Genomic DNA, 56361 nt, shown 5'->3' with positions numbered 1-56361 from the left:
GAGGCAGCGATCCTGTTTATCAGAAGGAACCTGAGAAATAGCTGCTTCATTGAGCGAAAATCGGAGACTGGCTTGATGGCAAAGGTGTCATTTTCGGGCTGAACCACGCCACTCTGAGCTCAGTGTAATAGCAAGAATCAAAACTTTGCTGGCGCAGAATCCGGTTCGGGGAAACCCGTACTCACCGAAGTATTACCAAACGGGCCGGACGGGGCGGGTGCAGAACAACTCCCCGTGGGAAGATGTATCGCCCTGTCCGGTACCACATATAGTAGCACTGCCAACTGCAATCATAACAAGATGTAGTGTCCAGCCAGCTGCAAGATGGCAGTTTGTCAGGATAGGTGTATTACCAAATGTGAGCGAACGGTAAAGCATCAGTCCGTTTTTTGCCAATAGCAGATGTAACTAACAACAGGTTGTGTTAATTTAAAATATAAGTTTGCTGGCAATATTAATTTAAGAAAAGGAAATATCAAATGTATGATGGCGGCTTCCATGTAATATCGACCAATGCTTCCATTCCAAAAGACATACTACCATTTCGAATTAATGATGATTATTCCATTGAGTCACCAAAATCATTTGAATTGGATTTATTTGATGAAAACCTTAAAGATGCAGGTTATTTCTCAAGGATGTTCATTCCATTTGGATCTGAAAAAGTTGAAATTGATAATGAAGGTCAAAAAAGCACAAGGTGGGAGCACGCGGACAAGAGTGAAATATATCTGTTAAAGTTTCGAAACTTCAATAAGCATATCAGTGAAATAATGTATGCAGGAGCATTAACTACCCCCAAACTTCGATTTACCATGCAGACTATTTATTCTGATGAAACAGAAAGTTCATACTTAGCCCGAGGCCTTTCATCATACAGTGACTTGACGCTGATGACTATAGGGAGCCATCAAGATAGGGTTGAGTTTAGTAATGAACAACTAACTGAATTCAAAGATATATTCATCTTAATAAAAAATCTTGATGAGAATAGTCGCTACAGAGGTATATTACAGCTGTTCCATGAAACTGATAACATACCCCAGCAGAGTAACTTACTTACTTTATCTTATTTTTCTACTTTAGAGGCGTTGCTTACTAATGGAAGAAGTGATGGGGAGTCCATTACTAATCAGTTAATTTTTAAAACTCAATTTATATTAAATAGGAGTGGTCAGGTTAGCCATCAAAACCTTTTTAATGGTTTAGGTTATGACACTTTATGGAAAAAACTATATAAACTCAGAAGCAACATTGCGCACGGAAATAGCTTTGACTTTAACAAAGAACTCTCATCGTTAAAAAATATAGACATTGTTAATGCTTATTTGGATATGGTAATTCAAAAGGTTATCAAATACAGCCTGAATAACCAGCAGATGGTTGACGATCTCAAGAATTGTTAGTCACTTTAAGTCTATATAAGAAATTATGAAGTAAAAGTGTTGAGTTTGATACTAATCCTATAATATTTACGTCTGCTATTTTCTCGTAGCGGACGATGTCCGGCGTCAGCTGAATATATGAGTGTCAGAAAACAATGTGTCCCGAAAAGGTCGTAAAAACCGCCTGACGGCGGCTTGTCGGGTTCCTACCAACTCTTTACCGGGCTTTTTGTGAAGGAGCCGCCGAGGACTGTGGCATCAATGGCGTTACGACAGTCTTCTGTGCCGCGCGGATCGGTAGCTTTTCTGCATTCCTCATATTTAGCAGCGCGCTCTTTATCATGCTCTTTATACCACTCAAGACTTTTAGCGCCCGCATCACAGCCGGTAGTAAGCGTCTCACCTGCACCGTCTTGCGCTTTATCGGTTCGGCCCACTTCACTCTGACAGCACAGGTGATGCTTGTTTCGTCTAATCGGCTTTGAGTGCCTCATATTTTTACTAAGATTAATCTGGGCGTGGATTAATCCCGTCTTTTTAATAGCTTTTAAATGGAGATTACAATGGAACTTGTAAAAGAAGCGGAACTGAACAGAAGCGTCTCGTGGGGCAGCATCATTGCGGGCGTGGTAACGGTAATGGCAGTGTCCCTGCTGCTGACCACGCTTGGGTCAAGCCTTGGTTTTTCAATGCTTTCACCTCAGTCTGACGATGTCATTAACGGTGCTGACAAGGCTGTTATTATCTGGTCAGTTATCTCGATAGTGCTGAGTCTGGCCTGCGGCGGTTTTGTGGCCGGCAGGCTGGCGGGCGCGGATGGAACCATCCATGGATTTCTCTCATGGGCCACATCCCTGCTTGTTGCTTCCGTGCTGGGCTTCGCCGCCGCTGGCGGCATTCTGCACATGGCGGGAAGCGCCGTTGGCGCAGCAGCATCTGCTACGGGTTCTGCTGTGAGTGGACTGGGCAGTGCCGCAGGAAAAGCATCGGGCGCAACAGCCGATATCGCTCAGAATGTTGCTGACAGGCTCGGACTGAACACGCAGCTCACAGCCCCGCAGGCGGACAAACAGGTACTTGATGCGCTGCGCAGGAGCAACATTAAAGAACTTCAGCCGGAATTTCTGCAGTCCCAGCTTCAGGCAGCGGGGAGTGATATTGCAGATTCGGTCAAAGATTTGGCTGTTAACCCGGGCAACAGTGACGCCATTATTGATACGCTGAGCGGTAAACTGAAGTCACGGGCGGATGCAGTCAGCAAAGGTGTCGACAGGAATGAGGTGAAAAAAGCGCTGGCAGAAAATACCCGTCTGTCACCGGAAGAAGCGGACAGGGCCGTCGATAACTTCATTCAGGCGCGTGACAAAACCGTTCAGGAGGTAAGCGACCGTATGGCCCGGCTCCAGAGTAATCTGAACGATGCGAAGGCGCAGTACGCGGAATTCAAAAAGCAGGCAAAAGAGAAAGCTGACGAAGCCGCCAGCGCGGCTGCAAAAATCGCTCTGTGGTCATTCATCGCTCTTCTGGCGGGGGCTGTTGTCAGTGCGCTGGCCGGTTTGTGGGGGGTGAATACTCACCCTGCCTACCGGAAAATCAGGGCCTGAAAGACACCGGATGGGCGTAATAACCCCAACCATCCGGAATGGAGGTTGTCTTTCTGATGTGTAGCTCATCTCTGGATTCAGCATAAATAAAAAGGGCTGCGGCTAAAGCCGCAGCCCTTTTGTCTGCTGAAAACTGCAACTGTCCCGGACGTGTCGGGTGCCTCCCGATAGGTCAGAAAAGCCAGAACCTGACCTGCCGTTTCTGCTCATTGCCAGGATGATTATGTTTGTATCTGACTTGGCCCCGCCGCTGAGGGGGATTCACGTCCGTTTGTTTACATCCATCAGATTTCCTGTAGAAAACTGAGCGGTGCCGGGTGCCTCCCGGTGAGTCAGGAAAAGCCACAACCTGACCCGCTTATTGGCCAAGGCTTTCAGCCTTTTTGTGGCTCAGCCCCTCCGCTTAGGGGGATTCACCGCTTGGTTAAAATAACATACCTCACGCGAAATTTTGGCATTACTCATCTTAAAAATGGTACTGATGAGTGGTACCTAAAAAAGTATTTTCCTAACGGTGGTAACCGTGACAGCCAGTGTTCAGTGCCGGCCAACAGCCGATACTGAAAGTCATTGTGGATTTGTCAGGGAGGTGATTCTGCCGTATAACCCGCTGTGCCCTGCGCTCATTTTAGTTCCGGTTGGTATCTGGTGTGGTAAAAGGGATGCTGATAAATTAAGTAATTATGAATTATTTCCAACTGAACAGAGCGCAAAATAACCGTGAAAATTCTGACTATTCAGTACGTACGCGGACTGGCGGCCTTGCTTGTAGTCATTGCCCATAACGCTGCCTTTCTGGGGGATTACTGGGCAAATCACATTCCCGGAGCCCTGGGCGTGGATGTTTTTTTCATCGTCAGTGGTTTCATTATGACGTTCATCACCCGCCAGGCACCGGAGGAAGCCAGTACATTTTTAATTAAGCGTTTTTTCCGCATATGGCCTCCCCTCTTTCTGGTCTGGCTCGCCTCACTTGTCTTTGTTTATCCTGAACGGACCATCGGCCAGATGTCATGTGTGCTTTATTTCTGCCTTCAGGATTACACCAGACCGGGGCCGACGTTTGGTTTCAGTCCGCTGGGGCCACCCTGGACCCTGTCCTATGAAGTCATGTTCTACGCCGTTTTTGCCCTTTCCATGCGTCTCAGTTATCGCTACCGCAGCTGTCTCTGTGCGCTGATTTTTATGACTGCCATGGTGGGATTTCAGCTCTTTTATAACGGCAGTTTCAGCTTCTCCTCTCAGGTATCACCTGAAATGGTTGTCTCGGACTGGTGGCAGGGCTGGATTAAAATTGGCAGTAACACGATTGTTTTTGAATTCATTGCGGGTATGTTTCTGGCAGAACTGATGGTGAATAACAAAATCAGTGACTCCCGCGTTATCCGGGCAGTGGCGTGGGGTGCTCTCGCTTTAGCCATTACTTTTGTCACCATCACCGGGCCGCAGGTTTTCGGCATGAGCGGCGGCTTCTGGCCGGCGCTGGTAATTATGGCTTCGGTCATTGCGCTGAGCTGCCATATAAAAACCGTAAACATTCGCGCGCTGTCATTTCTGGGTGATATTTCTTACTCACTGTACCTGGTTCATTACCCGGTGATGCTTTTTATCAAAAACGCTTTACCTTCATCGGCGATGCAAAACGGTAACCCGGCAGTATTTATACTGTCAGTCGTCATAAGCACGGGAATAGCGTCAGTGATGTTCAGGCTGGTTGAAATACCCTCGGTACAGTTAGGGAAAAAAATCACCAGGAGCCTCTTGCTAAAAAGAGCCTCCGAAAGCAGCCAGTCTTAAAGGGAAAAGTCATTTGAGCCGGAATCTTTAAAGCATCATATATATGTATTGATGAAACCAGACTTCGCTTATTTCACGCCAGTATTTATGAAGTTTTTTCCTGAACGGGGTTCAAAATGATTCATGAAAAAAAGCACGTATTGTGGACCGTCAGCCTGATGAGTTTAAATTTACTTTCATTTTCATCAGTGGCAGCCAGTGTCTGTGACTCGGTTGCCGATGAAGATTCACAGACCGTCACCAGTCAGGAAACCGAAGAATGTACGGTTTCGCCGTCACTGGGTTTTTTCTCGGTGGCTCAGGGAGCTTCTGTTGATGTTACCCGTGAGGGCGTGGGTGGCGTCGCGGTCTATATTCCGGACAACAATCTGGAAGTGTTTGGTAATGGTGGCACCATCACTTCTGCTTACACGGGTATACGCATAGCCAGTAACGGGCCTGGGGTGTCAAACGAAACTCACATTGATGACTTTATTAATGACGGACTTATATCCGTGACCGGAGGGACAGGTATTGCCGCCGTTTATAACGTTTCAGGGTTTATTGGGGATTTTACAAACAGCGGCACACTGCAGAATGATTCCCTGATCACCAATATGGCCCTCAACAGCGATCTGACCGGAAACGACAATTACACCACCGCCCTTTATAACCTTTCATCAATTGACGCGGTTTTTAATAACGGGAAAATCAAAGCTGCGACAGGTATTACTAACCTTACAACGAGTGGAATAACCAACCGGATAGGTAAAATTGACAATACGGGCACCATTACGGGCTCCGTCGGCAATGGTATTCTCAACGAAGGAACGATTGGCAGTATCCTCAATGAGTCTGGTGGAATCATTCAGGGGGCAGACACGGGTATAAGCAATGCCGGTAACATCTCTCAGATTGTAAACAGCGGCACAATCAGAGGGGGAAACTGGTCTGTATACAATTCAGGCAACATTAGCGGCGGTATTCACAACTCAGGATTGCTTGATGGCTCTGTTTACCTTGGCAACTCAGCGATTTATATCAGTGGGACCAGAGCGGTTATTAACGGCGCATTAACCGGTCAGGCGGGCTCTGCAGTGTTCGTGGGGGATGGAAACTCGTCCGCAGCGTTCACCGCCACGAATAACGCAAGCGTGGACAATATTACCGTCACGTCCGGCAGTTCACTGACGCTCTCACCATCTGCCCGCTGGTCCGCCGCTAACGGCACGGTAAATAACGGCACCCTGACCCTGGAAAGCGGCAGTATCCTTGACGGTGCCCTGTCACAGAACGGCACACTGCTCTTCAGTACGGAAAAAAACGCCTCCTCAGTCATTAATGCCAGCCTGACCAACCGCGGAAGCCTCGTGCTGAATCCCACCCCGGCCAGCGCGGGCAACACCCTGACGGTTAACGGTGATTATACCGGACTGCCCGGCAGCTCGGTATCGCTCGGCAGCGTGCTGGGCGGCGATGACTCCCTGACTGACCGCCTCGTGGTGACCGGCAACACAAGCGGTGCCAGCACGCTTTTCGTGACCAACGAGAACGGCGGCGGCGCGCAGACGCTGGACGGTATCCAGCTCATCAGCGTGGGCGGGCGCTCTGACGCCGTGTTCTCGCTGGGTAACCGCGTGGTGGCCGGTGCCTACGACTACAGGCTGCGCAAAGGAAACGTTTCGGGTACCGACACGGCGGGCTGGTACCTGACCAGCACTGCCTTCGCATCAGTCCCTGACCCCACACCTTCTCCCGGGCCTTCACCTGAGCCAGTCCGCATGTATCGCCCCGAGGCGTCGGCCTACACGGCTAACCTTCAGGCGGCGAATACCCTGTTTGACCTGTCAATGCGGGACCGCAGCGGGGAAACGCGCTACAGCGACCCGGTAACGGGGGAGGCCCGTACGACCAGCCTGTGGATGCGTAATCTGGGCAGCCACGGGCGCGCGTCCATGGCGGACGGCCAGAACCGCACGCAGACTGACCGTTATGTGCTGCAGCTGGGCGGGGATATTATTCAGGGCTCCACAAACGGCACGGACGCGCTTCACGCCGGCCTTATGGGCGGCTACGGCCGGGCGGACAGCGGCTCACACAACGGCCTGACCGGCCGGGACGCAAAGGGCAGCGTGAGCGGATACAGTGCAGGGGTGTACGGCACGTGGTACCAGAACGCAGAGGCCAAAACCGGCGCATGGGCCGAGACGTGGGCGCAGTACAACTGGTTCCGCAACGAGGTCTCAGGGGATATGCTGCCTGTGGAGCGCTACAACAGTCAGGGAATAAAGGCGTCGCTGGAGGGCGGCTATGCCTGGCTGGCGGGACGCTGGCAGAGCCGCAGCGGAACGGAGAACCGCCTGTTCCTTGAACCGCACGCGCAGGCTGTCTGGTCCGGCATCCGGGCGGATGACCACACCGAGGCGGGCGGCACCCGCGTGCAGGGGACGGGAAACGACGGGGTCACCACCCGCCTGGGACTCAGAACCTACCTGAACGGGAAAAGCCGGCTGGACCAGCAGACCGTGCGCGAGTTCCAGCCGTTCGTGGAGGTGAACTGGCTGCACAACACACAGGTGTACGGCGTGCGCATGAATGAAGAAACGGATGATGTGCGGGGTAGCCGGAACGTGGCCGAGCTGAAAACGGGTGTGGAGGGGCGTCTGTCGAGGAGCCTGTCGGGCGCCCTGGTGTTCACGCAGCAGGCCGGAGGCGGTGGCTACCGCGACAGTCAGGGCTCGCTGCAGGTAAGCTACCGGTTCTGAGATATCATCCCGTCGCGGGCAGCAGGTCAGCTTTCCAGGGCAGCAGATCGCGCAGCCGGTTCACCGGCCAGTCCTGGATGTGGCCGATGACGTAACGCAGCCACGCCTCCGGCTCCACGCCGTTCAGCCGGCAGGTGCCGATCAGCGAGTACAGAACCGCTGCCCGCTCCCCACCTGCGTCTGAACCGGCGAACAGCCAGTTCTTCCGGCCCAGGGCGACGCACCGCAGCGCGTTTTCCGCGATGTTGTTGTCGATTTCCGCCCAGCCATTGCTGCAGTACAGGTTCAGCGCGTCCCACTGCTTCAGCAGGTAGGCGAACGCCTTTGCCGTATCGGAGTGGCGCGACAGCTCCGTCATCTGAACCTGTATCCAGTCGTACAGCGACTGCATCAGCGGCACGGTCTGCGCTTTCCGGACCGCCAGCCGTTCCTCTGCCGGGCTTCCGCGTATCTCCGTCTCGATGGCATACAGTTCGCCGATGCGCCTGAGCGCTTCGGTGGTGATACCGGTCGGCGTGCGGGCATGAACGTCGTGGATTTTCCGCCGGGCGTGGGCCATGCAGGCCGCTTCCGTGATGCGGTCGTCTTTGTACAGGGCGTTGTAGCCCCCGTAGGCATCCGCCTGCAGGATGCCGCTGTACCTGGCGAGATGCTGCTGTGGATGAACGCCCTTACGGTCCGGCGAGTAAGCGAACCAGACCGCCGCCGGCAGCTGCGAACCGGCGTTGCGGTCATCCCGTACGTACACCCACAGCCGGGCAGTCCGGGTTTTGCCGCTGCCCGGCTCCTGAACCGGCACCGGGATATCGTCGGTGTGCACCTTACCCGGCATCAGCACGTACTGACGCAGCAGCTTATACAGTGGCTCCAGCAGTTCGCTCACCGCGCCGGACCAGCGCCCCAGCGTGGCACGACTCAGCTCCACGCCCTGACGGCGGTATATCTCCGACTGACGATAGTGAGGCGTGTGCTCCGCGAACTTCGCCGTGACGATGCGCGCCAGCAGCCCGGGGCCCGCGTAGCTGCGCTCTATGGGTTTTGACGGCATGGGGGCCTGAACGATGTGGTCACAGCGGCAGCAGGCCAGCTTCGGCCGCTGCGTCTCGATGACCTTAAAGGCGCTGCTGATGAGCTCCAGCTGTTCCGACACGTCGCAGCCCAGCGCGCTGAGCTCGCCGCCGCAGGCCGGACAGGCGGTTTCTGTCGGTGGCAGCATGCGGATTTCACGGTGAAGCGAGGCCGGCAACGGTTTGCGGGCGGAAGACTGGCGCAGCGGCGGCGGAAGTACCGGGTCATGCTGTTCACCCAGGACCTCTGCCATCTCCTCCTGCAGGGCGCTGATGTGCTCCTCTGCCTGACGCACCTGACGCTGCGTTTTCTCCCGCAGCTTTTCGGAGCTTTTGCCGAACTGCATCCGCTGCAGCTTCGCGACCAGCGCTTTCAGCCGGCTGATTTCGCTGGCGTACGCCGCCACCCGTTGTGACAGGAGGCGGTTGTTTTCGGCCATCTGCTCAAGGCTTCGCTGCTGTGTGTCCAGCAGCGCCCTGAGGCGGGCATTTTCTGCAGAAAGTGAGCGTTCCATGCGCTCACATTACGCCGGTTCAGATGCGCAGGCCAGGAGGATTTATCCGCTGCGGATGCTTCCAGTTAATGCCTTCCAGCAGCATGGCCAGCTGGGCCTGCGTCAGGTGCACCCTGCCGTCCCGGTTCACCGGCCAGACGAAACGCCCCCGCTCAAGGCGCTTCGTAAAAAGACAAAGACCATCGGGGTCTGCCCAGAGGACCTTAACCATATCGCCGCGCCGGCCCCGGAAGATGAACAGGTGGCCGCTGAAAGGGTCGGCACGCAGCGTGTTCTGCACCTTTGCGGCCAGACCGTTGAAGCTGCAGCGCATGTCCGTCACGCCGGCAACCAGCCAGATGCGTGCGCCTGCCGGAAAGCTAATCATACCTCACTCACACGGATTGCACTGACCAGCGCCCGCAGCAGCTCCGGTGTCACGGGGCCGGTCAGGCTCAGGGTGCCGCCAGGCAGCGTCAGCTTACAGCTGATAACGGGGGGCGAATCCGGTGTGCCGCCGTTCTGCCTGACCGGAACAGGAAAAGGCTCAACCGTGACGGGTATCATCCCGGCGCGCGTGGCAGGATCCAGCAGGCCCTGACGGTGCAGGTTGCGCCAGTTAAATACCAGATTGTCATTGACCCCATGCTCCCGGGCCAGCTTTGCCACGCAGGCGTCCGGCTGCAGGCTCAACTCTGCCATACGGATTTTGAACTCCAGCGGCCAGTCCGGACGCCGCTTTTTTACGGGCAGGTTCGTTTCCAGATTGAAGGCGTAGAGCTCCTCCTCAAGCCGTTCAGGCGTGTAGTCCTCGGGCAGCGGCCAGTTAATACCCGTACGGCGAAAACGCTTGAACATTTTATGCGTAGCGGAAGTGCTGACTTTCAGTTGCTCAGCGATTTCACGGTAGGTCAGGGCGTCGTTAAACCGCAGGCTGAGTGCAGTAATGATCCAGGGTCGACTGGTGTAAGGCGTGTTTCTGTCCACGGTAGTGTCCATGTTCGCGAAAGTGTCCATGGTAGGAAACACGGGAAGAAATGGAAGACGGTATAAACGTGACGCTTACAGCCGGTAAGCAGTACAGCGGTCAGTAGGCCCAGTGAAAGAAGTCCCGTTTTCATCATATCTTCCTATTAGTGAATGAATCGCGACATCAATTGTAAACCGGCAGTACGTAATGTTACATGGTAAGAAAGACAGGATATTTTACAGACACCCGGCATGTGGCTTGTCCAATATAGTGGGATAATGATCCTGCCCTGCTGCATCCGGGCGTCTGTTAAGACAAAGGAACCTGGTGCTGGTCCTGCCTAGCTGATCGCCCGGCTGTATGACGCTCACGACTCCAAAGGAGGGACCTCATACGTTGAAGAGCAGAATGATGCCCATATTCATGCGCGGCGACTCCGGCCCAGCGAATGAAGAATACTGATTGGGGTCATTGATTATCAGCTCATCGATTTTTACCGGCGCACTGCACTGATACGTAGCCACTTGAACTGATCAACAAGCGGTTATATTTCAACCACTCTTTTTTGTTTCACTGTTACCGCCGTCGCCAGGGTTTTATCCACAGGGTTCCGGCCGGGATATGCACGCCGGTTGTGGACAACGAAGTATTACGATGTTGCTGCGCGCCGCTTTTATCCGCCAGTAGGCGGGGAAAGGCACAAAACCCGGCCCGTGCGGCCTGCGGCCAGTGCCGTGCCTTCACTGTAGCCCGATCGCCTTGTGGTCAAGCGCGCCTCCTTCGCCCGTTCGCACTCCCTCTGCCGCGCTTACTTCCGTCGCGCTTCCGCTCAGTTTTCGCGTCAGCGCCGTGCGTAATCACGGCTCCGCTCGCTTGCGCTGCGGCCTCCTCGTCCCGCTTGACCACTGCGTCTCTTCGTCGGGCTGTCATTCAGGCACGGCACAGGCCGGATCTGAGACAACTTTGACTGCGGAGGATTGCTTATGACTTTTAACGGGCCAGCGGTATACGTCGGGACTTATCACAAATATAACTGCGGCAGCATTTTCGGGAAGTGGTTCGATCTCACGGACTTTGAGGAGAAGGACGAGTTTCATGAAGCCTGCCGCGACCTTCATGCCTCAGAAGACGATCCTGAATTCATGTTTCAGGACTGGGAGGGGATCCCGTCACAGTTCGTGTCGGAATCTCATATTGACTGGGACTTCATCGCCGCCTGGAAGCAGGCCAAAGAAGAGGGGAGAGAAGCCGCATTTATTGCATGGGCGGACTATTCGGGCGTGTGTGATTTCGACGCGTTTGACGACGCGTACCTGGGAGAGGCGAAAACCGAGGAAGATTATGCTTACGAGTATGTCGAAGAACATGGCCTGCTAAATGACGTCCCGGAGCCGCTGCGGTCTTATTTCGACTACGAAGCGTATGCGCGTGACCTGTTCAGCAGTGGTCTGATACTGCATGACGGTTTTGTGTTCAGTAACTGATGATTTCGGCAGGGCTGGCCCTGCCGTAAAGGAGAAAAATGAAACTGTCACCGCAAACCCGCGACATTCTTCGCCAGTACAGGGCGCTGATTAACGAGCACCGCCGCAGCAGTGGACTGAGAGAACTCAGGACGGAGGAAGTCGTGGATGAAATCTGCCATTTCATGACCTGCCAGTGTGCCGTCTACATCGGCGGCCGCTTCATTAAGCAGGACGGCAGGGGATAATCAGCAACGTTCAGGCGGTTACGGCCGCCTGTCAGTCCGCCCAAAACCCTGCGCCTGCGGCGGGAGAAAGGCAGAAGACACGCCTGGCGGCGCGCTTCCTGCCTTTCTGCTTATTCCGGCAGCGTGCAGAAGATCAGGGAAAATAGAACCAGGCCGTTGAGATGAGGCCATCGTTGATTTCAAAAACGGCAATGCTTTCAAGCGGAGAGGGTGACAGGCCGTGAATAAATTCATGATCAAACACTTTATTCCCCAGCACCGTTCTGGAAATCAGTTCCGCTCTAAGTGCGGGATTGTTGAAACGGTTGTTGATGTAGAAATCACGCAGTGCTGGTTTTCCCTGTGTTGAGGGCGATTCAGCAGGCATACGGTAGCCCTTAAAATCGTCAGCAAAGCAGGCCATGAAAGCGTCGATATCATGCGCATTGTACGCCTCAAACTGAGCAGCAACAGGACAGGTGACTGACATGCCGGACCTCTCTTTAGTGAATTAATATGCTTTTTGTCAGCATTAATATTCAATAAAGAAAGGCGTTTCACAACACCTTTCTCAGTCCGCCGCAGTTTATCAGGTAAAGGTCTTTTACCCCGGGCGTCCTGTCGGCTGTCATGCTTCGCACAGAGCCGGCGCGCCGTCTCTGCCCGGGACCGGCCCCGTTCCGGTTCCGGTCCAGCGGGTTTCCATCCTGACGCAACACCTTTCGCCTGCAGCAGCCGTTCCGGCTGCGCCGCTCAGTCGCGCCGTCTCCGGCGCTCCGCGCATCCCGCCAGCACACACGGCGGGATGTAAGGGGCAACGCCGTTTCGCGCCCGCGCGCCACGCCGTTGCGGCGGGTTCCCGCTTTCCGCAGGGGTTGTGTTCGCCCGTCTGAGTCCTTTCGCCTGGGCTGAGACAAGCACAAACCGCCTGGCTGTCCAGGGACGGCTGAAGCCTCTCGCCGGAAAATTTTTTGTCGGGCCAAAAATTTTTCCGCTCGCGCCCGGACAGCTGCACCGGCCCGTGCCCGTTACGCCCTTTGCGGCGAACGGCTCTCAAACGGGTGAAGGATACAACCTGGGGAGAAAGCAGCAGTTCCCCGCAAAACGTCAAGACCGCGGCCCCGGCAACTCAACGGGTGTCCGTTTATCCTGAGCTGGACTGTTTGCGTGGAAGAACAGGTCAGCAGCCAGAACGAGGCGTTCCGTAAGGAGCAGGACATGGGCAAGAAGGCCAACTCCTCCTACGGCAAGCTGTTCCCCAACACGCAGCGCACCTACGAGGAGTGGCGCGACCTGCGCATGGGGCTTGCCAGCAACGAAATTGCCATGTGCAGCTTCAACCTTAACCTCACGCTGTTTACGCCCGACAGCGACAGCGGGCAGCAGCGCTGTGAGCTCTCGGCCATCAACGTGTTCCGCAAAAATGACCTGGAGATGTCCGCACCCCGCTATCAGCAGCTGCGCAACTGGCTGACCTCGCTGCCGTTCCTGATGCAGGAGGGGCTGTGGGACGACATGAAGCACATGAACGCCACGCTGCGCTGCAAGAGCTTTAATGCCGTGAACCTGATGCCGGTAGTGGCCGAGCGCCAGATGGCGGCATCCGGCAGCCCGCTGCCGACCTACCGCAACGCGCTGGCCTTTTTTGACATGTTCAGCGAGAGCAACGGTGCCACCAACTTTAACATTGCGGTGACCGGCACCACCGGCGCGGGCAAGAGCTTTTTTATTCAGGAGATTCTGCGACAGGTGCTGAACGCTGGCGGCTTCGGCTGGGTTATCGATATGGGGGGCAGCTATAAAAACTTCTGCCGGCAGGCGGGCGGTTCGTATCTGGACGGCGCGACGCTGCGCTTTAACCCGTTTGCCAACGTGCGGGACATTAAAGAGTCGGCGGAGGGCATTCAGGGGTTACTCACCGTGCTGGCCAGCCCCAACGAGCCGCTGGATAAGGTCAGCGAAACCATCCTGCTTAAAGGCGTGGTGGCGGCATATGAGGCGAAACAGAACCGGGCGCGCATCGATGATGTGGTGCACTACATGACGTCTGCGGAAGTCAGGGAGGCGTACGGCGAACAGCCCACCATTATGAACCGCATCAACGAGCTGGTACTGCTGCTGGACCGCTGGTGCACGTGGGGGGCGAACGGCGATTACTTTAACTCGGATAACCCGACGCTCGACGGCGATACCCGCTTTGCGGTGCTGGAGCTGCTGAGCCTGGAAAACCAGCCGCACCTGCTGTCCGCCATCCTGTACTCGCTGATCCTGGCGATTCAGGAAAAGATGTACCACTCGCCGCGCAGCCTCAAGAAGGTGGCCATCATTGACGAGGCCTGGCGACTGTTCAGCGGCTCCAACCCGCATGCGGCACGCTTTATCGAAACCGGCTACCGCACGGTGCGCCGTCACCGCGGCGCGTTCATCACCATCACGCAGGGCATCAAGGACTTCACGGGCACCAAAGACCAGGCGGCACCGCCCGCCGCCGCCGCCGCGTGGGACTGCTCCGGTACTAAAGTCACGCTGCTGCAGGACGCCAAAGCGTTCAAAACCTACCTCAACGCCAACCCGGATCAGTTCAGCGAGGTGGAAACGCAGGTTATCCGCGGCTTCCAGCCGGCGCGCGATACCGGCTTCAGCTCGGTCATGATCTCCACGGGCGAGAACAGCTCGTTCCACCGCGTCTTCGTTGACCCGGTCACGCGCGCCATGTTCAGCACCCGCGGGGAGGACTACCAGTACATGACAGAGGCGCAGAAGGCCGGCGCAACCAGCGAGGAAGCCGCGTACCTGCTGGCCTGCGAGCCGCACATGTATCAGGCCGAGATGCAGGAGCTGGAGCGCTGGGCCGGCCTGCCCCCCGTATAAAAAGAGGAATCAACGATGCAGGAAGATATCCATGCCTTATCCGCTGTGGCGGGCGAAACGCCGGACGCGCAGCCATTGCGTGAGGACGTAACCGTGAAGCGCGTTTCCGGCCTGCTGCACCGTCGTAGCGTCCGGCTGGCCGCGTTTGCCGCGCTGGTCATCACGCTCAGCGCCGGCGTCAGCGCGCTGGTTGCGCAGGCCGTACAGCCCGACTACGTGGTGTTTGACATGAAAGGCACCATCGACACCTTCCGCCAGCAGACCGCGCAGTCTGCGCTGGATAAGGAGAGACTGGCGGCGCTCACGAAGCGCTTCGGCTCTGCGCTGGACGCGAGCCTGTCGGACTGGCAGGCCGCGCACGGCGGCGTCATCCTGGTGAAGGGCGCGGTGGTGGCCGGCGTCACCGACATTACGCCGGCGATTCAGGCCGATATCGCCCGCCAGATGCAGGCGACGCCATGAAGCGGCTCACCACAGCGGCTGCTCTGCTCGCCACAGCGGTTATCTGGTCCGCGCAGTCGAAAGAGCTCGGCACCATCGGCCACCTGTTTCCCATTGCCGAGCCCGACCTGCTGGCCTTTATCGGCCAGCGCCTGCAGGGAATGAAAGACAGCGGTGAGCTGGACCGGCTGCAGCACGAGGCCGAGGCGCGGGTGAAGGCCCACGCCGTCAGGCCCGCGCCGGTGGCCGGCCTGACGCCAGCGAAAACGGACAGGGCATTCCTGTATGACCCGACCTTCACGGTGCGGGAAACCATCCGGGACATGCGCGGCAACGTCATCGCCCGGGCGGGAGACAAGGTCAACCCGCTGGATAAGGTCGCCTTCAGTGAGACGCTGTATTTCATCGACGGCGATAACCCACAGCAGATGGCGTGGCTGAAGCCGCAGCTCGCAGGACAGCAGAACTATAAGGTCATTCTGGTTAACGGTAACGTGCACGATAGCAGCATCGCGCTGGATGAGCCGGTGTACTTCGACCAGTACGGTACGTTAACAACAAAATTCGGCTTTGAGCACACGCCGGTGCGCATCACGCGCGCGGACAGGATGCTGAAGGTGGAGGAGGTGGCGCTGAAATGATTGGAGAGCTTAACGGACAAATGGGAGATGGTGATTTGGTGTTAATACTGAAAATTCTGGCATCTCTGATACTAGGTCTCACATGTTTTCTTGTTTGTTATACGGTTCATGAGGGACTGGCAGCAATGAAAGTAGAGCGTGAAAATCGCCGAAAGACCCGCAGAGAGTTACGGCGCCAGCACAACATATACTCTGCTCAGGCAGTTGCGCCGTTTGGCAGCCCGGCGATGGCTGCACGTGCGCTTGCGCATGAGCAAACCGTTTACTGGCAGCAGTTACTGGCCGCTTTCGCGGCCTCCATTGAGGCGGAAGGTTACACCTTCGGCACCGATGCACAGGCAAAAGTGGCGTTACCGCACGCTGTGCGGGCCCGTGCGGGTGGGGACATTGTGAAAGCGCGTTCGCGACACATTACGCCGCTGCGGAGTGAGGCGGCGCTGGAAGATTTGCAGCTGCAGGCAGCGGAGGACGGCCACGCGGGCAGCTGGGCGGACTGGTGCCAGCGGGGAGCAGAGGCGGCCGGCTGGTATGTCACCAGGCGTGGGGTGGACCAGCTACCTGACGATGCGGTAACGAAGTGAGGAGCGGAATATGACGCAAACCGAAATAGGTGTTTTGTCCCTGATAGGTGTGCTGGCAGGGGGAGGGTTAATTAACCTTGTTAACTTTCTTCTTGAAAGTTCGCGTGGTCGTGAAGAGGTTCCTCCTGAAGAACAGCCCCTGCGCCGGAATGACCTGGGAAACGTCGAACAGGATTATCACGCGATGCTGCAGCGCCTCGGCGTAACCGACAGGTGGTTCCGTCATGCGTGGCCACTGACGCAGATAAGCCTGATGTGGTGTGGCCCGCCGGGCTCGCTCACAGTCGGTATTTCGGCAGCGCTGCGCGCAGCAGCTGGAGAGCTTTCAAAGAACGGCGCCGTGAATTTCAGCTGTGACTGCCTCACTGAGGCGGGGGTTCCGCCAGACCTGATGTGGCACATCGCTTCAAGAATCACCGAAACGGAACCGTCAATTTTTATCGACGGACACGGCAGCAAAACCCGCCCGGGGGCGTGGCGGCGCGGATTTAAATACGTCCGGATGCCAGATAGTCTGGAACGCGTGGCCATCCTGCTGCAGGGCATCCGACATACCTCCGCAGAGACGCTTTCACTTTATTTGCTGGAAGTAGCAGACAGGCTGGAGAGAGGAGACTCAGACGGGGTTAAGCATGATGACGACAGCGGCTGGGCCTTCCGCACATTTGCGGCGGTCCCGTATTACTGAAAACCGGTAACCCTTTCCTCCCCGCGTTGCGCAGGCTGTTCGTTCCTCGCGTGCGCTGCGGTACGCCTCAGCCTGCACCCCGCAGGCAGGCCTGTTTAACGTCTGACCCCGGCAGCCCGGCTGCCGCAACCACGGAATTTCCTCTTATGACACACCCCGCTGAAATATCGGCTCAGCCGGTCGTGCGCGATCGCTGGGGCGGCTGGACGCATCCTGCTTTTTTCCTGCCGGCAGGCGGCAATGATTATCCGCAGCCTGGTGAATTTGAAGCCTGGCTTGATGAACATAATCTGCGGTCGGCAACGACCTGGATGGAAAACGACGTGCCAGAATGGATGATGGATGTTTTCCGGAAAACCGGTAACTGCAGTCAGTGGCAGCCTTCCGGCCCCCCGGGTCCGGGCTGGTTTACCGGCAGCATCCACGATACGGATGAAGGCCCGGTGTGCGTCTGGCTGCGGCGAAAGGCGGAGGCACAGGACGCATGAAGCGCTTTTTCCTCATACTGTGCCTGCTGACAGCGGGCATTATGGCAAAGCCGGTGATGGCGGCAACCAGCAACGCCGGCGACGGCCGCTGGGTGAATCCGATCAGCGACGTCTGCTGGAAGTGCCTGTTTCCCATGACGCTCGGCAGCATTCAGCTGGCATCCGGCGCGCATCCTGATACACCCAATCCCGCCTCGCCCATCCAGCTTTGCCCGTACGGCATTTTTTACCGGCTGGGGCTGGCCATCGGCTTCTGGGAGCCGCTGGCCATGACGGACGTCACTCGTGAGCCCGGCGTCATGGTGAACATGGGTGGTTTTAAAATTGATTTGGGGCGAACCGGCACCGGGCGTGGCGGACAGAGTGATTCGCCCTCGCCCGGGAGCTTCTATCACGTGCACTGGTACAAGTATCCGCTGATTTTCTGGCTGAACATTATTACCAGTGAAGGCTGCATGCAGACCGGTGATATGGACATTGCCTACTTGTCTGAAGTGGACCCGCTTTGGAACGACAGCACGCTTGCCATGATCCTGAATCCGGAAGTGGCGCTCTTCAGTAACCTGCTGGCGCAGGGCGCCTGCGCGGCTGACTCAATCGCTTCTACCGCGGGCATGCCGCTGGACCCGCTGTTCTGGTGCGCCGGCGCACAGGGCTCGATGTATCCGTTCACGGGCTATACCAGCAACGAGTTTTCTCCGCTGGAGGCTTCGCTGCTGGTCAGCGAACGCATGGCGTTCAAGCTGCATCGCGAGGGGCTGGTCATGGAGACGGTCGGGGCCGACACGGCGGTGTGCTACGAATATCCGTCCCCGATCATCCCCAAGTCCCGATGGCGGTATCAGATGGTGAACATGTACCCCGAACCTTCGGACTGCCACCCGTTCGGCACGACCACGCAACTGTGGGGCAGCACGCACAACACGCCCGCATCAAAGAAAAACTTCGGCTACCTGATGTGGCGAAAGCGCAACTGCGTATACCTGTAAAGGAATGACCATGAAAACCTTACTCATTACGGCGCTGACCTTCAGCGCCATTCTGCTTTGCGCGGATGCGGGCGCAGCTGATCAGCCAGCGATTGCCGGCGACGATATGGCGTATATGAAACAGCAGCAGCGCGATCTGGCGCTGTTTAAAAGTCAGCTGCAGGGTATGAACATCACCCTGCCGGACGTGCAACAGGGGCGGGTTGCGCAGATGCAGAATGAGATAGCCGCCGGACAGGCGGATCAGAACAGCGCTACCCGTCAGACCCCGCGCGCGGTGTATTTCGTGAGCATGGGCATTCCGGAAGAGGGGCTGCTGCCGATGCTCTCTGATGCACGCCGCTTCGGCATTCCGGCAACCCTGCGCGGGCTGCTGAACAACGACTTTCGCCAGACCGCAGAGAAGATGTTTGAACTGTCGAAGAAGGACAGGCAGGCGGGCGTGCAGATTGACCCGACCCTGTTTCAGCAGTACGGCATTAAAGCGGTGCCTGCACTGGTTGTGACATGCGTTGGCAAATTTGACGTGCTGTACGGCAGCCTGCCGGTGCAGCAGGCTCTGGAGGAGGTCAGGCAGCGCGGTGACTGTTCAGCCACGGCGGCGCAGCTGCTAAAGAGTGCGGAGGGCGCGCAATGAAGCGACTGCTACTCATCCTGCTGCTGTTCTCAGTCGCCGGGGCCCGTGCTGACGATGTCAGCGATGCTTATAACGCCGGTGCGGGGTATGCCGGCTCGAACAAAGGCCAGGGAACATCGGCAGCAAAAGGCACAGACCCGGCGTCAGTTATCCCGGGCTACACGTCAAGCCCATCGCAAAGCGGCTACTACGGCGGGGTGCAGGGCGGAGATGGCGGCATCAGCGACAAGGGCCAGACCGAACTCAGCCAGAACGAGGCCGGGCAGGCAATATCCGACTCGTCCACGAAGAACCCGGCGGTGACCATCGACCCGAACGCCGACTTTATCCAGAACGGCAAAAACGCCGAGGCGAACAGCGGCTCCATCGTGGACGGCACGAACCAGCAGTGCACCACCAAAGTGGTGTCAAAGTCGGTGTTTGAAAACTACAGCTGCGACCGGGATGTGGCACAGGTGCAGACGTGTGCACGGACCGGAAGCATTCAGGTCACAGGATCACGTGAGTCTTACAACACTCAGTTAGTTCTCAATGCGGCCAATTCAACGGCGGTAATCCTTGATAATTACTGGGTGCGTTACGACTTTACGGTGCCGGATGATGGAGTTGTAAGCAGCGGAACCTGGGCTTTTACCTACCCCAGAAGCCCCAGCTACCACGGGGAATCCGGAGATCGCCTGTGGTATTCAATTAAGGCGCTGGATTTTCAGACGGACAGGGCTAAACCAAACCGTAACGGTGACGCAGCGATATCGCCACAGCGCGTTACGAAAGGTCAGACGGTTTCTCTGTACCTGCGTTACAACACTGACGGTCACTATGATACCGGCCGTGATGGGCTGATCAGGGCTGTCAGCAATGGCAATTACGTTTTCCAGGTCATATTCCCACTACAGGCCGAGCGCGACACGACTACCTCAACTGTTGTGTGGAGCGAGTCCTGCGGCTTCGATAAATCAAAGGCTACCGGCACGGCAGGCACGGTGTGTACCGACCCGGGCGGGAGCCGGACGGTAAATCAGAACGGTAAAGACTACACGCAGAGCGCCTCCTGCTGGCAGTACTCGGACGCCTATATCGTGCCGGTCAGCTCAACCGGCAACTGCAGCACGCTGATGGCCAACAAAAACTGCACGGTCTCAGCCCGCAGCTGTACTCAGAAAGAAGGCGGCACCTGCCTGCACGAGCAGGACACTTACCAGTGCCAGACCACCTACAGCTCAGAAGGGCTGCTGTGCGGCGGTCAGTACTTCTGCCGTACCGGTGACTGCAGCGGAACCGATGGCGCCGGCGACAGCGGCTTTGATACCGCGGTGGCGAAGCTTGCCGGCCTGGCCTCGGCCGGCGATGACGTCAAAGCCGATCAGGTAAACGTGAAGGCGTTCACCGGTCAGGCTCTCTATTGCCGCAAGGCAATGGCGGGCTTTTCCAACTGCTGTGTCGACACCGGCTGGGGCAACAGCGCCGGGCTTGCCAACTGCAACAGCGATGAGATGGCCATCGGCAAGGCGAAAGCCAAAAAGGTCACGGTGCTGGTCGGTGAGGCCTGCAACCGGGCGGTGCTCGGCGTATGCGTACAGAAGAAGCAGGCCTACTGCGTATTCGGCGGAAAGCTTGCCCGTATCATTCAGGAGCAGGGGCGCCGCGACCAGCTGCACGTGAGCTTCGGCAGCGGTGACTCCCCCAACTGCCGCGGGATCACGGTGCCCGAGCTGCAGGCCATCAACTTCGACCTGATTAACTTCCAGGATTTCTACAGTGACCTCATGGCCAACCAGAAAATTCCTGACTCCGCCACGATGGTAAAGCAGGCGAAAGATCGCATCGCCGCGCAGGTGCAGGCGCAGACCGGAGGAAAAAAATGAAGCAGATAGTGCTTGCCTGCCTGCTGATGGCGGGCGCCTGTCAGGCTCTCGCGGACGATGCACCGTCAGCTGATGCGGTCGTGACGCCCGCAGAGCCGTTCACCGGCTGGCACTGGTACAACGAGCCGAAGAAAAAACCCGATCCCCCTGCGCTGAAGCCTCAGCCCGCGCCGCAGGTGCCGGACTTCAGCCGGCTGTCACCCAGCGAGCAGGCTGACGTGCTGAAAGGCTACACGAAGGAGGCGCTGAACAACGCCATCCTGCATCCGTCGGCGGAGAATACGGCTACCTTCCTGCGCTGGCAGAAGTTCTGGACCGACCGGGCCTCGATGTTCAGCCAGTCGTTCGCGGTGGCGCAGCTTGACCATCCGGATCTCGATTACAACCTGGAACACCCGCACTACAACAGCACCGCGCCGCTGCAGCAGGCACGCGATCAGGAGGAGCAGACGCAGGCTATCAGCGAACTCGCCGGGCAGTATGGCCTGTTCTACTTCTACCGGGGCGGGGACCCGATAGACGCGCAGATGGCGGGCGTGGTGGCGGACTTTGCCCGCCTGCGTCACGTCTCGCTGATACCGGTGAGCGTGGACGGCACGGTGTCGCCGCAGGTGCCTGACAGCCGTCAGGACGCGGGACAAAGCGCGCGCATGGGCATTACCCACTTCCCGGCGCTGTTCCTGGTCGACCCGAAGTCAAAAAGCTTCCGCCCGCTCGCCTACGGTTTTATGACGCAGGATGACCTGGCGAAGCGCTTTCTTAACGTGGCCACCGGCTTTAAACCTAACTTCTGAGGAGTTCCTGATGCTGACGCTATCACCCGTCTGGCACGGGCGGCTGGCCTCTCATCGCGGGCTGGGAATTTATCGGAAGCTGGGCGAGGAAGCTTACACTGCTTACCACAACGGGATTTACCGGACCGGCCATAACGAAGGCAAGCTTACGGCAGAAGACATTGAGAAGGTTGCTACTGCAGTCGGTGCAGGTGCTGCCTCTGGCGATGACAGTGCCGCTTCCGATCAGATGATTGAAAGCAACGATGCGCTAGCTGAAATGCTGGGACTGACTGGAACGCCGGGCATTATCATTATGCCGGCGGAAAACGCCACTGCTCAGAACACCACAGTGATACCCGGCGTAGTCAGCGAGGACGTACTGCAGCAGGCAATTAATCGCGCGGCTGGCAGATGAAAAAACCCGGTGCAGAACCGGGCAACCCGCAGTGGCGACAATATCAGGATAGGAATGGATTATATTTCCGGTCAGTTAAACCGTTTATCCTTATTTCGGTTTTTAATTATTTCATTTTTCTTATCCCCTATTCCTATGTATGAAAAGAGTACGGCGACATACAGATATTCGATTGCATAAATAATAAATTTTTCGGCGTTGCCAATTTTATACTTTTCACTGATATCTCTGGCGATAACGAGCAGGAGGACAACCAGTACTATATCTGGTGCGATTTCAAAAAAACGAGATACTAAGCTTTTAACATCACCGGTACCGGATTCGGAATTTTTTATCAGATGCTTATACTCTCTGTAGCTTTCAGACAAACCCACCGCACGGGACAGCAGTGCGGCTGATAAGGTCAAGATAGTAGCCAGTGCATTTTCAATCACTTTGAATTCAACGGCGAACCAAGCTAAAACTCCATACACTATAAAATTCAGTAGCGTAACGAATAATGACCTCGCATCAAATGAACTTAGAACTTGTAGCGTTAGATATGCTGTAAAGGGCAGGCCAATGCTAAGTATAACAATCAGAGGGATGACGGCGTAAACATACATATTCATTGAATCTCCTTTTAGCGGAAAATATTGTATCTTTATATTTTCCTATAAGTATTTTCATTTCGCCTAGAATGGGGAATGACATAATAATACCTTTTTTATTGCTAACCACCTATTCAATCAGAACCGTCGAAAAATGCCACAGTGATACACGGCATAGTCAGCGGGGAGGTACTGCAGCAAGCTATCGGTCGCGCGGCTTGCAGATAAAAAAGCCCGGTGCAGAACCGGGCAACCAGCGGTGCCGGCATTATCAGAATGGTTTTACTGCCGGCAGCGCCAATGGGTATCGGCTATAATACCAGAACCTTTATTCTTGACAGGCATGTCCTTCAGGCTGTTCGTTCCTCGCGATGCTGCGGTACGCCTCAGCCTGATTGCCCTGCCCGTCGTCAGAAATGCAAATCCGTGCAGAAATTGGCCCTGAAATTATCCGTTCATTTTTGTGTTACTTCCGGACAAGGAATCAGATAAACCCACCACGATAAACTGCTGATTTGACTTTAGTTCGCCTGGTAAATGAAATTGTTGCTGATTATTCATAGCAGTGTGTATTTTTTTTATGCAGATGAGTTGAGCTGCGAGTAATCTGTACTGGATCTGGACGCTTCAGGTGGGTATTCTTTCCAAAAATCGCTGGGCGGCGATCATCTTCAATCCTTATCCGGATACTGTGGTGGTGATGGAAAGGATTTACATAACCTGTGGCCGGACATGCACGGAACGGGCAGATTAGAACCGGATGGGACGTATCCGTAAAAACGTCCAGGGTACGGAGCGCGGGTTTTACCGGGCTCTGAATGCAAAAACCCCCCGAATCTGAGCTCAACTTGGCGGAAGAATCAGAATCAGGGGGTCCAAAAGCAGGCGCTGCGCCTGTGAAGGATTATAACGCATGCCATTCATAAGACAACCCCTGCCCGCCATAAGTTCGGGACAGGGTGAATGACCAGATTTTAATCGGGTTAGACGACCCGACCTCCACGACTGACAGGCGACGCCGCGGCGATCATTCCGTCATCTGCAAGTGCCCCGAACCTGTATGGTTTGCACCAGACAGCTATCGCCCATTGCCGGGCGAGTTTGGCCACGCCATGCGCAGGCTGGTAGTGAAAGACAGGGTGACAGGCCAGCTTCGCCTGCGGCAGCGCCTCTCCCGCAATCCATACTTTGTCAGGCTGCGCAGGGCTGCAGGACGTGCACGGGATTTCCGGCCGGAGCGCCGGGCGCTGATCGACGCCATTATACCGTTGCTGGTTCAGCGTGCCGATATGGCCACCTGGGTTGTTACCGTGAACGTTGGCAGACTGGCCGCCGAACTGAGCCCCAAAGATGATGCCGGCAACGTCATTCCGGCGACCCGTGTAGAACCGTGCCGGCTGTCGCGGCTGTTCCCGGAACTGGCGCGATACGGGCTGCTTGAGATGCCTTCTCTGGAGTGGGACCCGGTTGAGAAATTCTGGATGCCCCGCCATATCGTACTTACCGATCGCTTCTGGCAGCTGTGCGGCGTTAACATGGACAAGCTTTACGTACAGCGCAACCAGCGTCTGGAAGCGGAAGCTGAGGGGATCATCGAGCCGGGCACGCACGAATCGGTGCGCGCTGCGCGCCAGCGCTGGTATGAGAAGATGCGTATGGCCACGCTGCTGAGCCGTCGCGAAAAAGCCGTTAAGGAAAAGCGCCGTAAAAGGCTGGGCAAGCTTCCGCTCGACGAGCGGCGGAGTGCGATGGCCAGCTGGCTTATCAGGACGATGCCCAATCATGAGTTGATGAACACCGATGCTGAAACCTTTGATCGCCTGGTCTGGCAGAACCTGAACCAGCTGGAGCTCGGCCTCGGCTACGACCCCGCCCTACCTGACGTCGTGCACTGACGTTATTCCCCATGACTTTACCGCCTTGACTGGCGGTAAATCTGTTTGTGTTACGCTCGCTTTCCCCGTATTTGCGTGAAATTCTGCTGCCATTACCTCCGTCACCGGACCTTAACCGGCCACCGCGGCCGTCTCGATTTTTTTATACACAATTATCCGCAATCGGAAAGTTACTATTAGCCGCAGTTGATGAATCACTTACCCGCAAAATATTCCTGACTTACGTCATAAAGAATTAATCAGAAAAGATAAATAAGGTGTTCATGCCGGCATTCTGCGAGGATAAATAAGGCCTTCGCTTGCAGCGGCCAGAGACGGCCGCGCCGCTCAGAATCTGAAGCACCTCCCGCTGACGCGGGCCCCGAAATCATAAAGTAGTTACAACAAACATAGATTCGCCATAGAAAGATACGGTGCCGGCCTGAAACCTCACGCCCCTCTCAACCCAGACCCGCGCCGTACCTGAAGCCCGGTTGCCCCCACTGACCAGCCGCCGCCGCCCGGCCCGGAGGGCCGGAACTGCAGTGGCTGATAAATGGGTGTTGTAACTATAGAATCGAGTGGCTGTAAGTAACACCGCGGGTTCTTTCTTTCGTCTCCGACCGTCTGACTTAAGTGCGCCTGACTGGCCGCTGCTTAAACGGCGTCGGTCAGGGAAGGGTTGGTTTTTCGCCACCATAAGCCCTGTAACCGGCTACGCCGGGCTTACGGCGCCAGCTGGCACCTGTTCCGTCCTTAGCGTTTTATGGCGCCTCCATGCCGCTTACGCGACATTCAGGGGCAGTCTGCGCACTGCTCGCCTGCCTTCAAATTCTGATGGGATTTTTGATCTGGATGCATATTATCCTCTGCCGCTTTCGGGGAGAATTTACCCCCCAATATGAAGGTGTATGATCCGCATGGAAGAAAAAGAAAAGGTAGTGAGCATAGCGAGTGATTTGCTCGGCCGTGCAGTCTTGATGGCCGCCGCTAAAGGCTTGCGTATTACTAAAAAGGCTATCGTCTCAGAATTATCACTGATAAATTTCGCAGATGAAGATAAAGCGCTAAGAGACCTGGCGATAGGTATGCTGAATGCGGCTGAAAAACTCGGGGCTTCGTTTTTTGCAGACAACTCATCTGGCTGTGTCAGCATGGGCAACGTCAAAGACGAAAGTGAGTCACTCTCTGCTTGAAGCGAGCTACACATCAGAGAATACGCAGGTACAACACTGGCTCAGGCTCTTTTTTTGATGGCGGTCACTTTCATAAGACTTAGAGGCTCGCTTTCTAAAGGCGTTCACTTTCATAATAAGGTGGTCACTTTCATAATACCTCTTCCGTAAGAGGTTACTTTCATAACATTGAGCCTCCTAAAAAACCGTTGTTCGCCTCTTTGCCGGGTGTTACCTAACTCACAGACCCCATTCTTGTGAAAAGCTCTGCCTTAAGGGACCTTTGTTTATGAAAGCACCCACCCCTTAAGGTCTCGCCTTATGAAAGTACCCTACCTTGACTGGCATGTTATGAAAGTAACCGCTATTTTTGTGCAGTTCGCCCTAAAGCCTGCAGTTTTGGAGAACGACTGTTTATTAAGAACATGATTTCTCGACCTTTTTTATATTCTGTATAATCGAGATAGCCGATTCTGACAAGATCGGCCAATGCACGTCTGATGATAGCGTTCTGATCTTTGATTTGAGACTCGAGCGCCAGACGCTCACGAAAGCGCTTCATTGAAATGTACAGGGTACCTGCAGGCATACTCTCCAGATAAACATAAAGCGACTGTGCAGCTTCTTTGCGCGACAGTTCTGAAAGTGCTTTCAGTCCAAGTAATACCTTGTGATCATACCGATACAGTTCCCACAGACTACTATCACCGACAATCTCCACCTGATCAGTTTCATAGTTGAGAACTGCGCGCTGAACCAGGTGCGTTACCAGCGACTTTTTAACGCCTTTTCCACGAAATGAGAGAGTTACACTTGAGAGATTAAACAGAGAATCGTGCAGACGTGCACGTGCACGGCCGTTGATATCGGTGGGTTTAAGGCCGCACATTCGGGCAAACTCCGAGAAAGGCAGCGTGATTTTTTCGCTGTTATAGCCATATTTTGAAAAAGCAGAAATAACACCGATCCATGTTTTGAAATCAGTGGACATGCTGAGCTTAGCCCCCTGAATTTTTATGTCGGTATACCCCTCCTGCCTTGCCACCTCTAGACTCGACAATTCGTCGGATGCATCAATTAGGAAATCACGTTTCCCTTTCTCTTTAGGGGCTACCGGCGTAAACACGCTGAGACGAAGAAGTGCCACGGGTTGCACCGACTTATTACTATTCGGTGTCAGTTCATAAACTGTGTTTGAATCTCTTTTGATAACTGAAAATGGGTTCTCTATCTCTATGTTTTCAGTGTCTTTTTCCATTTATCCACACCGTATGGGTATTTACTACTCAGTTTATGAAAGTAACCGCCTTCGGGTTATGAAAGTAACCGCTTAGGTTATGAAAGTAAACGCCTTTATTATGAAAGTAACCTCTTTTATTATGAAAGTGACCGCCGAGATCCCTTTTTTCCACATACGATTCAATAGCTTAAAGGGGTGGTGATCTCTATTGATCTTTACTTGTTCTCTATATGATCTAAAAGAATTGATCTATTCAGTGGATATGTGGATAAACGCAGCTATTACCAAACTAGGCAACCATATCTGGTGCTGATTACAGTGAATTATGGCTGGTAATTGATGCTTGAAGGCGATGATTTGGTTATAACGAAAACCCCTATAAGCTGTGTTTTGCCTCCTTTTCAAACGTAACCATCTCATTGTTGACGTCATTTTTTGTGGTGTGTAAGTTTGGGTTATAAGCGTGACGACTCTGCTAAGGTTGCGAAATTCATGACAGCAAAGAAAGTATATCCGGTGAGGTTTGCTGGTCTTCGAGGGACGCAGGAGTGCTCCGCAAGTTTGCGGACTGATAATCCGGAACAATGGCAGCGCTGGCTAAAGCATGCTCGCGATAATAAAGCCACTACGGTCATTACTTGTCTTTGTAAAGCTCCGGAAGTGGATACGAACTCACGACGCCTTAACGTACGCCTCTCACAAAAAACGGATCAGTGTTGCCTAGCCTCGTGGGCATTCTCAGGGCACGAACACGCGTCGGACTGTCGCTTTTATTCAGTGTGGCCAGACGAAAGACAAGCGGCAATATACACCTCTGATGTTGTGAAGGCAGCGCCGGATGGTCAGCTTATAGTGCGTCTTCCTACAGGTCTGCAGAAGAAAGATCCGGTAGAACAAAGCCAGCATGGGATTTCTGTGAGCACAGCTTTGGGAAAACGCCGACGTCAGCCATCAATGCGTCTGTTGGGGCTCCTGCACCTGCTCTGGGAGCAATCCGGCATTAACGTCTGGCATCCGGCTTTTGATCGTAAAAAACGCTATCCCGGCTGGATCAGCTGGCGACTAAGCGAAACGGCCTCGAGAATCAGAATAGGTCGGCTCCCACTGCATCAGTCTCTGATGCTGATGGCCATGAAGGATTCACAGCAGGCTGAGCTGAACCGGCAGATTACTAAGGTAGCCAGCAGCGGATCACGCCGGCTCATCGTCATCTCGCAGCTGGCTGCCTGGAGTGTTGCTGCTGACGAACGGCTGCAGCACACCCTTCCGCTGGGGCTGTTTGCTGGATTCCCTGTGCTAACCCTACCGCAAGATGTCAGGGAGCGCCTTTCACGAAGTTTTTCACGTGAGCTGGCCGACTGGCGCCGTGGTGCCAAAGTGATTGTTATTTGCGAAGCTGAGCCGCCGGAAACCACTTTTGTCCGTAAGGATGGCCGCAATGTTCCACGCATTACTTGCAGAATTATCGACGCGGCGCTGATGACGGTGAGTCCACGCTTTATTCCGCTGGATTCCCGCTATGAAGGTGAAGTTGAAGAAAAGCTGTGGCAGGAAAAGCGCGCCTTCATTAAACCCTTGCGCTACGACGGTGAGGAAGACGTATTTCCGGATTTCGTTCTAAAAGACGTTCCGGGCGTAGATGGGCTACCAATGGAAGTCTTTGGCATGAATACCCCTGAGTACCTGCTGCGTAAGCACGAGAAAATCGGTCATTATGATTCGGAGTTTGGTCAGGGTAATTGGTGGTATTGGGAGGCTACTGCCAGCATGGAAATGCCACCATTTCCACGATGAACTGACATACATAACAGGATTATTTCATGTATTTTTGCGCTCTCCTCATAGCAGCGGCCTGATTTGGCGCCAGGCCTTTTCTTAATAGATCTCTGCCTCAAATCTCGAAGAATCACTTTTCTTTAAATTTACTCAGCAGCTCATCAATCAGCGACGGCGGCACCTTTTCAAGTGCGGCCCTTTCAAAGGTATCGTTTGTCATACGATAAAAATCTGGCTGTACGGCACGAAGCTTTTTAATCGCCTCCGGCTCTAGGCGGAGCAGATCACGCACTCTGGACGCCGCTTCCCTGTATTTCTGAACGACGGTGTATGCCTGTTTGTTGGTGTTATTACACCAGAATTCAATCATATCTTCAGAAAACACTGTCGCCAGCCCTTCTTCAATAACCGGTGCTCCATCTCCGACAACGGGCGCAAGCAGATGGACACATTCATGCGCCAGCTGGTAAACCATTTCCTGCCGATCTGAATATGCTTCTACGCTCAGGCTGATAGCAATATGTCCGCGCGGTGGAGTTTCCCTGTTGCCCGGGAACCAGATCCTCGGACCTTCATCATGGAAGTCCACCCCGACATAGGTCCAGTTGCGATCGCGCATACCGTACCTTTTTTCCATTTTCTGAATGAAACGACTCGCATAGGTGGCCGGGGTCATGCTCCAGGATTCATCTTCAGGCTGCCAGCATTTGAATAAATGCTGTGGTATACCGTATTTATTGCTCATTTCCATTCTTATCCTTAGTCGTCAGCGTGGCATGATGGATTACATATCGTCATTATTATCAATAGCTTCACGCACTTTATCCAGTAAAGGGGACAGCGCGTGTTGGTTCCTGTCGCTGATAGCGTCGAGACGGGACCTAAAATGGCCGGTCTGCTCAGTCAGCTTTTCGGCGACAGCGAGATCAAGCCGTAAGTATTCACCCCTGTTACTGCTGCTGACAGCGGTACGCAGGCATAGCAGCATATGCAAAAAAGAGGCATCTTCCTGGCATGCTTCGTTCACCCAACTCCTGATTGTTTCGACCCCGGCAATATCCCGCCATGCCCAGAGATAGCTGCGTGCTCCTTTCATATTCAGAACGCGCGTCCGGACGTCAGGCTTCGCCATTCTTTCAGTCATCGACTGACGTAACGCATCCATCTCATCTGCAGAAAAAAGTTTTTCTTCCTCGCTTCCCGGCCTGTCACCGGCGGCGCCGTGCAGCCAGAGTAAGTCGCGCATGTAGCTAGCAGCCCACTCTACGGCGTGTGTCAATTTTATAAAGTCATTTAGATCCCTCAGCGTATCGGAACGGTCTTCCCTGAGCATCTGCCTGATAAGTTGGGAAGCGAATATCTGTATTCCCAGATCTTGCTGACGAAAAAATAGGCTCAGGCTGCGGGATCGATAATAATCCAGCACGCTATCGGCATGGTTGAACAAAAAATCCAGCAGCCCTCTACGGGCATGCTGGCCAGCCATGAGCGTGATCGAGGGTGTCAGGCGCGTAAGTATGTGCTCAAACCAGGTGCGGGAGGTAACACCGTTGGCTGACAGGCTTTCCAGCAGACGCTGCCTGAGCCCGTTACGGTCTTCCCTGGCCAGCCGGATGATTTCCGCAATCTCAGCATCCGAGAGCACGTTTCCCGGCGCCGAAAAGGCAAAGTAATAGCGCCAGTATACCGGACTGGACAGGCGACGCTGCGCGCTGGCGGCCTCGTTCTTGCGTGGGTTCTCTTTCGCAAATGTGACAGCGCCGGCTTCCTGATCCCCGTGGATGCCTGGCACCCATTCCCCCAGCGCCCAGGGCGAACGTGCGGCATGCGTGGTGAAACGTGTCAGAGCTCGTGACAGTGATGCGGACATTTCCTGCTGTTCCCCCTCGCTGAGCCTGCCATCCTTTGACTCCACTATGGCTCTCTCAGTGAGGTAATGTTCAACCCAGGCGTACAGGTCAGGGTTAACCACCCTGAGCAGCTGCAGCAGGCACAGGTCGGGGAAGCAGACGTAATCACGCATGCCCGGGTAGAGGAAGCGAAGAGAATTTATGGCCTGAGTAACTTCGCGCGGGGTGGTCAGGGGTTCGCCGTAAATGTCAGCGACATGACTCAGCTCGCTAACAAGCTCAGGATCGGCATTTTGCCCGTTGACGTCTTTATATACCTGAAGCGCTTCGCTGAGAAAGTGACCGCGTAGCTTAAATGTTTCAGGTCTCGGCAGGGTAAATGTAATCGGCACAATTTTCTGCAGATAAACGCGGCCATCAGCAACGTTCAGCCCGCGTTCAACAGCATGAGCCAGTACGTCACGGTCATAGCACATTACGTAGCGAAAACGGGAAAAGTCCGCCACCGATCGCACCAGCCGCAGGACCTCGACGGCCTGAGACGGCTCCAGCCGATCAAGGTCATCAATGACGATAATAAAAGTCAGTCCGAGCCTCTTAAGTCGGGATTCGATGTCTTCTCTCAGTTTGGCCGCCGTTTCAGTGCGGGCGCTGAGGTCTATTCTTGCAAGTGCATCCATGCCCTTAGATGCCAGAGAGAAGCCTGGAACGAAGTTACCTGCAAAATCCGCAATTGGTGCAAGACGGCCCGACGTCTGCTGAAGATAGTTCAGTACGTCCAGCGTCGCGCCTTCATTTCGCTTACGGGAAAGCCACCGCCACGCCTGCCGGAATTTTCTGTACGTGATTTGGCACAATCCCTGTGCTGCAGGTTCTTGCAGCTCTTCCTTCCGGCGGATGATATCGGCGACCGGCAGGAGCAGCGCTTCAGCAAGACTGCCGCCCCCGCTGAGCCAGGGAGAAAAGGACAGAACATGCATATCAGCGGGACGGCTGCGTTCCAGGCGCGAAAGCAGGAGATTGAGAAGGCTGGTTTTGCCTGCTCCCCACCGGCCCTCAAGACCTATTACCATGCCTTCATCGCCCTTAATGCCCAGAAGGCTTTCTGCCAGACCGTCTGCAACAGCCCCAAAGCCAAACCGGTCATCTTCGACGCTGTTAATCGGGCCGCTCTGGCTGAAATAAAAGTCTGGCTTCATCTCAAAGATCCCCGTAAAGCGCACGCAATTCGGCCAGCACCGGCGCCGCCTCAGCATCCGCCACCGCGTCAAGGAGCGCCGCCTCCAGCTGCAGGTACTCCTCCTGTGTCATGGCGATGTGGATGCCGTCCAGCCCCAGGATCACCTTCTCTCCTTCACCGCGCGGGATATACAGCGATATCAGGCTGTCGCGGGCGCTCCACGCGTCCGTGCTTCCCTGCCAGGCACGGGCCTGCATATAGCGGACCAGCGCGCTGAACACGTCCCATCCCAGCGCCAGCGACACCCGGCCTGCGGTCACGAACAGGCTGAACTGCGGCGCCAGCCAGGCCTGCCCGGGCAGCTGCGGCAGCCGGTTTCCGCGCACCTCCGCACGCAGGATGACGTCAGCCACCTCAGCGATCAGGCAAACGTCGTCCGTGACCAGCCCGGTCACCGCCGCCCAGGCCTTCATACTCTGCGGATCCGGCTGCTGCGCCCGGATGACCAGCGGGAAAACAGCTTTCAGGCGCGCCGGCGTACAGATGCGGGCGATCGCTTCGTCGGGAAAGGCCTTCAGGTTCAGGGCACCGGAGTAAAGCGGTCGCAGCAGAAACTCAGCCCAGGTGGTATCTACGCCGTGCGGCATGGCCGCCATGAACGCGTCCGTTTCGTTGCGGTAGTTTTCGCCCGTCAGGTCAAAGGCCCGGTTAATGTAGTAGGTATCAACAGGTATGCCGTTTTCGCCGGCGTACACCAGTGCGTCAAAGGTGATGCCCAGAAGCGCTTCCATTACCGGCCAGCTCATGAAGGCACTGCCGGTCTGGCAGGCCGCGTGCGCCTGTGCAAACAGCCAGCGCAGCTCGGCGGGTTTTACCGTCTGACGGCCGAACGTTTCCCCGCGGACAACCTTGCGGTAAAGCGCCTCCCGGGTCCCGGCAGGATCGGCCTGCAGGGCAAAAAAGGCATCATCCGGAGAGGTGGACTTCAGTGCGCCGTCGAGTAGCCGTTCGGTCAGGGCGTTGACCGAGGTGTCCTCAACCGAGGCACGGGACTTCAGGCTTTCAATGAGTTTTTTCGGAAACCGTAATGTCAGCTGGCTTAGCATAATGCTTTTTTCCTGGATGCTGTGGGATTTGAGAAAGAATGCATCGGCGTAAGAAAAAAAGCACGCATTAAGTGAGAGTGACATCATGTCATGAAGCAGCATTCACAGTTCTTCCTCTATTCTGCGCTTAGATCCGAAAAAAGGCAGAACCGGAAATACCGTACCTGAGACGTCAGGCTGACCGGATGGTAAAGTGGTTTTTCGAACCGGAACGGGAGGGTTAAATGGGAAATTATTCGGATTTTGAGACCGATTTTGTTCAGCGAACACTGGCACTTATCGACCAATATAACGAAATGATTGAGATACAGGCCAAGCCATTCGGGGAGCAGTACAACTACACGTTGACCCTGAATTGTCTTCTGGGTCTTATCGTGTTACCGAAAGAGAGGGCGCTCTCGTTCCTACCAGTGGATCGTTTAACGCAGCAGCTTAAAACCAGCATGGGGTTACGGGAGTCGCAACTACCCGGTCCGGAGATGACCCTGCGGACTCTGATCCTTAGAATGAGAAATTCTGTGGCTCATTTCAGCGTCAAGGTTGTATCAGTGAGCGATGAGCGTCTTGTAGATCTGATTGCTTTCAGGGATGCTCCGGAGGATGAGAATGCCTACGCCATTTTCAGCGCCCCTGAACTTTTGCCTTTCCTTAAATATTACGCGGCCCTGCTGCTAGACAATATATTCCGACGCCGCGCGCAAGGTGTTGCCGCAGGAGATTTGTAAGGGATTTACACTATGTTGACTCTCGATTGCTCCTCACGGTCTCAGGTGTTGCAGACATTATCTGCCGGGTTTGGCATTACCCCCGCGAAGCTGGAAAATGTGCTGCTTTCGCTCGATCTTGAAAGTATCTACGAACTTAATCATCGCTTGTTGGTAGATGCACCTCAATATCTGAGAGAGTACGTCTGTGCGGAACTGGGCGAACCGGGTCCATTCACCCGAGCACTGTGGTTTCATGGCACCCGGACTTTCGCCGGTAATACTTTTCCTGCGGGGTTATTGGCGCTAAATCAGTCAGAATCACTCGCCATGAAAATGCTGCTCGACCTGGCCCCGAATGCGATGGTCCGTAAACACCTGCAGGAATGGGATGTTCCGGGGGGCGTCCCGGATGAGATGTTTCAGCTCAGAACCGGCGATAAAATGCACTGGGGACCTTATGGCCATTTGGTCCGGGAGTTGCATTTTAACGCCAGTGAAAATGGACTGCATGATTACCTCTGGCTGCCGGAGCTGGTTGAGGATGTCTGTAATGCCTACCAGGAGAAATACGGCCACGATCTTAAACCGCATTATCTCAGCGTGCTTCATCCCTGTATTGTCTGGTTCGAGGCAGATATTGTTTATGAAAAAGGGTTCTTGAAACGGCGCTGGCATATGCCTATACATCAGTCCGGGACCTCCCGCCGGACGGAAACGCAACTTTCGGCATAGACTGTGAAGGGAAATCTGTGTTCAGGTCGGCGATTGCCAGAATCGAGTTTCTGCAGCCCGGGCAGGTGTAACCCGTAAAAAAGCGGGTCTGTGATCTGGCCCGTTTGTTCATTGCCGTGGACCCATTATTGAGGTCATTAAAGCCTTAAGCGGATCACTTGCAGCTGGCTGCAGAAAGGTTTTAGATTTACCCGGATTATGCCCCTTCCTCCTGCCTGGAAAAGGATCTCTGAATGCACTTTTATGTGGATGAAACCGGTCATACCGGTCCGAATCTGTTTGACCGCACCCAGCCGGTACTTTCTTATGGCGTCCTGTCTTCACCCAATGACCTGGACAAGGTTGCAGAAGCTGAACTGGCCAGTTTGCGTAATAAACTGGGTGTAAAACGTCTTCATGCCGCTGAACTGGGCATGTACCGCCTTGATGATGTGGTCGATACACTGCTTGTTCTGCAGAAGAAACACCGGATACGGTTTGATATCTGGCAGGTGGTTAAACGGGATCACGCCATTATTTCATTCTTCGATCAGGTATTTGACCAGGGACTGAATCCGGTTGTGCCCTGGACTGCCTACTGGACCCCGCTGCGCTATCCGTTGCTGTTGAATCTGTCGATGCTGTTTGATGATGAGCTGGCTGAAAAAGCATGGCGTGCCCGTCTCGAGGCTCATGATGAACGTTCTTCCTCATTATTCAGTGAGGTTTGTGGTGAGCTGCTTCAGCGCGTTCACAGTCTGAGTGATGCCCGTTCAGTTGAACTCATTACGGATGCCCTGTCCTGGGCGATGACCAACTACGATGAGCTGGGGTACAACTGCAAAACCAATAAAGAAAAGCTGCAGATTATGCCGAACATGATCGGATTCCAGTCAGTTTTGCACGGAATTTGCGCCCGTCTGGGGGCTCCGAACCGGAAAGCCGATATCATTGTTGACCAGCAGTCGCAGTTCAACACTACCCAGCGGGAGCTGAACGAATTTTACTACCAGATACGCGAACAGCCGTGGGAACTTGGGCCTGGTCTGCCCGTCATGGACATGAAGAACATGCCGGCTGAACCGCTTGTCTTTCAGTCAGGCACGAAAAGCGCCGGGCTGGAGCTGGTTGATATTTATCTCTGGACCTTCAAACGCTACATGGAACAGAAGGAGCTGACCAGACCCCTTTCCCGACTTGTTTACACCAATCTTAAAACAGCGAGAACAGACAGCGTTTCCCTGCAGTCTGTTGCAAAGAGGTTTAAAGAGTCTTTTGAAAAACTCCCTGAACCAACTACAGAAATGATGGTAAAAGCTAGTGAACTCAGGGCTGTGGAAGAAGCGCGGCGGCTGGCCCATCGCGTACAGATTGTGCCGCAATCTTAGCCAGAAAGGTGATTGCATATGAAGGCAGAGAGTGCCCGTCAGATCCAGGAGCTGATTGAGCTTGAGAAATTTAACCCTGAAACGCTGTGCTCGGGCGAGAGCTGGATGCCTCCTTCATCCACTGAAATCAGGGTGGTCCGGGCGCTGATCCCGCTGACAGATATCCAGCTGGCCAACCGGCTGGATGTGGACGAACGTACCATCCGCAAGTGGAAATCCGGCCAGACACAGATGCTGTTCACCGCCTGGTGCTGCCTGTGCTGGCTGGCCGGGCTGGGGATGCTGCTGGAAGAACCGGTTTAACCGGTCCTTACTCGTTTCCAGATTCGTTTGAGAATGAATCGTCTCTGGTATCGCCATTGTGAGCGGTAGATATGGGGCAGGCGGTCATAGTTCTTCCAGAACAAGGTCCAGCCTGTATAGGCACCAACAAGTAGGGTAATGAGATAGCCAGTTTTGAAGAGGCCATAGGCAACGGCCATGAGAAATACAGTCATACGATGTTCCTTATGTAAAACTGTATTTAGGAAATCCTATGCGGCCTTTAAGGCCGCTTTCAATAAAAAACTTAAGAAAGTTTCCCTTTCCTTTTTGTTGCTGTATCAGGCTTGGTTAGTCTTGAATTTTGCTTACATGGCAATAATCCCCCACTCACAACAATTCTCCATTATTGGTGCATTATCAGCATCAATAGCTTTCTTCCTCTCCTGAGATCCGGAAAAAGGTAGAACCGGATCTTTCAGGTGCGGGGGGCGGTTTCCTCGTCTAACACTACATATAGTGGCTGTATTAGCTGCTCAAGGCACTACATATGGGTAGTGGTGAGCTGCTGCGGCTGCGGAAACGGCGCTTTTCCCTACCGGCGGCGCGTGCTACGCTTCCGTGAAAGCAGCCAATCCGGCAGAAAGCGGATCCACCGGATGCCGCCTTCCGTTAATTGCGGAGAGGTAATATCACCTGAGGTATATGTCTGACCTTTACTGTATGAATGGTGGCTATCACATAGGGTTTTACAGGTAGCATTGATTATTGCAGTTGAAATAATAAGGTTGATTACAGTGAATCTGATCGACAGTCACATGATGGAGGACATTGCCGCCCTCACGCGGGGCGTGTTCCGGCTGCGGGAACTCTGGCTCAGGGAAACGCTGATCGTCGGGAGCACGTGGCAGGCGGCGCAGGTGCGGCGCGAGATCGTCACCGGCGGCGGGCGGGTCATCTTCACCCTCAGCGGCGACGGCGGCCTTTTGCCGGGGATGCATCCGCGCCGGCGGTTCAGGGGGGACGCGGGCAGCCCGGAAATCACGCACGCCGGGGACGCCGGCGTCCGGCTGGAGCGGCTTGACGCGCACCGTGACAGGATACTGGCGCAGGCCGCCCTCCCGGGGCTGAGCCGCGACGGCGATCGCGCCCGCTGAAGATACCGGTTCCGGATGGCAGGCGGGAAAACACAACAGAGCAGGAGCACAGGTGTATGGATGGCGGGATTTAAAGGAAATGGAGAAAAAACGATGATGAAGGCAGATGATATCGTCAGCGGCGTTACGGGTTCAGCTGGTCACCCACTGACCGTCCGGGTGAGCAGTCCGCGGGCAGGGATCCGGAGAAGCGTGGCTGCCGGGCTGTTTACCGGAGTCATTGCGTCTGCAGGAGTGGTGCCTGCCACGCCTGCCGCGACGCGGGATGAAGTCATACACCTGAACGCCGCCTATCCGTCCGGCTCCGTTATGGTATGCAGTAAGAATCTGCCGGGCGACGGAAAAATGATCCAGCCGACCGTACTGCAGATGCGGGGAACCGTGGTTGACAGGAAGCAGGACAGCGCAGTGTATGAGGTCTCATCGACATGGACCATTCCGGGTAAAAGCAGCAGTTCTGACCTGACGCTGAAGCTCAGAATGCTGGAGCGGATGGATGATAAAGGCAGCTATTCCCGCATCGTTCCTGACAGCATGTCGGTATCAATGCCGTCCGTCGGCCCTGCGGGTGAAAAGTCCGTTCTGGAAGGATTCCGCCGGCGTCTGCCTTCAGGAGAAATCTTTACGCCATTCAGTAATATAGAAATCACGGATTTTCCTTCCTACACGGTGCAAACCCGGGGGGAGCCCACGTCCTACTGTCACAGAGAATCCGCCGGGAGCTGAATATCAATACAATTAACCTGCCCGCCATGTTCCCGCAGCCAGGGGGCGCACAGCTGCCGGTGGCCATCGACTACCCGGCCGCGCTGGCGCTGCGGCAGATGGCCGCGCTGGTCGACGACCTGCCGAAATACCTCCTGGCACCGGAGGTCAGCGCCCTGCTCCACTTTATGCCCGACCTGCGTCGCAAGATGCTGTTCACCACGCTGTGGAACACCGGCGCGCGCATCAGCGAGGCGCTGGCGCTGACGCGGGTAGACTTCCTGCTGCGCCAGCAGTACCCCTTAGTGCAGCTGGCAACGCTCAAGCAGCGCGAGGCAAAGGCGGAGCGTCGCGCCGGACGTCTGCCCGCCGGGGCCGTGACCCACCGCCTGGTGCCGCTGTCCGACGCGCAGTATGTTAACCAGCTTGAGATGATGATCGCCACCCTGCGCATTCCGCTGGAGCGTCGCAGCGAAATCGCTGGCCGGACTGAACGGGTGCGGCTGCGGGAGATCACCGACCGGACGGCGCGGACCTGGCTGAACGAAGCGGTCAGCCAGGCGGCGACAGAAGGCGTGACGTTCTCCATTCCCGTAACCCTGCACACTTTCCGGCACAGCTATGCCATGCACATGCTGTACGCCGGCACGCCGCTCAAGGCGCTGCAGAGCCTGCTCGGGCACAAAAGTATCAAGTCGACGGAGATTTACACCAGAGTGTTTGCGCTGGACGTCGCGGCGCGGCACCGTGTGCAGTTTTCTATGCCGGGCAGTGAGGCTGTGGAAATAATGAAAAAATCAGCTTATGAATAAACTCGGAAGTTATAGAGTGCTGCCTAATGAAAGTCGATTAAAGAAAGTCTGCGCTGGAGCTATTCTATGAGTGGAAGATGGAGCTTAATTGATTCTTTAAATCAACCACTTATAGTGGCACAAAGAGCGATATAACATACTTGTTGCTTGGGGGGATAACCGCTCAGCTTATCTGTGAGACAGACATAGTGATATCATTTAATGTATTTCTCATGTAATACATTTGTATTCTAAATAGGTTGACGCCATCCTGTTAATAAGGGTAATTTAATTACAAATGTAATACTTTTGACTTACACATGCGGAGCTGGATATGGCTGAAAATCGGGATAAGCAGGGTGCGTTTGTTATCGCAGCAATGAGTAACAAGGGCGGTCCGGGCAAGACATCCTCCACCACAAACACGGCAGTGGCGCTTGCTCTGCTAGGGAAGCGCGTCCTGGTTGTGGACGGCGATCAGCAGGCGAATGCCACTGAAGTGTTGGCGAACGGCAAGAAAGAGTATGCCCTGTACGGCAATACGGTCTGTGATCTGTACAACAACCAGAAGTTTGACGTGCGTGAAGCAATAATACCTGCAAAGAACGGTGATCTGGACATTCCTAACCTCTTCCTGATCCCATCTGACCCATCGTTTGAACGCGTCATGGAAAACTGTATGGCGAGGCCGCATCGTGAAAAAATCCTGATGAGGCATCTCAAGCCCGTGATGGACGAATTCGACTTCATATTTATCGACTGCTCTCCGGCACTCAACCTGTCCGCTTCAAACGCCGCTTACATGGCGGACCATGTGCTCATTCCGATTGACGGTGGCTCATTCTCGGTCACGGGTGCTCAGACGGTGCTGAATTATCTGGATGAGATTAAGGAAGAAGAGTTCACGCATTACAGCCTGTTTAGAAACGAGTACAACAGCACCAAAAAGGTTATGAATAACTTCCTGCAAGGCGAGCTCGAAAGAATAGATCGCTTCCGGAACCACGTGCTGAAAACGCGCATCCGCACCGACGAAAAGGTGGCACAGGCGCAGGTCATATTCAAACCGGTATATTTCTATGACCGCAATGCGCTGGTGATCAATGATTATAAATCAATGGCGAAAGAGATGATGTCTCTGAAAGAAGGAACACAGTAATGGCCGGAAAAATTCTACAACGCCCGGAGGTTGAGAAGCCTGCGGTCGTTAAAGCAGATCAGGACACGCGTCTGAGCAATGTGCGTACCAAACGCAACAGAACAACAAGTGAGACACCAAAGACGGTGCGACTGACCGCAGAAGAGAAAATGATGTGTTCAAAACTTACCGAAGCAGTGCAGGATCTTGCGCCGAGTAAAACAATAACAGATTCCACCATTATGCGTGCCGCACTGCATCTTGCTAATCAGGTGGGACCGGAAAAGCTGGTGAAGATGGTGAAGGAATATCTGTAGCCAGGTTAGCGCATATCTGAAAGTTATCTATTTTAAATGTATTGATTAAAATTTAGTTATACACATTAAAGGGAAGGCCGCTATTGCGGCCTTTTATTATTTTGTTTCAATTTTTTTAAGAGGGAAGTATCCTGATTTTCCTTCGAAATGACCGCTCAGTACTTTTACCAAAATATATCTTGTACTGCCTTTATCCCAGATTTTGAATTGAGAATTAACTTTAATATCTTTGAGCAGTTCACCTTTAAAATTTTTGTTCTCATCAAAAAAATCGCCACTGCTTTTTGTATATTCCATAATAACACCTTTGAATTTGAAGTATGATTTAGAACGTCAAAAAAGAACATCTCAAATCTATTTATTCAGGTGGGTGCTCAAAGCAACGTGATACAATTTTAAACTGGTTTCCGGTAGTCTGAGTTGATGAGTGGTCGTATTCATCAGGGACGGTTAGCGTATAACTGTCATTCCCAATATAAGGATTATCAAAATAAAATACAAAATCCCCAACGACTGAGTTGTAGCTTACAGTTCCCTCGCATCCTGTCATAAAACCATTTGACTCCGACTGCAGCGTAACGTGACCGCCCGGAGGGATTACTTTCGGCGGGTTCTTCACCCAGATACCGTGGTTTAATTCACATTGTGTCTGAGTCCAGGAATACTTTGCCGCGTTCGTAATTGTCCAGGTAAGACTTCTGCTTGCACCCATATAAACCTCTTAATGTGAAATGATTATGACTGGTGTGGTTAAAGTTAAAATATATTAACCAAACCATCGTTAATTAAATTGACCTATCTGATGGGTCGATTAAATCTAATAATTTCTTTATAAAAACGATTGAAAAAGCACAAAATTAATTATCCGGTTTTTGACTAAGTTGCACTCTAATATTTTTGATAAGCAGGCTTTATTTAATGCTGGGAATAAATAATATACAGCATAAACCTGCGGATTAGGTAAAAGTCATTGAAGACTTCAGGCCGAAGGTTATCCAGCAGACGTTAATCATTTGAATCCTGCGGGATGTCATTAACTTAATCAGTCATGTTTGTTTAAGGTGTTCGTGGGAAACCTATACCTGTCCTTTTTCGGCGCTTTTATTCAATCCGCAGAAAGTAACAAAACAGGCATACCGTTACCCGCTTCCCCCTATCAGGTGTTCCCTTTGAATATTCATAGAGTCATGCGTCAGCTGCTCAAATGACATCAATTCCATTATGAATATTGCATTTGCAGTGTTGGATAGATGAGCATTACTTAACCAGTTATTCTTTGCATACATATACTTGCAAATTAAATGATTAGTTAAGAAAATTAATCGTAAGCTAACCATTTTTTATATGCAAAAAAATTATATGGGAAATAAGTGTTTGAAAAACAACAATTAATTTATGTTATTAGTTTATGTTAATTGAATTTTTATAAACTGTTATTGACTTATATAAGCCATGGTAATAGGTTTTTATGCAGTAAAAATGACTTACTATTCAGGACGGCTTATGTCATCGGATTTGATGGAAGTTACAAATAGCCCCGTAGTTCTAAAAGAATTTCTTGAGTATGTAGACTCTGCAAGTTTTGCCTGCATAGGTGCCAAAACTGCCGCAGCAATGGAAACACTGATACACAGAGATTGCAGCAACGCCAGCAAACTCACTTTAGGTGACGCCTACGGTTGTCTTCGCCAGTTCTGTTCTCTGCGCGAAAGTATCAGCATGACCAATAGCACTTTCGTTATTACATTCAGTGACCAACAGTTTGGCGATGAAGCCGAATTTGAATCCTTTGTATGGAAGACCCTTGCAGAAATGCATGATTATGACAGAGAAGCAGGGTACACATGGAGTGATGAATGTTCTCCCGACCCGGTTTCTCCTCAATTCGGATTCTCACTGGTAAACGAGCCTTTTTTTGTTGTTGGCCTACATCCTCAATCATCTCGACAGAGCCGTCGCTCTCCTGTTCCTGCGCTTGTCTTCAATGCCCATCGGCAGTTTCGCCATCTGAAAACGCTTGGAATGTTCGAAAAAATGCAGAAGGAAATACGCCGACGTGAAATTAGTATTCAGGGCGATCTTAACCCTAACCTGAGTAATTTCGGAGACGATAGCGAAGCCAGGCAATATGCAGGTAATGCCACAGCCTCTGGTTGGTCATGCCCGTTTAGTAAGAAGAACTGAAACTCATCTGAGGTAATTAAATGGAAACTGTCATCATCACTGGAGCCTCATCGGGTTTCGGAGAAGCTATTGCCATCCGATTTTTGCAGGAAGGCTACAACGTCATAGCTCTGGCGCGTCGCTCTGATAAATTACATCAGCTCAGCGACCAATTTCCCGGGCGTGTGCTTCCAGCGGTCGTTGATATTACTGATAAAGATTCTGTTAACGAGGTTCTCGGTAATTTACCTAAAGAGTTCAGCAATGTCACTGGCCTTATAAATAATGCCGGCTTATCACTAGGTTTTGGTCCCTCTCAGGTTAATGATTTCGACGATTGGGAAACCATGATTAACACGAATATTGTCGGGCTTGTTCATATAACCAAATTGATAATTGATCGGTTTATAGCTCGCAACGAAGGGCATGTCATTAATATAGGTTCCGTCGCTGCAAACTATCCATATATGGGCAGCAACGTTTATGGTGCAACTAAATCATTTGTTCAGAATTTCAGCCTGAATCTTAAGACCGACCTTGAGGGTACAAACGTTCGCGTGAGCTGTATAGCTCCTGGATTATCTAAAACAGAGTTTGCCCTGGTTAGGTTTAAAGGCGATATCAAAAAAGCAGATTCGCTGTATGAAAATAAAACGTACCTTACTCCAGATAATATTGCTGAGACCGTCTTCTGGACTTTTTCTCTTCCTCAGAATGTAAACGTTAACATTCTTGAAGTCATGCCTACCGGGCAATCATTCGCACTTGGATTCACTAAACAACAGGACGCAAAATGAGCATTATCAACAGCTATAGCGACTGGGGAAAGCTTGAAGAAATTATCCTCGGCAGCCCTGAAAATCTGACACTTCCCGATCTGGATATTTCATCACGGCATTTTTTTGATTTGCAGGATGATTTCCGTCAGGAAAAAAATGCTGAATCCATTATTGCTAAGGTAAAGCACGAAATGGAGGAGGATTTTCAGGAGCTTACCGCTGTACTTGAGCGCTTTGGCGTTACAGTACGTCGTCCAGAAGCAATCAAACTGGATACTGAGTGCGTCAGCCCGCACTGGAAATCCCAGCAGTCGCACGCGCTAATGCCCCGAGACTGTCTTCTTGCGCTGGGAGACACCCTCATTGAAGCACCTATGCCTTCGCGCAACCGTTATTTCGAAAGTCAGTCATTCAGAAAAATTGCGCGCGACTACTTCTCGAAAGGTGAAAAGTGGATTGCTGCACCTAAACCAGTTCTGACGGATGATACCTACCTCTGGGACGGTGCTGTACCGTATCTCGCAGAGAACGATCCTCTTTTTGATGCTGCCAATATACTGCGCTGCGGAAAGGACGTTTTCTTCAATATCAGCAACAGTGGCAACCGGGCCGGCTTTGAATGGCTCGAGAGGACCTTCGGCGATAAATTTAATTTCCACCCGATGTCTATCTGTAGCGATCATGTTGGAACAACGCTGCAGTTGCTGCGTCCGGGTCTTGCTCTTGTGAATGCGTCCCGAATGACAGTGGCTGACATTCCTCCTCAACTGCGTAACTGGGAGCTTGTATTCTTCAATGAGCCGGTTGATATTGGTCATGCTTTTGACTGGGCCCGTGCATCGGTGTGGATTTCAATGAACGTACTCTCAGTTGATGAGAAAACCGTGATCGTAGAGAAAAATCAGCACAAACTTGCTGAGCAACTTGATCGCTGCGGTATGGAAATTATAACGGCGTCATTCCGACACGGCAGAACCGTTGGCGGTGGTTTCCACTGCTGTTCTCTGGATGTCCGCCGCCAGGGCGGTGCTGAGAGTTACGTGTAATATCTATCCCCCGCACCGGAGGCATGCTGAACAATGAGCCCTAATTCGTTGCTCATAAAGGGTGCAATCAATACTTCAGGCGAAAAGCCTGAAGTATTAAAGATGGAAGTATCAAGACATGATCCTTATCAGTACGATAAGGATTGTGCTGTATTTGAAATACTATTTAAACACGGCGAGCAACTTGTTCTGAAATTTGAGCTGGTTAACCTTTTCGATCTTTGTTATCTGCGTGATATAGTTTATTCAGATGATAAGTGGGACGCGAACGGTTTACTTATGGCTCTTTCAGTAACGTTAAAATATACCGGGTTTAAAGAGTTTCTCATTACAGGTGACTTTCTTTTCCCTAAAATAAAGTATCTCCAGTCCCACAATATGGGTTTTAAAGAAATCGTTTTCCACGAGACAATTGTTAAATCAGAGAAGGCTTTTATTGTAAAGTATTTTCCTGATGAAATGCTTATTACCCATAAGGATGATGGATTCTCTGCGGGTGATGAAGGTTCAGTTTTGGATAATGCCCTGGATAATGGCATAGAGTTAAAATATATGTGCAGAGCAGGTATTTGTATGAAGTGCAGAAAAAAAATCATCTCTGGAGCGAGTATGGAAATATCACCGCAGGCAGAGAATAGCATGATCAAGGAAATGCATATGCTCACCTGCAATTCAAAAGCACTTACCTCACTTGTTATAGGTTGAATATGGAACACAGTAGTCTTCTTGCATTTGCGCTAGCCGCATTACTCCTTAATCTTAGCCCGGGCCCATCATTGCTTTTTGTCAGCGCCAGAGGGATGAGCCAGGGGAAAGCTGCGGGAGCAGTCTCCGCTCTTGGGCTCGCATCAGGTAGTTCGATTCACGCTGTTCTTGCGGGACTGGGCGTTACTGCGATCGTCGCACAGAGCGCTATGGTGGCAAACGCTGTCGCTCTCGTAGGTGGCGTCTACATACTGTATCTCGGTTACGATTCAATAAAATCAGCCAGAGATACGGGAGGAGTCAATGCTGATGAAGCAGGACAAACCAGAAAAAACAGCCTGATGCGGCTATATCTTCAGGCCGTGTCTGTAGAGTTTCTGAATCCAAAAACCATCCTGTTCTATCTGTCCATTCTCCCCGGGCTAATCCTTTCGGGCGGATATACTCCGGTAGAAGCGCTGCTAGTTTCGTTGATCGTGCCAGCGACTGCTTTACCTGTTGATTTGACTGCCGGATTAACCGGTGGTTTGCTGGCGAAAATGTCACAACGCAATCAGAAAATGACAATCGCACTCAATTATGTTTCTGGTGCAGCTCTTGTCTTGATCGGAGTGATTTTGCTTTATAAAAACTTCATGGTGGGATGATATGTATTTTTCTATCAATGAGCGAGCTGCTGCCGCCGGCGTTACGCATGCACTTTTACTTCTTGTTCATGGCGTTATTGTGTCTCCGTCACGCGATGAGTTTAAGAGGAAATGTACTGAAACTGTATCTTGTGCGCTACCAGCTAATACCGATAAATTTAACAATGGAATGCGTGAAATTATTTCTGCCACGACAGGTAAAAGTGATTTTTTTACTGCGGGAGAAAAGCTAAGAAGTAATTTCTCTAACAGAGGCTTTCGCTCGATAAATAATGTAGTGGATGCCTATAACGAAGCTGCTTTTTTCTTTGGGCTTGGTATTGGTGGTCATGATTTTTCAAACGCGAGAAAAGATGCGCACCTTGAAATTATGCTGTCCTCGAGTGAAGACACGATCGTTCCTCTTTTTGACACGCGTACGAAAAAAATAAATCCCGGCGAGCTCATCTACAAATTAGAGAAAGATACCGTCGCATGGATAGGCAGTAAAGACGTAGATTCTGATGAGTTTCGAATCGGAGATGAAACAAAATCCTGCGCCTTTGTCATTATTGGCCATTCTTCTGTAACTGCAACAGACCTCTATACGGTTAGTGCCAGAATCAGACGCAACCTCGTCGAGTCATCCTATGACATAGATTCTTCGAAGTTTGATTCTCAGGAGTTTTACTACAATACGAGACCGTTATCGTGATTAAAATAGATCAGTTAATCAGCTACCCACTTAAGTCTGGGGCAGGTATCAAAGCTGACACGCTAATAGGTGGTGCTTCCGGCATTGACGGGGATCGGGAATTCTGTCTTTATCGTCAATGCGACAATAAATTTATCTCAATGAGAGATAATATTCGTATTGCTGATGTTTCTATTGTACCTGAAGGAAACATGCTGGCTGTAAGATACGGGCAGGAGGAAAGAATTTTCGATATTACTGATAACGGTATTGATAGAATCCGCATATGGTCGCGGGATGTGGATGTCTCCGTCATGCCTATTCAGGTATCTGAATACATTAGCTCTCTCATCGAAGAGAACGTTGTTCTGGCACGGATTTATTATCCGGGTAATTACAGTCAGAGCTTCATGGATACCGGCCCAATACATATCATTTCAAAGAGCGCACTCAACAGCCTGGCTAAGTTCGCGGGGTATGAGAATATCGATCCTTTGGTTTTCAGGCCGAATATTATCGTTCCTGATTTTTCTGATATTAAGGAGGATGATATTGTAAGCGTTACAATTAATGGTGTGCAATTTATTGTCACCGAGCGCACTGAAAGGTGTAATGCTGTATCGTTGCTCCATAATAAAATTCACGGCCTTGATGATTCAGCACTTCTGGAAAGTATTGATGAAGCAAATGACTACGATGGTGCATTATTTGGGCTCTATCTGAGGGCTGAAGAAAGATTTAAGCTTAATGTTGGAGACGTTCTCACCCTCGACTAAACACTTCAGTTTTTCGACCGGCATCTCCGCCCCTCAATCGATTTGTGTGCAGGAGGCGATTTGCTGGTTGCCTGCGCGTCTCTTTACCACCATTGTGACCGCTTCTGCTCTCTCCGCTCGCAGTTTACGTCTTCGTTAGAGGTAACAAAACAGCAATACGGTTACCTCTCCCCTCCCCTGCCCGCTTTTTCGCTGACGACCCCGCGCCACGTGGCCTGCACGCCCGCGCGGCGGATTTATGACGCCCGATAACCCGCGTAACCCCGTTTTCAGCGGGTAACAGATACCGAAATACTCTGGGTTTTGTTACCCTGCTCTTTTCTGCGCCGCGATTTATTCCGGTGGCGCACCACTGGTTCAGGGGGCAAAATAGGCGTCAGAAGGCAGCATGACGGATTTTAAAATCTGGCGGGGTTTTCCCCGGTAAACCGGAAAGAATTCGCCCAGCGCGCCGCTGTATTACTCATGTAGTACATTTATTTGTCGGCGCCCTACTCTATGTATAAGGAGCAGCAACAATGACCGATCCCCTCGCAGACGTTCCCGCCGTCACCCCGGGTGGCGTGAGGCTGACCCCTTCCCAGCGTCTGACCCTGAAAAACCACGGAGTCCTGGCGATCGCGCGGGAGGACGGCGGCACCCTGATTGTCTGGCTTGATGCGCAGGGAAACCTGAGCGAGCAGTACTATCCGGCTGAGAGAGAAGCCGCGCTGGCGTGCTGGCGCGAACAGCATGCCGGACCCGGGCCGGAAGCGGATAACGGCCTCTCTTTGTGAGGGCCGGCAGGGGAGCCTGCCTGTATGACATCTGAAATACAGGTGTCATACCTTCGCGATGTTATTCACACGCATCGTTCCCTGCACTGATACCGAGCGATGTAATACAGGTGTATTTCATATGTATAACAGATGTCTGACATGCTGATGCCGTCAACGGGCGCCACGGGTATTGCCGTTCAGTCGTGGGAGACTGCACTGGCTCTCCGGGGGATGGTCCTGCTGCAGCCCGACCTGCCAAAATATCTGCTGGCGCCCGAGGTGGCCGTGCTGCTGAGCTGCTTTGAGAACGAGCGTCACAGGATGCTGTTTGCGTTTCTGTGGAACACCGGCGCCCGCATCACCGAAGCGCTGATGGTGACGCCCGAGGACCTGCAGCTGGACGGCGCCCGTCCGTTCGTCCGGCTGCGCACGCTCAAGCAGCGAAGCCGCGGCCGCGGCCGGCCGGCAAAGGACGAGAAGGTGGCGCGCGTGGTGCCGATACTCGATGCGACCTTTGCCCGCGATCTCCGCCGCTACCTGGCGACCTTCCGCACCGGCCGCCGCACGCCGCTTTTCAATATAACGCGTAAGACCGCGTGGGAATGGCTAAGGCAGGGGCTTGATTCTGCGGATGCGGCCGGTATTACGTTCGCCGTTACCCCCATCAGCCCCCGCACGCTGCGGCACAGCTTCGCCATGCAGCTGTTTCTTAACCACGTGCCGCCCAAGGTCGTGCAGACCTACATGGGTCACGAACGCTATGAAAGCACCGAGCAGTACCTTAAGATATTTGCGCTCGATGTCGCGCCGCAGCTGGGGATTCGGTTCAGCCTGGACCCGCAGGATTTTGTCGGCATGCTCATGAAGAAATGAATGACTTATGTATTACATTTGAATTTCATGCGTAATGCATTAATCAGTGGCGTGCCCTGTCAAGACTCATGATTAAGGTAAACTCCATGGAGACTGCTCTGTATGCCTGACTCGCTCTTTACATCCTTTGGCCCGTCATATTGTCCTGAGTGGTTGTGCCCTGCCTGCCTGAATCCAACCATGGAAATGGTCAAAGACAGCTTTAACCGTGGGATCAGCGCGTGGACCATCAGGCACTTTCAGGAACTGGACCCCGAGCAGCATCAGATTGTGTTCAGCTGCCTGCTGAGGTGCGCACATACAGGGTGCGGAGAGACGGTGGCGATCAGCGGAGACGGCGAAGTATTTCAGGGGTGCGAGGACCCCGATGAGGGAACGGTTTATATTGAGTCCTACACTGCCCGCGCCTTCACGCCTCCACTACCCCTTTTCGCGGTGCCGGCAGGGTGCCCGGAGCGCGTTTCCGGACAGCTTAATGAAATTTCATCCCTTCTGACAGGGCACTTTTCTTCGGCAGCCAATGCCATCCGCTCTCTCGTTGAGATGCTTATTGACGACCTCGGCGTACCCCGGACGCTTGAACGTCCTGATAAGGAACCCCGGGAGTTGAGGCTGAACGAGCGCCTTACCCGTTTTGAGGAGATGATTGGCGAGCACCACGCCGGCATGGACGCGCTGAGGCTTTTTGGCAATGCCGGCAGCCATGGCAATCCGGACATTACGCAGCAACATCTGGAAGATGCGAGCGTCATCGTCGAACAACTCGTCCAGCAGCTTTATCAGCGCAAGGCCGATACATCATCACAGATAGGCCGGCTGACAGAGGCGTTTACAAGAAAGCCCGCCGCAGAGAAGGAATAGCGTTATTTCTGTATTCCTGAGTAATTACATTTGTAATACATATGCATGCTTCGTGTCATTCATTAGCTTTCCCAGAGCCCTATCAGCGTTAAAAATTTTTGTTGCATGATTTTCCTGTCCGGTGCTAGGTTACTGATCAGCGACTGCCGGCCAGGTGTCAGATGACACAGCGCGACTGCTTATTTACCCCTGAATCACTCATTCAATCGACTAAATACTTGCTTAACGGTTACCGCGGGCAGGTTGTGTCTGGCAACGACTCTCACTTATCCCGCCCTGTAAATCCGTTACAGAGGTATTTATGGCTCGTTCTGTTCTCCTCATAAAAAACGACATTTTCGCTGATGGCGTCAGCTTTAAACGTTCCTGCAGCGTTATGGGCTCCCTGATTTCAGAAAACTACGGTGTCGACATTCCCCGCAGCAAGCTCCTGGACATGACGGCGGTCAGCTGGGGTTACGTCAGCTACCATGAGATGCGTCAGGCAGCAGCATATGCTTCCGAGTCTCTCAAGCCGCATCAGGATCCGTATGAGGAAAGCATTAAAGGTTTTGAAACCTTTTTGGATAAAGACGCAGCATGGGTGAAATCGATCGCCCCGAAAAAACTGCGGGATAAACGTACTCCCCGCTGGATAAAAACGGCGATACACGTCACTGATGGCATGTCTTTTTTATTCAGCAAGCCAAACGTCAAGAAGGCAAATATTACGCTTATTGTGGGCCAGGACAGCGGCCTCGTGCTGAAAACCATAGCTAACTTTTACCGTCATCCGAAATACTTTTCACTGAATGAGGGTGCTACGTTCGATATGGTTTACCATGACGTGGAGCAGCAGATAACTGAGCACCAGAGGGCATACGATAACGCAGTGGCTGAGGGTAAAGTTTCCGGTACTCCCGGCATGAATGTGGGCAGGGCTGATAGCGTATATCACTGCATTGCAGGCCTGGCAGAAAAGCCGCTCACGCCTGACGTCATCGGGCAGCTGGTCCGCATCAGCGAGCTTGACCCGCAGATGCAGCTTGCCATTAACATTAACCGCGCTGACCTGCTGAAATTCTCACAGGCCGACCTGAATGCACCGCATTTTCACTATCTGACCATCGTCGACCTGGACCTGATTGACGATGTGATCCCGCGTTCCGGAAGCAACACGTCAGGTGCCTTTGTTCAGTCAACCTACGGCGTCTGGGTAAACCCCAGAACATGCCACGAGACGCTGTATCCGCACATAGAATATCGGCCGCAACAGAATGCCGTTTAGCTATTGCCTTCCAGGTTTATCGCTCTGAACAAGCCCGCGGAATGCGGGCTTTCTTACTCCCGGTAAAATAAAAATAATCCACAGTGGACAGTGTTTTATGAATGCATTGGTATTTCAAATGTAATACAATGGTAATTCATTATAGGGCTTGAGGGGTTGTGCGATGGGAACACTGAAGGAGCACAGTGAGAAAAGGGAGTTAGCGCTTTACCTGGCCATGGTGGCGATTGATGGCGCCTTTGGTGTGACGTTGCCAGTAAGTGACATCCGCCTGCAAAGGATCACTCCCGACCTCTGGTCTGTCGTGCACCCGGCCTGGCGCCAGCACCGTGACCGGCTGCATTTCAACATCGATTTTAACTGGCTGCGTCAGCGCAACAAGCGTCGTGACAAGCTGGATGTCAGTATCTGGTGTGGGGATACACTCTGCGGGTTGTTTCTGGCCAAACTCTCCAGAAAACGGGTCAACGTTGCGCTGCGCTATCTAGAGTCAAACCCCTTTCACCACCCCCTGCAGGACAACATGATTTCGCTGGGGCTGATTATTGCTGAGAGCTTTGCCCGCTCCTACGGAGCCCACACGGTTATGGTAAGCCAGCCAGCTAAAGACTTGGTATGGCGCTATCGTGAGGCGGGATATGAGTTAACGAATGCGGATCTTTCTCGTGAGAAGCGGGGCCATAAATATCGCGCCAAAGTACTCATCAAGCATCTATAGGGGAGTGAGCATTTAATGAACAGCCATGATAGAATAGGTAAATGTGCAGCAGTTCAGGAGGTCTAAATGGGTAGCGTCATCACTACACGCAAAAACAGCTTCTGGCTCTTCAGGCCTTTAAAGCCTACTGAATCGGGTCTGGCCAGCCATACTCTGACCGTAGATGTTCTGAAGCCGGTTTACCGTGCGTTGTTTGAGATTCTGGTATCCGAACGAAACCTGGCCGCGGACAGACAATATGAAAACAAATTACAGTCTCTGATACGGGTTATCTATTCGGGGCAGAAGCAGAACCTGAAGCCAGAAATTCTGCGAAAAATGATCGAGGACACCGATGCCTTAGCCAGGCAACATAAAAAATTAACGTCCAGGCCCGGATTAGAGAAACGGTCAGGCATGCTGGCTGGCTCTTCATCATTGCGAAAAATTGGCTGAACATAACCCGCTCCGGCGGGTTTTTTTATACCTGTTTTAAGCTCTTCAGTCCCTTGATCCTTGTATGTAAATCATCTATTGAGCTACGTGCGTATTACGTATGTAATACGTTATTCCTTTCAACAGGCGGACATCGCTACAGAGGAATGCCAGCAGTTCAGGCGCTGGTCGCGTAGCTGCAGTGAAACAACTGCCAGCATGGCGAAAAGTACAGAATGGTAGCGGCCAAACGGTGAAATAAAAATGACCGGGCGACACGGTATCACGGCACTTTTACAGTACTGATTAAAAGGAAATGTATATGTATCAGCTTATAAAGTTATATGGCGGGCAGATGGCCCCAAATCCATCCGAATACCGGATTTTGTTTCATGGTAAATATTTGGCCGCTATATGGGTTTACGTATAGCCGACAATGATTTAAAGCTATAAAATTGAGGGGTTTAATGCTCGCACATCCATCTGGCATTAATTCAAAAGTGCGGACTTCGGCGAAGATGGGCGGTGATTGAGTTTTTTAGCCGAAATTAATAGGTTTGCTTCGAGATTCTCCGGGATAATAAGTATTCTTATGGATTCCGGAAAAAATATAGATAAAAACAGTGAAAGTACTGAATGGTAGCGGCCAAACGGTTAAATTAAAATCACCGGGCGACACGGTATCACGGCACTTTTACAGTACTGATTGCGGAAAAATGCCTGCAAATCTTCGGGTTATCAGGCGCATCAATAGCGGATCATGTAAGGCCGGCATGACTGGACTAAAGTGGCTGGGTGTCCGAAAAGTGTCGGAATTTGATGTGAAAAAAGAAAATAAGGGGCCGAATTGGCGGCCTGCAGTATCACCACATCTGTTTAGCGGTGGCAACCTGTTTTGCAATGTGATCCTGAAGCATCCCCGGTGCAGTCACTTGCTTATAGATATGCCAGACCATTTCTTTCTCGAAATCTTCAAAGCTTGCACCGGCATCTTTAGCTGCGGTAATGGCTGCCTGCGCATTCTGCTCATCTTCGGGATGAACAGCAAAAATGCAGTCTTGCTCTCCAAAGCCTGATGAAACCTTCTGTGTCCACGACATAAACAGTCCTTACTATGAGGTTGTAGTTCATTAATTGGAATTTTAGGAAAATATTGCGATAAATATATTGGGGAGAGGGGGATAGTATTCAAGGGATACTGGACAGAATAACCTGAACGTCCATTTTGGCGCTAAGAGAGGAGGGTTGGCATAAAAAAACGCCAGCGCGGCTTCAACGGTACATCTGTCGGAACTGATCGAGAACGTCTTGGCTGAACGGCTGCATTTCATCTAGGACAGGCTGAGGTTCATTCGCAAGAATGCTGGCGATCATGGCTAATTCTTCTGGTGACAAATGTCTTGCGGTTAGAGTCAGTGGGGACTTTTTGCCGCCGAGTTCAGGCTTTCCCAAATCCTTAACCAGTTTTTCAGGCGAGAATGGCTCTATATCCTGCAAGTTGTTATTTTTCATTTTGACTACCTCATCAGGTGATGAATGCATTTTAACCAATCCGGTCTGGATACACCAGGAAGGAATTTACTGGCGAGGGGATGGACAGAATACCCGTTGTGCGCAGATGAATAAGGTTATATATATCCGCTTTAAATCGATACTTTTACCGGACGTGTGCAACAGGAATATCATCCCACCTGGTAGTCCATGCTGGCGAAAGCATCTCGCGTTTCATCTGCCACTCATTGCTGACACCCTGACGGGCAAACCACATGTGCCCCAGTCCGGACTGATTAATGCCGTCCAGCACCTTCATCAGCTGCGCGCTGTTCGCCCGCGGCTTATCCTCATCGAACAGATTCAGCTGACTGACGCCGTTGGGCGTGAAGTCATCGAGCATAATGCCGGCCTTCATGTAGCGCCGCCCGTCAAGCCAGATGCGGTCGAGCGATCGCATGGCCACCCCGATCACGTCGCGCGTATCCTGCGTGGGTAGGGTGAGATTCTCGCCGGCGCTGTTGCCGTAGAAGACTTCTCCCTGCGCGTGCGGCGAGGTCCGGATAAAAACGCTGATGCGCCGGCAGAACTGGCGCTCATTTCTCAGCTTCTCCGCCGCACGCGTGGCGTACTGACACAGCGCTTCCTGCATGGCCACTTTTGTCGTAATGCGCTCACCAAAAGAGCGGCTGCAGACGATCTGCTGTTTCGCCGGCGCAAACTCCTCGAGGGGAATGCACGATTCCCCGTTGAGCTCGCGCACGGTGCGCTCGAGCACCACGCTGAAGTTTTTCCGGATGAGGGCAGGGTGCGCGCGTGAGAGCTGCAGGGCGTTTTCAATGCCCATCAGGTTGAGCCGTTTGCCGATGCGCCGGCCAACGCCCCATATCTCCTCTACGGGCTGGTTTTCCAGCAGCGTCGCGGTACGCTTCGGATTATCCGGCGTCAGTGCCAGCACCCCGCGGAACTGCGGCCACTCCTTGCTGGCCCACTGCGCCGATTTTGCCAGGGTTTTTGTCGGCCCCATGCCCACGCCGACGGTCAGGCCGGTCGTGGCCAGCACGTGCGCGCGCAGGCGCCGGCCGAAGTGCTCAAAGTCCTCGCAGCCATCGATGCCGGTTAAATCGAGGAACATCTCGTCAATGGAGTACTGCTCAACCTTCGGCGTCATTTCCTCCAGTGCCATCATGACCCTGTTCGATAACGAGTGGTAAAGCGCATAGTTTGAGCTGAACACATGCACGCGCTCGGCAAATTCCTGCCCCTTTATCTGGAACCACGGGGCGCCCATTTTTATGCCGAGTTTTTTGGCGCCGGCGCTGCGTGCGATGACGCAGCCGTCGTTGTTACTCAGCACGACCACCGGCCTGCCTCGCAGGTCTGGGCGGAACAGAGCCTCGCAGCTGGCATAAAAGGAGTTAACGTCGGCCAGGCCAAACATGGGCATGATCACCTCCGGCGGGCTCGGGTGCTGTTAAAGAACCAGGTAACAACGCCGAGCAGCTGCAGTTCCTCCGGGTAGATTACCGGGTAGGCCGGGTTCATGGGCAATAGAGCGAGCCTGGGCTGCAGCTGCAGGCGCTTTACCGTAAACTCGCCGTTGACCTCTGCAATCACGATATCGCCGTGAGTGGCTTCCTCGGCGCGGTCAACCACCATGACGTCGCCGTCGCAGAGGCCCAGGTCCCGCATGCTGTTGCCGCTGGCGCGCACGAAGAAAGTTGAGGCGCGCCGGCGGATGCATAGCTCGTTCAGATCGAGTTCTTTCTCGACGTAATCCTGCGCAGGGGAGGGGAAGCCGGCGGCGCACGGATCGGCATAAAGCGGTACCCTGACCCTCGGTGTAAAAATGGGTGGCCAGAGCAGCGTCAGGCCGGCGGTATAGCTGCCCGGGTTCATGATCTGATGCCCTTGCCATGCTGCAGTGTGACTGCGAAAGAGCTGAGTAAATCGCGCATAAAATACCTCCCGTTATTTTACTGTTTATACATACAGTATTATTGAGGCGGAATTATCTGGCAAGAGGGAGCGAAACGGGTTAGGGCAGAAGCGAAGCCATCTAACTGAGCCGCCGGGAAATTTTTATGACGGTCGGCCTAGCTGATGCTGAGCAGCGCCACTATGCTCAGGTTAGGGCCGGCAGACGTGGAGAGGCGTTTCCGGTTATACCGTAACAGCCCGGCGCTTTGTGGCCGGGCTGGTTTTGTTGAAATGCATAAAAAGCGCAATGTGCGTAAGCAGTCCATACCGGCATCGGTGAAATGACGCTTCCTCGACACGACTGTTCGTTCCTCGCGCTGCTGCGGTACGCCTCAGTCGTGACTGCGGCGAGCGTTGTGGGCTGGCGCAAACGGCAAAGCACTTCCAGGGTGATTTGCAGACGAGTGCAATGACTGTTAGATCAGTTGCTGTCAGTTGTCTGAACAAGCTCCGGACCCTGGTTATGAACGTTGCCCACCTTTGTGGTTACTGGATGCCAGGTAAAAGCGGACTCAGGAAGTGCGCTGTCATGTGCGATCTCGGCTGCACGCGCCGGCGAAGTGTCATTACTCAGCCATTCCCGGATCGCGTCTGCAGTCAGGACCAGTGGACGGCGGTCATGTATGTCTACCATGCCCTGATTGCTGGCTGCGGTGACGATAACAAAGCCCTCCCGGCCGTGTTCCCGATCAAAGGGGGGTTTCCCGATGGCCGCGAAAAACAGCGGCTGCCTCTCACGGTGGTAAATGAAATATGGCTGTTTACCGGCACCGCTTTTTTGCCACTCAAACCAGCCATCTGCAGGCACGACGGCCCGACCGTGTTCCCACAGCGGTTTAAACATGCGACCTGATGCGGCAGTTTCACTGCGAGCATTGATGAGTGGTTGTTTGTCCCACCATTCGGGCCCGTAACCCCAGTACACTGGGTCGAACTTCAGCTCTCCGTCACGATCACTGAGTAACAGAACTTTAGTGGCTGGCGCCACGTTGTACCGCCCAATTGGCTCCGGATCGCGGGTTAATTCCTCCGGGCCAATCCCCAGCGCTTCAAAATAGTCATCCCTGCTGCTGTACTGCGCAAATCGTCCACACATAAGCA

General features: G+C 53.1%; 58 protein-coding genes and 2 pseudogenes (1 of these 60 only partly in view). 43 read left to right on the top strand and 17 right to left on the bottom strand.

The genetic code is table 11. From position 1 onward, the window contains the following. Together C1Y42_RS22530 and C1Y42_RS22525 are read left to right on the top strand one after the other, a co-directional pair. Positions 1 to 41, top strand: the final stretch of a protein-coding gene (locus C1Y42_RS22530; RefSeq protein ID WP_104094420.1) for a DNA polymerase III subunit theta. Its footprint begins 202 nt before the window's first position; 41 of the gene's 243 nt are visible here — the last part of the coding sequence; its start codon lies off the left edge, out of view; it ends in the stop codon at positions 39 to 41. Between the two features lie 438 nt (positions 42 to 479). Then, positions 480 to 1406 carry a HEPN domain-containing protein gene (locus C1Y42_RS22525; RefSeq protein ID WP_104094419.1) on the top strand — a complete coding sequence of 309 codons (927 nt, stop codon included), beginning with the start codon at positions 480 to 482 and terminating at the stop codon, positions 1404 to 1406. Positions 1407 to 1591: 185 nt separating this feature from the next. On the opposite strand, the gene C1Y42_RS24110 is transcribed toward C1Y42_RS22525, so the two are convergent. Further along, a complete protein-coding gene (locus tag C1Y42_RS24110) occupies positions 1592 to 1879 on the bottom strand; it encodes an EexN family lipoprotein (protein WP_158251417.1) in 288 nt (95 codons plus the stop codon). A 69-nt stretch (positions 1880 to 1948) separates the two neighbouring features. Between C1Y42_RS24110 and C1Y42_RS22515 the strand changes: the two genes are divergently transcribed. The 3 genes from C1Y42_RS22515 to C1Y42_RS22505 all read left to right on the top strand — a co-directional run bounded on the left by C1Y42_RS22515 (position 1949) and on the right by C1Y42_RS22505 (position 7530). Further along, positions 1949 to 2989 (top strand): hypothetical protein, encoded by a 1041-nt coding sequence (locus C1Y42_RS22515; protein WP_022622972.1) that lies wholly within the window; start codon positions 1949 to 1951, stop codon positions 2987 to 2989. 720 nt (positions 2990 to 3709) lie between these two features. Beyond that, on the top strand, positions 3710 to 4786 hold the full coding sequence (locus C1Y42_RS22510) for an acyltransferase (RefSeq protein WP_104094418.1): 1077 nt from the start codon (positions 3710 to 3712) through the stop codon (positions 4784 to 4786). Positions 4787 to 4902: 116 nt separating this feature from the next. After that, on the top strand, positions 4903 to 7530 hold the full coding sequence (locus C1Y42_RS22505) for an autotransporter outer membrane beta-barrel domain-containing protein (RefSeq protein WP_233209859.1): 2628 nt from the start codon (positions 4903 to 4905) through the stop codon (positions 7528 to 7530). Positions 7531 to 7534: 4 nt separating this feature from the next. Here C1Y42_RS22505 and C1Y42_RS22500 read toward each other — a convergent pair whose 3' ends face one another. From C1Y42_RS22500 to tnpA, 3 genes are read right to left on the bottom strand one after another with little or no spacing between them, the layout of a single operon-like run. Next, on the bottom strand, positions 7535 to 9112 hold the full coding sequence (locus tag C1Y42_RS22500) for an IS66 family transposase (RefSeq protein ID WP_104094417.1): 1578 nt from the start codon (positions 9110 to 9112) through the stop codon (positions 7535 to 7537). Positions 9113 to 9131: 19 nt separating this feature from the next. Beyond that, positions 9132 to 9479, bottom strand: a complete 348-nt coding sequence (gene tnpB, locus C1Y42_RS22495) for an IS66 family insertion sequence element accessory protein TnpB (protein ID WP_058702782.1) — start codon at positions 9477 to 9479, stop codon at positions 9132 to 9134. Next, positions 9476 to 10090: an IS66-like element accessory protein TnpA gene (tnpA, locus tag C1Y42_RS22490; RefSeq protein WP_233210752.1), complete on the bottom strand. Its 615-nt coding sequence runs from the start codon at positions 10088 to 10090 to the stop codon at positions 9476 to 9478. The genes tnpB and tnpA overlap by 4 nt, the downstream gene beginning before the upstream one ends. Positions 10091 to 11044: 954 nt before the next feature. On the opposite strand from tnpA, the gene C1Y42_RS22485 reads away from it, so the two are divergent. After that, positions 11045 to 11545 carry an antirestriction protein ArdA gene (locus C1Y42_RS22485; RefSeq protein ID WP_104094416.1) on the top strand — a complete coding sequence of 167 codons (501 nt, stop codon included), beginning with the start codon at positions 11045 to 11047 and terminating at the stop codon, positions 11543 to 11545. Between the two features lie 38 nt (positions 11546 to 11583). Next, positions 11584 to 11772, top strand: coding sequence for a hypothetical protein (locus tag C1Y42_RS22480; protein ID WP_104094415.1), 189 nt, complete (start codon positions 11584 to 11586; stop codon positions 11770 to 11772). Between the two features lie 133 nt (positions 11773 to 11905). On the opposite strand, the gene C1Y42_RS22475 is transcribed toward C1Y42_RS22480, so the two are convergent. Further along, the gene (locus C1Y42_RS22475; protein WP_104094414.1) at positions 11906 to 12241 is read right to left on the bottom strand and encodes a nuclear transport factor 2 family protein; all 336 of its coding nucleotides are present in this window, start codon (positions 12239 to 12241) and stop codon (positions 11906 to 11908) included. A 647-nt stretch (positions 12242 to 12888) separates the two neighbouring features. On the opposite strand from C1Y42_RS22475, the pseudogene traC reads away from it, so the two are divergent. The 11 genes and pseudogenes from traC to C1Y42_RS22415 all read left to right on the top strand — a co-directional run. Continuing rightward, positions 12889 to 14622, top strand: a pseudogene (gene traC / locus C1Y42_RS22465) (type IV secretion system protein TraC); the annotation flags it as partial. A 15-nt stretch (positions 14623 to 14637) separates the two neighbouring features. Then, positions 14638 to 15084 (top strand): type-F conjugative transfer system protein TrbI, encoded by a 447-nt coding sequence (gene trbI, locus C1Y42_RS22460; protein ID WP_104094412.1) that lies wholly within the window; start codon positions 14638 to 14640, stop codon positions 15082 to 15084. After that, complete coding sequence (gene traW, locus C1Y42_RS22455) at positions 15081 to 15704, top strand: type-F conjugative transfer system protein TraW (protein WP_104094411.1); 624 nt, start codon at positions 15081 to 15083, stop codon at positions 15702 to 15704. The genes trbI and traW overlap by 4 nt, the downstream gene beginning before the upstream one ends. A 227-nt stretch (positions 15705 to 15931) precedes the next feature. Beyond that, complete coding sequence (locus tag C1Y42_RS22450; protein ID WP_104094410.1) at positions 15932 to 16285, top strand: hypothetical protein; 354 nt, start codon at positions 15932 to 15934, stop codon at positions 16283 to 16285. A gap of 10 nt (positions 16286 to 16295) precedes the next feature. Beyond that, a complete protein-coding gene (locus tag C1Y42_RS22445) occupies positions 16296 to 16973 on the top strand; it encodes a hypothetical protein (RefSeq protein WP_104094409.1) in 678 nt (225 codons plus the stop codon). A 146-nt stretch (positions 16974 to 17119) separates the two neighbouring features. After that, the gene (locus C1Y42_RS22440) at positions 17120 to 17461 is read left to right on the top strand and encodes a hypothetical protein (protein ID WP_104094408.1); all 342 of its coding nucleotides are present in this window, start codon (positions 17120 to 17122) and stop codon (positions 17459 to 17461) included. Next, a complete protein-coding gene (gene traU / locus C1Y42_RS22435; protein ID WP_104094407.1) occupies positions 17458 to 18450 on the top strand; it encodes a conjugal transfer pilus assembly protein TraU in 993 nt (330 codons plus the stop codon). Before C1Y42_RS22440 ends, traU begins: the two co-directional genes overlap by 4 nt. Positions 18451 to 18460: 10 nt before the next feature. Beyond that, positions 18461 to 19087, top strand: coding sequence for a type-F conjugative transfer system pilin assembly protein TrbC (gene trbC / locus C1Y42_RS22430; protein WP_104094406.1), 627 nt, complete (start codon positions 18461 to 18463; stop codon positions 19085 to 19087). Continuing rightward, entirely contained in the window at positions 19084 to 20952 is a 1869-nt protein-coding gene (gene traN / locus C1Y42_RS22425) for a type-F conjugative transfer system mating-pair stabilization protein TraN (protein WP_104094405.1), read from the top strand. The genes trbC and traN overlap by 4 nt, the downstream gene beginning before the upstream one ends. Next, on the top strand, positions 20949 to 21746 hold the full coding sequence (gene traF / locus C1Y42_RS22420) for a type-F conjugative transfer system pilin assembly protein TraF (RefSeq protein ID WP_104094404.1): 798 nt from the start codon (positions 20949 to 20951) through the stop codon (positions 21744 to 21746). Before traN ends, traF begins: the two co-directional genes overlap by 4 nt. A gap of 10 nt (positions 21747 to 21756) precedes the next feature. After that, positions 21757 to 22143: a DsbA family protein gene (locus C1Y42_RS22415; protein WP_233210751.1), complete on the top strand. Its 387-nt coding sequence runs from the start codon at positions 21757 to 21759 to the stop codon at positions 22141 to 22143. 71 nt (positions 22144 to 22214) lie between these two features. On the opposite strand, the gene C1Y42_RS22410 is transcribed toward C1Y42_RS22415, so the two are convergent. Further along, positions 22215 to 22754 (bottom strand): hypothetical protein, encoded by a 540-nt coding sequence (locus C1Y42_RS22410; RefSeq protein WP_104094402.1) that lies wholly within the window; start codon positions 22752 to 22754, stop codon positions 22215 to 22217. Between the two features lie 938 nt (positions 22755 to 23692). Here C1Y42_RS22410 and repA point away from each other — a divergent pair. Together repA and C1Y42_RS22395 are read left to right on the top strand one after the other, a co-directional pair. Beyond that, positions 23693 to 24628: a plasmid replication initiator RepA gene (repA, locus tag C1Y42_RS22405; protein WP_104094401.1), complete on the top strand. Its 936-nt coding sequence runs from the start codon at positions 23693 to 23695 to the stop codon at positions 24626 to 24628. Between the two features lie 899 nt (positions 24629 to 25527). Further along, complete coding sequence (locus tag C1Y42_RS22395; RefSeq protein ID WP_146068820.1) at positions 25528 to 25803, top strand: hypothetical protein; 276 nt, start codon at positions 25528 to 25530, stop codon at positions 25801 to 25803. Positions 25804 to 26146: 343 nt separating this feature from the next. Here the strand turns inward: C1Y42_RS22395 and C1Y42_RS22390 are convergent, their stop codons facing one another. Continuing rightward, entirely contained in the window at positions 26147 to 27040 is an 894-nt protein-coding gene (locus tag C1Y42_RS22390) for a RepB family plasmid replication initiator protein (protein WP_104094398.1), read from the bottom strand. A 474-nt stretch (positions 27041 to 27514) separates the two neighbouring features. Between C1Y42_RS22390 and C1Y42_RS22385 the strand changes: the two genes are divergently transcribed. Next, entirely contained in the window at positions 27515 to 28816 is a 1302-nt protein-coding gene (locus C1Y42_RS22385) for a DUF1173 family protein (RefSeq protein ID WP_104094397.1), read from the top strand. A 112-nt stretch (positions 28817 to 28928) separates the two neighbouring features. Here C1Y42_RS22385 and C1Y42_RS22380 read toward each other — a convergent pair whose 3' ends face one another. From C1Y42_RS22380 to C1Y42_RS22370, 3 genes are read right to left on the bottom strand one after another with little or no spacing between them, the layout of a single operon-like run. After that, positions 28929 to 29549, bottom strand: a complete 621-nt coding sequence (locus C1Y42_RS22380; RefSeq protein WP_104094396.1) for a hypothetical protein — start codon at positions 29547 to 29549, stop codon at positions 28929 to 28931. A 33-nt stretch (positions 29550 to 29582) separates the two neighbouring features. Continuing rightward, positions 29583 to 31847 (bottom strand): P-loop NTPase fold protein, encoded by a 2265-nt coding sequence (locus tag C1Y42_RS22375; RefSeq protein WP_158251416.1) that lies wholly within the window; start codon positions 31845 to 31847, stop codon positions 29583 to 29585. 1 nt (position 31848) lies between these two features. Further along, positions 31849 to 33036 carry a hypothetical protein gene (locus tag C1Y42_RS22370; protein WP_233210750.1) on the bottom strand — a complete coding sequence of 396 codons (1188 nt, stop codon included), beginning with the start codon at positions 33034 to 33036 and terminating at the stop codon, positions 31849 to 31851. Between the two features lie 122 nt (positions 33037 to 33158). Between C1Y42_RS22370 and C1Y42_RS22365 the strand changes: the two genes are divergently transcribed. The 4 genes and pseudogenes from C1Y42_RS22365 to C1Y42_RS22350 all read left to right on the top strand — a co-directional run bounded on the left by C1Y42_RS22365 (position 33159) and on the right by C1Y42_RS22350 (position 36043). Continuing rightward, on the top strand, positions 33159 to 33659 hold the full coding sequence (locus tag C1Y42_RS22365) for a HEPN family nuclease (RefSeq protein WP_104094394.1): 501 nt from the start codon (positions 33159 to 33161) through the stop codon (positions 33657 to 33659). A gap of 12 nt (positions 33660 to 33671) precedes the next feature. Continuing rightward, a pseudogene (locus C1Y42_RS22360) lies at positions 33672 to 34444 on the top strand (hypothetical protein). A gap of 162 nt (positions 34445 to 34606) precedes the next feature. Then, the gene (locus C1Y42_RS22355) at positions 34607 to 35740 is read left to right on the top strand and encodes a DUF3800 domain-containing protein (protein WP_104094393.1); all 1134 of its coding nucleotides are present in this window, start codon (positions 34607 to 34609) and stop codon (positions 35738 to 35740) included. 18 nt (positions 35741 to 35758) lie between these two features. After that, positions 35759 to 36043, top strand: coding sequence for a korC (locus tag C1Y42_RS22350; protein ID WP_104094392.1), 285 nt, complete (start codon positions 35759 to 35761; stop codon positions 36041 to 36043). On the opposite strand, the gene C1Y42_RS24105 is transcribed toward C1Y42_RS22350, so the two are convergent. Then, positions 36040 to 36237 carry a hypothetical protein gene (locus tag C1Y42_RS24105; protein WP_104094391.1) on the bottom strand — a complete coding sequence of 66 codons (198 nt, stop codon included), beginning with the start codon at positions 36235 to 36237 and terminating at the stop codon, positions 36040 to 36042. The two genes, C1Y42_RS22350 and C1Y42_RS24105, sit on opposite strands and share 4 nt — an antisense overlap. 561 nt (positions 36238 to 36798) lie before the next feature. Between C1Y42_RS24105 and C1Y42_RS22340 the strand changes: the two genes are divergently transcribed. From C1Y42_RS22340 to C1Y42_RS22320, 5 genes are all read left to right on the top strand, one after another. Continuing rightward, positions 36799 to 37158, top strand: a complete 360-nt coding sequence (locus C1Y42_RS22340; RefSeq protein ID WP_233210749.1) for a hypothetical protein — start codon at positions 36799 to 36801, stop codon at positions 37156 to 37158. A gap of 60 nt (positions 37159 to 37218) precedes the next feature. After that, a complete protein-coding gene (locus tag C1Y42_RS22335) occupies positions 37219 to 37884 on the top strand; it encodes a hypothetical protein (protein ID WP_104094390.1) in 666 nt (221 codons plus the stop codon). 26 nt (positions 37885 to 37910) lie between these two features. Then, positions 37911 to 38675, top strand: coding sequence for a site-specific integrase (locus tag C1Y42_RS22330; RefSeq protein WP_104094389.1), 765 nt, complete (start codon positions 37911 to 37913; stop codon positions 38673 to 38675). 313 nt (positions 38676 to 38988) lie between these two features. Next, a complete protein-coding gene (locus C1Y42_RS22325) occupies positions 38989 to 39813 on the top strand; it encodes a ParA family protein (RefSeq protein WP_233210748.1) in 825 nt (274 codons plus the stop codon). Further along, on the top strand, positions 39813 to 40109 hold the full coding sequence (locus C1Y42_RS22320) for a hypothetical protein (protein ID WP_104094388.1): 297 nt from the start codon (positions 39813 to 39815) through the stop codon (positions 40107 to 40109). The genes C1Y42_RS22325 and C1Y42_RS22320 overlap by 1 nt, the downstream gene beginning before the upstream one ends. A 96-nt stretch (positions 40110 to 40205) precedes the next feature. On the opposite strand, the gene C1Y42_RS22315 is transcribed toward C1Y42_RS22320, so the two are convergent. Then, positions 40206 to 40406, bottom strand: a complete 201-nt coding sequence (locus C1Y42_RS22315) for a hypothetical protein (RefSeq protein WP_104094387.1) — start codon at positions 40404 to 40406, stop codon at positions 40206 to 40208. A gap of 1206 nt (positions 40407 to 41612) precedes the next feature. Here C1Y42_RS22315 and gntA point away from each other — a divergent pair. From gntA to C1Y42_RS22250, 13 genes are all read left to right on the top strand, one after another. Then, entirely contained in the window at positions 41613 to 42293 is a 681-nt protein-coding gene (gene gntA, locus C1Y42_RS22310; protein ID WP_158251415.1) for a guanitoxin biosynthesis heme-dependent pre-guanitoxin N-hydroxylase GntA, read from the top strand. A gap of 20 nt (positions 42294 to 42313) precedes the next feature. Continuing rightward, positions 42314 to 43069, top strand: coding sequence for an SDR family NAD(P)-dependent oxidoreductase (locus C1Y42_RS22305; RefSeq protein WP_104094385.1), 756 nt, complete (start codon positions 42314 to 42316; stop codon positions 43067 to 43069). Beyond that, positions 43066 to 44097, top strand: a complete 1032-nt coding sequence (locus tag C1Y42_RS22300; protein WP_104094384.1) for a hypothetical protein — start codon at positions 43066 to 43068, stop codon at positions 44095 to 44097. Before C1Y42_RS22305 ends, C1Y42_RS22300 begins: the two co-directional genes overlap by 4 nt. A 33-nt stretch (positions 44098 to 44130) precedes the next feature. Then, on the top strand, positions 44131 to 44802 hold the full coding sequence (locus C1Y42_RS22295) for a 2Fe-2S iron-sulfur cluster-binding protein (protein ID WP_104094383.1): 672 nt from the start codon (positions 44131 to 44133) through the stop codon (positions 44800 to 44802). Between the two features lie 2 nt (positions 44803 to 44804). After that, a complete protein-coding gene (locus tag C1Y42_RS22290) occupies positions 44805 to 45449 on the top strand; it encodes a LysE family translocator (RefSeq protein ID WP_104094382.1) in 645 nt (214 codons plus the stop codon). Position 45450: 1 nt separating this feature from the next. Continuing rightward, a complete protein-coding gene (locus tag C1Y42_RS22285; protein WP_104094381.1) occupies positions 45451 to 46143 on the top strand; it encodes a phenylalanine--tRNA ligase beta subunit-related protein in 693 nt (230 codons plus the stop codon). Continuing rightward, positions 46140 to 46898, top strand: coding sequence for an MOSC N-terminal beta barrel domain-containing protein (locus C1Y42_RS22280; protein WP_104094380.1), 759 nt, complete (start codon positions 46140 to 46142; stop codon positions 46896 to 46898). Before C1Y42_RS22285 ends, C1Y42_RS22280 begins: the two co-directional genes overlap by 4 nt. A 518-nt stretch (positions 46899 to 47416) precedes the next feature. Next, entirely contained in the window at positions 47417 to 47674 is a 258-nt protein-coding gene (locus C1Y42_RS22275; RefSeq protein WP_104094379.1) for a hypothetical protein, read from the top strand. 141 nt (positions 47675 to 47815) lie between these two features. Beyond that, the gene (locus C1Y42_RS22270; RefSeq protein ID WP_104094423.1) at positions 47816 to 48529 is read left to right on the top strand and encodes a tyrosine-type recombinase/integrase; all 714 of its coding nucleotides are present in this window, start codon (positions 47816 to 47818) and stop codon (positions 48527 to 48529) included. Positions 48530 to 48709: 180 nt separating this feature from the next. Beyond that, the gene (locus C1Y42_RS22265) at positions 48710 to 49390 is read left to right on the top strand and encodes a DUF4145 domain-containing protein (RefSeq protein ID WP_158251414.1); all 681 of its coding nucleotides are present in this window, start codon (positions 48710 to 48712) and stop codon (positions 49388 to 49390) included. 301 nt (positions 49391 to 49691) lie between these two features. Next, positions 49692 to 50657 carry a hypothetical protein gene (locus C1Y42_RS22260; protein ID WP_104094377.1) on the top strand — a complete coding sequence of 322 codons (966 nt, stop codon included), beginning with the start codon at positions 49692 to 49694 and terminating at the stop codon, positions 50655 to 50657. A gap of 163 nt (positions 50658 to 50820) precedes the next feature. Next, the gene (locus tag C1Y42_RS22255) at positions 50821 to 51375 is read left to right on the top strand and encodes a hypothetical protein (RefSeq protein ID WP_104094376.1); all 555 of its coding nucleotides are present in this window, start codon (positions 50821 to 50823) and stop codon (positions 51373 to 51375) included. 66 nt (positions 51376 to 51441) lie between these two features. Further along, positions 51442 to 51810 carry a hypothetical protein gene (locus tag C1Y42_RS22250; RefSeq protein WP_104094375.1) on the top strand — a complete coding sequence of 123 codons (369 nt, stop codon included), beginning with the start codon at positions 51442 to 51444 and terminating at the stop codon, positions 51808 to 51810. An 842-nt stretch (positions 51811 to 52652) separates the two neighbouring features. On the opposite strand, the gene C1Y42_RS22245 is transcribed toward C1Y42_RS22250, so the two are convergent. The 5 genes from C1Y42_RS22245 to C1Y42_RS22225 form a co-directional block, all read right to left on the bottom strand. Then, positions 52653 to 52889 carry a hypothetical protein gene (locus C1Y42_RS22245; protein WP_104094374.1) on the bottom strand — a complete coding sequence of 79 codons (237 nt, stop codon included), beginning with the start codon at positions 52887 to 52889 and terminating at the stop codon, positions 52653 to 52655. 172 nt (positions 52890 to 53061) lie between these two features. Beyond that, a complete protein-coding gene (locus tag C1Y42_RS22240; RefSeq protein WP_104094373.1) occupies positions 53062 to 53301 on the bottom strand; it encodes a hypothetical protein in 240 nt (79 codons plus the stop codon). Between the two features lie 145 nt (positions 53302 to 53446). Continuing rightward, the gene (gene umuC / locus C1Y42_RS22235) at positions 53447 to 54721 is read right to left on the bottom strand and encodes a translesion error-prone DNA polymerase V subunit UmuC (protein WP_104094422.1); all 1275 of its coding nucleotides are present in this window, start codon (positions 54719 to 54721) and stop codon (positions 53447 to 53449) included. Between the two features lie 8 nt (positions 54722 to 54729). Then, positions 54730 to 55179, bottom strand: a complete 450-nt coding sequence (gene umuD / locus C1Y42_RS22230) for a translesion error-prone DNA polymerase V autoproteolytic subunit (protein ID WP_104094372.1) — start codon at positions 55177 to 55179, stop codon at positions 54730 to 54732. Between the two features lie 502 nt (positions 55180 to 55681). Next, positions 55682 to 56356, bottom strand: a complete 675-nt coding sequence (locus C1Y42_RS22225) for an SOS response-associated peptidase family protein (RefSeq protein WP_104094421.1) — start codon at positions 56354 to 56356, stop codon at positions 55682 to 55684. Between the last annotated feature and the right edge of the window lie 5 nt (positions 56357 to 56361).

Source organism: Pantoea sp. ICBG 985 (assembly GCF_002928365.1).
GTDB classification, from domain to species: Bacteria; Pseudomonadota; Gammaproteobacteria; order Enterobacterales; family Enterobacteriaceae; genus Pantoea; species Pantoea dispersa.
The sequence above is the reverse complement of the archived record's forward strand: the minus strand, read 5'-3'. Positions and strand labels throughout refer to the sequence as shown.

Excerpts from the sequence above, each read along its gene's own strand:
- C1Y42_RS22525 (WP_104094419.1), top strand. The coding sequence starts at position 480 with ATGTATGATGGCGGCTTCCATGTAATATCGACCAATGCTTCCATTCCA.
- C1Y42_RS24110 (WP_158251417.1), bottom strand. The coding sequence starts at position 1,879 with ATGAGGCACTCAAAGCCGATTAGACGAAACAAGCATCACCTGTGCTGT.
- C1Y42_RS22515 (WP_022622972.1), top strand. The coding sequence starts at position 1,949 with ATGGAACTTGTAAAAGAAGCGGAACTGAACAGAAGCGTCTCGTGGGGC.
- C1Y42_RS22505 (WP_233209859.1), top strand. The coding sequence starts at position 4,903 with ATGATTCATGAAAAAAAGCACGTATTGTGGACCGTCAGCCTGATGAGT.
- C1Y42_RS22500 (WP_104094417.1), bottom strand. The coding sequence starts at position 9,112 with ATGGAACGCTCACTTTCTGCAGAAAATGCCCGCCTCAGGGCGCTGCTG.
- tnpB (WP_058702782.1), bottom strand. The coding sequence starts at position 9,479 with ATGATTAGCTTTCCGGCAGGCGCACGCATCTGGCTGGTTGCCGGCGTG.
- tnpA (WP_233210752.1), bottom strand. The coding sequence starts at position 10,090 with ATGGACACTACCGTGGACAGAAACACGCCTTACACCAGTCGACCCTGG.
- C1Y42_RS22485 (WP_104094416.1), top strand. The coding sequence starts at position 11,045 with ATGACTTTTAACGGGCCAGCGGTATACGTCGGGACTTATCACAAATAT.
- C1Y42_RS22480 (WP_104094415.1), top strand. The coding sequence starts at position 11,584 with ATGAAACTGTCACCGCAAACCCGCGACATTCTTCGCCAGTACAGGGCG.
- C1Y42_RS22475 (WP_104094414.1), bottom strand. The coding sequence starts at position 12,241 with ATGTCAGTCACCTGTCCTGTTGCTGCTCAGTTTGAGGCGTACAATGCG.
- trbI (WP_104094412.1), top strand. The coding sequence starts at position 14,638 with ATGCAGGAAGATATCCATGCCTTATCCGCTGTGGCGGGCGAAACGCCG.
- traW (WP_104094411.1), top strand. The coding sequence starts at position 15,081 with ATGAAGCGGCTCACCACAGCGGCTGCTCTGCTCGCCACAGCGGTTATC.
- C1Y42_RS22450 (WP_104094410.1), top strand. The coding sequence starts at position 15,932 with ATGGCTGCACGTGCGCTTGCGCATGAGCAAACCGTTTACTGGCAGCAG.
- C1Y42_RS22445 (WP_104094409.1), top strand. The coding sequence starts at position 16,296 with ATGACGCAAACCGAAATAGGTGTTTTGTCCCTGATAGGTGTGCTGGCA.
- C1Y42_RS22440 (WP_104094408.1), top strand. The coding sequence starts at position 17,120 with ATGACACACCCCGCTGAAATATCGGCTCAGCCGGTCGTGCGCGATCGC.
- traU (WP_104094407.1), top strand. The coding sequence starts at position 17,458 with ATGAAGCGCTTTTTCCTCATACTGTGCCTGCTGACAGCGGGCATTATG.
- trbC (WP_104094406.1), top strand. The coding sequence starts at position 18,461 with ATGAAAACCTTACTCATTACGGCGCTGACCTTCAGCGCCATTCTGCTT.
- traN (WP_104094405.1), top strand. The coding sequence starts at position 19,084 with ATGAAGCGACTGCTACTCATCCTGCTGCTGTTCTCAGTCGCCGGGGCC.
- traF (WP_104094404.1), top strand. The coding sequence starts at position 20,949 with ATGAAGCAGATAGTGCTTGCCTGCCTGCTGATGGCGGGCGCCTGTCAG.
- C1Y42_RS22415 (WP_233210751.1), top strand. The coding sequence starts at position 21,757 with ATGCTGACGCTATCACCCGTCTGGCACGGGCGGCTGGCCTCTCATCGC.
- C1Y42_RS22410 (WP_104094402.1), bottom strand. The coding sequence starts at position 22,754 with ATGAATATGTATGTTTACGCCGTCATCCCTCTGATTGTTATACTTAGC.
- C1Y42_RS22395 (WP_146068820.1), top strand. The coding sequence starts at position 25,528 with ATGGAAGAAAAAGAAAAGGTAGTGAGCATAGCGAGTGATTTGCTCGGC.
- C1Y42_RS22390 (WP_104094398.1), bottom strand. The coding sequence starts at position 27,040 with ATGGAAAAAGACACTGAAAACATAGAGATAGAGAACCCATTTTCAGTT.
- C1Y42_RS22385 (WP_104094397.1), top strand. The coding sequence starts at position 27,515 with ATGACAGCAAAGAAAGTATATCCGGTGAGGTTTGCTGGTCTTCGAGGG.
- C1Y42_RS22380 (WP_104094396.1), bottom strand. The coding sequence starts at position 29,549 with ATGGAAATGAGCAATAAATACGGTATACCACAGCATTTATTCAAATGC.
- C1Y42_RS22375 (WP_158251416.1), bottom strand. The coding sequence starts at position 31,847 with ATGAAGCCAGACTTTTATTTCAGCCAGAGCGGCCCGATTAACAGCGTC.
- C1Y42_RS22370 (WP_233210750.1), bottom strand. The coding sequence starts at position 33,036 with ATGCTGCTTCATGACATGATGTCACTCTCACTTAATGCGTGCTTTTTT.
- C1Y42_RS22365 (WP_104094394.1), top strand. The coding sequence starts at position 33,159 with ATGGGAAATTATTCGGATTTTGAGACCGATTTTGTTCAGCGAACACTG.
- C1Y42_RS22355 (WP_104094393.1), top strand. The coding sequence starts at position 34,607 with ATGCACTTTTATGTGGATGAAACCGGTCATACCGGTCCGAATCTGTTT.
- C1Y42_RS22350 (WP_104094392.1), top strand. The coding sequence starts at position 35,759 with ATGAAGGCAGAGAGTGCCCGTCAGATCCAGGAGCTGATTGAGCTTGAG.
- C1Y42_RS24105 (WP_104094391.1), bottom strand. The coding sequence starts at position 36,237 with ATGACTGTATTTCTCATGGCCGTTGCCTATGGCCTCTTCAAAACTGGC.
- C1Y42_RS22335 (WP_104094390.1), top strand. The coding sequence starts at position 37,219 with ATGGCGGGATTTAAAGGAAATGGAGAAAAAACGATGATGAAGGCAGAT.
- C1Y42_RS22330 (WP_104094389.1), top strand. The coding sequence starts at position 37,911 with ATGTTCCCGCAGCCAGGGGGCGCACAGCTGCCGGTGGCCATCGACTAC.
- C1Y42_RS22325 (WP_233210748.1), top strand. The coding sequence starts at position 38,989 with ATGGCTGAAAATCGGGATAAGCAGGGTGCGTTTGTTATCGCAGCAATG.
- C1Y42_RS22320 (WP_104094388.1), top strand. The coding sequence starts at position 39,813 with ATGGCCGGAAAAATTCTACAACGCCCGGAGGTTGAGAAGCCTGCGGTC.
- C1Y42_RS22315 (WP_104094387.1), bottom strand. The coding sequence starts at position 40,406 with ATGGAATATACAAAAAGCAGTGGCGATTTTTTTGATGAGAACAAAAAT.
- gntA (WP_158251415.1), top strand. The coding sequence starts at position 41,613 with ATGTCATCGGATTTGATGGAAGTTACAAATAGCCCCGTAGTTCTAAAA.
- C1Y42_RS22305 (WP_104094385.1), top strand. The coding sequence starts at position 42,314 with ATGGAAACTGTCATCATCACTGGAGCCTCATCGGGTTTCGGAGAAGCT.
- C1Y42_RS22300 (WP_104094384.1), top strand. The coding sequence starts at position 43,066 with ATGAGCATTATCAACAGCTATAGCGACTGGGGAAAGCTTGAAGAAATT.
- C1Y42_RS22295 (WP_104094383.1), top strand. The coding sequence starts at position 44,131 with ATGAGCCCTAATTCGTTGCTCATAAAGGGTGCAATCAATACTTCAGGC.
- C1Y42_RS22290 (WP_104094382.1), top strand. The coding sequence starts at position 44,805 with ATGGAACACAGTAGTCTTCTTGCATTTGCGCTAGCCGCATTACTCCTT.
- C1Y42_RS22285 (WP_104094381.1), top strand. The coding sequence starts at position 45,451 with ATGTATTTTTCTATCAATGAGCGAGCTGCTGCCGCCGGCGTTACGCAT.
- C1Y42_RS22275 (WP_104094379.1), top strand. The coding sequence starts at position 47,417 with ATGACCGATCCCCTCGCAGACGTTCCCGCCGTCACCCCGGGTGGCGTG.
- C1Y42_RS22270 (WP_104094423.1), top strand. The coding sequence starts at position 47,816 with ATGCTGATGCCGTCAACGGGCGCCACGGGTATTGCCGTTCAGTCGTGG.
- C1Y42_RS22265 (WP_158251414.1), top strand. The coding sequence starts at position 48,710 with ATGGAAATGGTCAAAGACAGCTTTAACCGTGGGATCAGCGCGTGGACC.
- C1Y42_RS22260 (WP_104094377.1), top strand. The coding sequence starts at position 49,692 with ATGGCTCGTTCTGTTCTCCTCATAAAAAACGACATTTTCGCTGATGGC.
- C1Y42_RS22255 (WP_104094376.1), top strand. The coding sequence starts at position 50,821 with ATGGGAACACTGAAGGAGCACAGTGAGAAAAGGGAGTTAGCGCTTTAC.
- C1Y42_RS22250 (WP_104094375.1), top strand. The coding sequence starts at position 51,442 with ATGGGTAGCGTCATCACTACACGCAAAAACAGCTTCTGGCTCTTCAGG.
- C1Y42_RS22245 (WP_104094374.1), bottom strand. The coding sequence starts at position 52,889 with ATGTCGTGGACACAGAAGGTTTCATCAGGCTTTGGAGAGCAAGACTGC.
- C1Y42_RS22240 (WP_104094373.1), bottom strand. The coding sequence starts at position 53,301 with ATGAAAAATAACAACTTGCAGGATATAGAGCCATTCTCGCCTGAAAAA.
- umuC (WP_104094422.1), bottom strand. The coding sequence starts at position 54,721 with ATGTTTGGCCTGGCCGACGTTAACTCCTTTTATGCCAGCTGCGAGGCT.
- umuD (WP_104094372.1), bottom strand. The coding sequence starts at position 55,179 with ATGAACCCGGGCAGCTATACCGCCGGCCTGACGCTGCTCTGGCCACCC.
- C1Y42_RS22225 (WP_104094421.1), bottom strand. The coding sequence starts at position 56,356 with ATGTGTGGACGATTTGCGCAGTACAGCAGCAGGGATGACTATTTTGAA.